The 56,809-nt window shown below is 70.7% G+C and carries 49 protein-coding genes, 1 other RNA gene and 3 pseudogenes (2 of these 53 only partly in view); 24 read left to right on the top strand and 29 right to left on the bottom strand.

The window, feature by feature from the left end; genetic code table 11:
• Positions 1–370 carry the 5' end (the start) of a bifunctional DNA primase/polymerase gene (locus tag OG395_RS36270; RefSeq protein ID WP_327246703.1) on the bottom strand. Its footprint begins 377 nt before the window's first position, so the window shows 370 of its 747 coding nt (coding positions 1–370); its start codon is at positions 368–370; its stop codon lies beyond the left edge, outside the window.
• A gap of 193 nt (positions 371–563) precedes the next feature.
• Positions 564–1,178, bottom strand: coding sequence for a TetR/AcrR family transcriptional regulator (locus OG395_RS36265; protein ID WP_327246702.1), 615 nt, complete (start codon positions 1,176–1,178; stop codon positions 564–566).
• A 197-nt stretch (positions 1,179–1,375) separates the two neighbouring features.
• Here OG395_RS36265 and ddaH point away from each other — a divergent pair, with 197 nt between their 5' ends.
• Positions 1,376–2,269 (top strand): dimethylargininase, encoded by an 894-nt coding sequence (gene ddaH, locus OG395_RS36260; RefSeq protein ID WP_442818633.1) that lies wholly within the window; start codon positions 1,376–1,378, stop codon positions 2,267–2,269.
• Positions 2,270–2,470: 201 nt separating this feature from the next.
• Here ddaH and OG395_RS36255 read toward each other — a convergent pair whose 3' ends face one another.
• Positions 2,471–3,472: a small ribosomal subunit Rsm22 family protein gene (locus tag OG395_RS36255; RefSeq protein WP_327246701.1), complete on the bottom strand. Its 1,002-nt coding sequence runs from the start codon at positions 3,470–3,472 to the stop codon at positions 2,471–2,473.
• 176 nt (positions 3,473–3,648) lie between these two features.
• Between OG395_RS36255 and OG395_RS36250 the strand changes: the two genes are divergently transcribed.
• Positions 3,649–4,977 (top strand): hypothetical protein, encoded by a 1,329-nt coding sequence (locus OG395_RS36250; protein WP_327246700.1) that lies wholly within the window; start codon positions 3,649–3,651, stop codon positions 4,975–4,977.
• A gap of 103 nt (positions 4,978–5,080) precedes the next feature.
• Here OG395_RS36250 and OG395_RS36245 read toward each other — a convergent pair whose 3' ends face one another.
• Positions 5,081–6,376 (bottom strand): multidrug effflux MFS transporter, encoded by a 1,296-nt coding sequence (locus OG395_RS36245; RefSeq protein WP_327249562.1) that lies wholly within the window; start codon positions 6,374–6,376, stop codon positions 5,081–5,083.
• 80 nt (positions 6,377–6,456) lie between these two features.
• Here OG395_RS36245 and OG395_RS36240 point away from each other — a divergent pair, with 80 nt between their 5' ends.
• The gene (locus tag OG395_RS36240; protein WP_327246699.1) at positions 6,457–7,458 is read left to right on the top strand and encodes a Gfo/Idh/MocA family protein; all 1,002 of its coding nucleotides are present in this window, start codon (positions 6,457–6,459) and stop codon (positions 7,456–7,458) included.
• 99 nt (positions 7,459–7,557) lie between these two features.
• Here OG395_RS36240 and OG395_RS36235 read toward each other — a convergent pair.
• Positions 7,558–7,739: pseudogene (locus OG395_RS36235) on the bottom strand (RNA-guided endonuclease TnpB family protein); the annotation flags it as partial.
• A gap of 174 nt (positions 7,740–7,913) precedes the next feature.
• On the opposite strand from OG395_RS36235, the gene OG395_RS36230 reads away from it, so the two are divergent.
• From OG395_RS36230 to OG395_RS36215, 4 genes are all read left to right on the top strand, one after another.
• Positions 7,914–8,687: an SDR family oxidoreductase gene (locus tag OG395_RS36230; protein ID WP_327246698.1), complete on the top strand. Its 774-nt coding sequence runs from the start codon at positions 7,914–7,916 to the stop codon at positions 8,685–8,687.
• 175 nt (positions 8,688–8,862) lie between these two features.
• A complete protein-coding gene (locus OG395_RS36225) occupies positions 8,863–9,741 on the top strand; it encodes a PhzF family phenazine biosynthesis protein (RefSeq protein ID WP_327246697.1) in 879 nt (292 codons plus the stop codon).
• A gap of 270 nt (positions 9,742–10,011) precedes the next feature.
• A complete protein-coding gene (locus OG395_RS36220) occupies positions 10,012–10,674 on the top strand; it encodes a ScbR family autoregulator-binding transcription factor (protein ID WP_327246696.1) in 663 nt (220 codons plus the stop codon).
• Between the two features lie 176 nt (positions 10,675–10,850).
• Positions 10,851–11,987, top strand: a complete 1,137-nt coding sequence (locus OG395_RS36215; RefSeq protein WP_327246695.1) for a serine hydrolase domain-containing protein — start codon at positions 10,851–10,853, stop codon at positions 11,985–11,987.
• A 197-nt stretch (positions 11,988–12,184) separates the two neighbouring features.
• On the opposite strand, the gene OG395_RS36210 is transcribed toward OG395_RS36215, so the two are convergent.
• Positions 12,185–13,165 (bottom strand): aldo/keto reductase, encoded by a 981-nt coding sequence (locus OG395_RS36210; protein ID WP_327246694.1) that lies wholly within the window; start codon positions 13,163–13,165, stop codon positions 12,185–12,187.
• An 83-nt stretch (positions 13,166–13,248) separates the two neighbouring features.
• On the opposite strand from OG395_RS36210, the gene OG395_RS36205 reads away from it, so the two are divergent.
• Together OG395_RS36205 and OG395_RS36200 are read left to right on the top strand one after the other, a co-directional pair.
• Positions 13,249–13,650 (top strand): MazG-like family protein, encoded by a 402-nt coding sequence (locus OG395_RS36205; RefSeq protein ID WP_327246693.1) that lies wholly within the window; start codon positions 13,249–13,251, stop codon positions 13,648–13,650.
• A 113-nt stretch (positions 13,651–13,763) separates the two neighbouring features.
• Positions 13,764–14,666: a glycosyltransferase family 2 protein gene (locus tag OG395_RS36200; RefSeq protein ID WP_327246692.1), complete on the top strand. Its 903-nt coding sequence runs from the start codon at positions 13,764–13,766 to the stop codon at positions 14,664–14,666.
• Between the two features lie 54 nt (positions 14,667–14,720).
• Here OG395_RS36200 and OG395_RS36195 read toward each other — a convergent pair whose 3' ends face one another.
• The gene (locus OG395_RS36195) at positions 14,721–15,161 is read right to left on the bottom strand and encodes a GNAT family N-acetyltransferase (RefSeq protein ID WP_327246691.1); all 441 of its coding nucleotides are present in this window, start codon (positions 15,159–15,161) and stop codon (positions 14,721–14,723) included.
• Positions 15,162–15,279: 118 nt separating this feature from the next.
• Here OG395_RS36195 and OG395_RS36190 point away from each other — a divergent pair, with 118 nt between their 5' ends.
• Positions 15,280–16,185 carry a polysaccharide deacetylase family protein gene (locus OG395_RS36190; protein WP_327246690.1) on the top strand — a complete coding sequence of 302 codons (906 nt, stop codon included), beginning with the start codon at positions 15,280–15,282 and terminating at the stop codon, positions 16,183–16,185.
• Between the two features lie 57 nt (positions 16,186–16,242).
• Here OG395_RS36190 and OG395_RS36185 read toward each other — a convergent pair whose 3' ends face one another.
• The 3 genes and pseudogenes from OG395_RS36185 to OG395_RS36170 form a co-directional block, all read right to left on the bottom strand.
• Positions 16,243–17,070, bottom strand: coding sequence for a hypothetical protein (locus OG395_RS36185; protein WP_327246689.1), 828 nt, complete (start codon positions 17,068–17,070; stop codon positions 16,243–16,245).
• 680 nt (positions 17,071–17,750) lie between these two features.
• Positions 17,751–18,782, bottom strand: a pseudogene (locus OG395_RS36180) (cellulose binding domain-containing protein); the annotation flags it as partial.
• 4 nt (positions 18,783–18,786) lie between these two features.
• A pseudogene (locus tag OG395_RS36170) lies at positions 18,787–20,011 on the bottom strand (endo-1,4-beta-xylanase); the annotation flags it as partial.
• A 754-nt stretch (positions 20,012–20,765) separates the two neighbouring features.
• Between OG395_RS36170 and OG395_RS36165 the strand changes: the two are divergent.
• A complete protein-coding gene (locus tag OG395_RS36165) occupies positions 20,766–21,962 on the top strand; it encodes a winged helix DNA-binding domain-containing protein (protein WP_327246688.1) in 1,197 nt (398 codons plus the stop codon).
• Between the two features lie 280 nt (positions 21,963–22,242).
• Here the strand turns inward: OG395_RS36165 and OG395_RS36160 are convergent, their stop codons facing one another.
• Positions 22,243–23,172: an LLM class F420-dependent oxidoreductase gene (locus tag OG395_RS36160; RefSeq protein ID WP_327246687.1), complete on the bottom strand. Its 930-nt coding sequence runs from the start codon at positions 23,170–23,172 to the stop codon at positions 22,243–22,245.
• Between the two features lie 279 nt (positions 23,173–23,451).
• Between OG395_RS36160 and OG395_RS36155 the strand changes: the two genes are divergently transcribed.
• The 4 genes from OG395_RS36155 to OG395_RS36140 are packed head-to-tail and all read left to right on the top strand — an operon-like array spanning position 23,452 to position 26,520.
• A complete protein-coding gene (locus OG395_RS36155; RefSeq protein WP_327246686.1) occupies positions 23,452–23,913 on the top strand; it encodes an archease in 462 nt (153 codons plus the stop codon).
• A 26-nt stretch (positions 23,914–23,939) separates the two neighbouring features.
• The gene (locus OG395_RS36150; protein WP_327246685.1) at positions 23,940–24,923 is read left to right on the top strand and encodes a CapA family protein; all 984 of its coding nucleotides are present in this window, start codon (positions 23,940–23,942) and stop codon (positions 24,921–24,923) included.
• A 5-nt stretch (positions 24,924–24,928) separates the two neighbouring features.
• Positions 24,929–26,356: an RtcB family protein gene (locus OG395_RS36145; protein ID WP_327246684.1), complete on the top strand. Its 1,428-nt coding sequence runs from the start codon at positions 24,929–24,931 to the stop codon at positions 26,354–26,356.
• Positions 26,357–26,376: 20 nt separating this feature from the next.
• Complete coding sequence (locus tag OG395_RS36140; RefSeq protein ID WP_327246683.1) at positions 26,377–26,520, top strand: hypothetical protein; 144 nt, start codon at positions 26,377–26,379, stop codon at positions 26,518–26,520.
• 404 nt (positions 26,521–26,924) lie between these two features.
• Here OG395_RS36140 and OG395_RS36135 read toward each other — a convergent pair whose 3' ends face one another.
• Positions 26,925–28,400, bottom strand: coding sequence for an AAA family ATPase (locus OG395_RS36135; protein WP_327246682.1), 1,476 nt, complete (start codon positions 28,398–28,400; stop codon positions 26,925–26,927).
• A gap of 882 nt (positions 28,401–29,282) precedes the next feature.
• On the opposite strand from OG395_RS36135, the gene OG395_RS36130 reads away from it, so the two are divergent.
• From OG395_RS36130 to OG395_RS36115, 4 genes are all read left to right on the top strand, one after another.
• A complete protein-coding gene (locus tag OG395_RS36130; RefSeq protein ID WP_327246681.1) occupies positions 29,283–30,632 on the top strand; it encodes a phosphoribosyltransferase family protein in 1,350 nt (449 codons plus the stop codon).
• 466 nt (positions 30,633–31,098) lie between these two features.
• A complete protein-coding gene (locus tag OG395_RS36125; RefSeq protein WP_327246680.1) occupies positions 31,099–31,521 on the top strand; it encodes a hypothetical protein in 423 nt (140 codons plus the stop codon).
• Between the two features lie 11 nt (positions 31,522–31,532).
• Entirely contained in the window at positions 31,533–32,147 is a 615-nt protein-coding gene (locus OG395_RS36120; RefSeq protein WP_266986247.1) for a cell wall protein, read from the top strand.
• Between the two features lie 31 nt (positions 32,148–32,178).
• On the top strand, positions 32,179–33,084 hold the full coding sequence (locus OG395_RS36115) for a MauE/DoxX family redox-associated membrane protein (RefSeq protein WP_327246679.1): 906 nt from the start codon (positions 32,179–32,181) through the stop codon (positions 33,082–33,084).
• Between the two features lie 130 nt (positions 33,085–33,214).
• Here the strand turns inward: OG395_RS36115 and OG395_RS36110 are convergent, their stop codons facing one another.
• From OG395_RS36110 to ctaD, 5 genes are all read right to left on the bottom strand, one after another.
• Complete coding sequence (locus tag OG395_RS36110; RefSeq protein WP_327246678.1) at positions 33,215–35,206, bottom strand: glycoside hydrolase domain-containing protein; 1,992 nt, start codon at positions 35,204–35,206, stop codon at positions 33,215–33,217.
• A gap of 150 nt (positions 35,207–35,356) precedes the next feature.
• Entirely contained in the window at positions 35,357–35,662 is a 306-nt protein-coding gene (locus OG395_RS36105; protein WP_327246677.1) for a hypothetical protein, read from the bottom strand.
• 378 nt (positions 35,663–36,040) lie between these two features.
• Positions 36,041–36,841, bottom strand: a complete 801-nt coding sequence (locus OG395_RS36100; protein ID WP_327246676.1) for a TIGR04141 family sporadically distributed protein — start codon at positions 36,839–36,841, stop codon at positions 36,041–36,043.
• Between the two features lie 288 nt (positions 36,842–37,129).
• Positions 37,130–37,450 carry a hypothetical protein gene (locus OG395_RS36095; protein WP_327246675.1) on the bottom strand — a complete coding sequence of 107 codons (321 nt, stop codon included), beginning with the start codon at positions 37,448–37,450 and terminating at the stop codon, positions 37,130–37,132.
• Between the two features lie 53 nt (positions 37,451–37,503).
• Positions 37,504–39,315 carry an aa3-type cytochrome oxidase subunit I gene (ctaD, locus tag OG395_RS36090; RefSeq protein ID WP_327246674.1) on the bottom strand — a complete coding sequence of 604 codons (1,812 nt, stop codon included), beginning with the start codon at positions 39,313–39,315 and terminating at the stop codon, positions 37,504–37,506.
• A gap of 550 nt (positions 39,316–39,865) precedes the next feature.
• Here ctaD and OG395_RS58505 point away from each other — a divergent pair.
• Complete coding sequence (locus OG395_RS58505; RefSeq protein WP_442818632.1) at positions 39,866–40,294, top strand: hypothetical protein; 429 nt, start codon at positions 39,866–39,868, stop codon at positions 40,292–40,294.
• 225 nt (positions 40,295–40,519) lie between these two features.
• On the opposite strand, the gene OG395_RS36075 is transcribed toward OG395_RS58505, so the two are convergent.
• The 5 genes from OG395_RS36075 to OG395_RS36055 form a co-directional block, all read right to left on the bottom strand.
• On the bottom strand, positions 40,520–41,224 hold the full coding sequence (locus OG395_RS36075) for a vitamin K epoxide reductase family protein (protein WP_327246672.1): 705 nt from the start codon (positions 41,222–41,224) through the stop codon (positions 40,520–40,522).
• On the bottom strand, positions 41,221–41,700 hold the full coding sequence (locus OG395_RS36070; RefSeq protein WP_376333901.1) for a hypothetical protein: 480 nt from the start codon (positions 41,698–41,700) through the stop codon (positions 41,221–41,223). Before OG395_RS36070 ends, OG395_RS36075 begins: the two co-directional genes overlap by 4 nt.
• Before the next feature lie 606 nt (positions 41,701–42,306).
• An RNA gene (gene rnpB / locus OG395_RS36065) (RNase P RNA component class A) lies at positions 42,307–42,708 on the bottom strand.
• Between the two features lie 18 nt (positions 42,709–42,726).
• Positions 42,727–43,269 (bottom strand): TetR/AcrR family transcriptional regulator, encoded by a 543-nt coding sequence (locus tag OG395_RS36060; RefSeq protein WP_327249560.1) that lies wholly within the window; start codon positions 43,267–43,269, stop codon positions 42,727–42,729.
• A 217-nt stretch (positions 43,270–43,486) separates the two neighbouring features.
• On the bottom strand, positions 43,487–44,908 hold the full coding sequence (locus tag OG395_RS36055; RefSeq protein ID WP_327246671.1) for an RNB domain-containing ribonuclease: 1,422 nt from the start codon (positions 44,906–44,908) through the stop codon (positions 43,487–43,489).
• A gap of 271 nt (positions 44,909–45,179) precedes the next feature.
• Here OG395_RS36055 and yaaA point away from each other — a divergent pair, with 271 nt between their 5' ends.
• A complete protein-coding gene (gene yaaA / locus OG395_RS36050) occupies positions 45,180–45,980 on the top strand; it encodes a peroxide stress protein YaaA (protein WP_327246670.1) in 801 nt (266 codons plus the stop codon).
• 73 nt (positions 45,981–46,053) lie between these two features.
• Positions 46,054–46,677 (top strand): bifunctional 4-hydroxy-2-oxoglutarate aldolase/2-dehydro-3-deoxy-phosphogluconate aldolase, encoded by a 624-nt coding sequence (gene eda, locus OG395_RS36045; RefSeq protein WP_327246669.1) that lies wholly within the window; start codon positions 46,054–46,056, stop codon positions 46,675–46,677.
• A gap of 347 nt (positions 46,678–47,024) precedes the next feature.
• Here eda and OG395_RS36040 read toward each other — a convergent pair whose 3' ends face one another.
• The 4 genes from OG395_RS36040 to OG395_RS36025 form a co-directional block, all read right to left on the bottom strand.
• Positions 47,025–48,251 (bottom strand): bifunctional RNase H/acid phosphatase, encoded by a 1,227-nt coding sequence (locus OG395_RS36040; protein WP_327246668.1) that lies wholly within the window; start codon positions 48,249–48,251, stop codon positions 47,025–47,027.
• The gene (locus OG395_RS36035) at positions 48,251–48,994 is read right to left on the bottom strand and encodes a zinc ribbon domain-containing protein (protein ID WP_327249559.1); all 744 of its coding nucleotides are present in this window, start codon (positions 48,992–48,994) and stop codon (positions 48,251–48,253) included. Before OG395_RS36035 ends, OG395_RS36040 begins: the two co-directional genes overlap by 1 nt.
• Positions 48,991–49,836, bottom strand: coding sequence for a Nif3-like dinuclear metal center hexameric protein (locus OG395_RS36030; protein ID WP_327246667.1), 846 nt, complete (start codon positions 49,834–49,836; stop codon positions 48,991–48,993). The genes OG395_RS36035 and OG395_RS36030 overlap by 4 nt, the downstream gene beginning before the upstream one ends.
• Before the next feature lie 109 nt (positions 49,837–49,945).
• A complete protein-coding gene (locus OG395_RS36025; RefSeq protein WP_327246666.1) occupies positions 49,946–50,989 on the bottom strand; it encodes an ABC transporter substrate-binding protein in 1,044 nt (347 codons plus the stop codon).
• 205 nt (positions 50,990–51,194) lie between these two features.
• On the opposite strand from OG395_RS36025, the gene OG395_RS36020 reads away from it, so the two are divergent.
• A complete protein-coding gene (locus OG395_RS36020) occupies positions 51,195–52,511 on the top strand; it encodes a hypothetical protein (RefSeq protein ID WP_327246665.1) in 1,317 nt (438 codons plus the stop codon).
• A 401-nt stretch (positions 52,512–52,912) separates the two neighbouring features.
• On the opposite strand, the gene OG395_RS36015 is transcribed toward OG395_RS36020, so the two are convergent.
• The 3 genes from OG395_RS36015 to OG395_RS36005 are packed head-to-tail and all read right to left on the bottom strand — an operon-like array spanning position 52,913 to position 55,857.
• Positions 52,913–53,860, bottom strand: coding sequence for a 3-oxoacyl-ACP reductase (locus tag OG395_RS36015; protein ID WP_327246664.1), 948 nt, complete (start codon positions 53,858–53,860; stop codon positions 52,913–52,915).
• A gap of 35 nt (positions 53,861–53,895) precedes the next feature.
• Complete coding sequence (locus tag OG395_RS36010) at positions 53,896–54,972, bottom strand: Zn-dependent alcohol dehydrogenase (RefSeq protein ID WP_327246663.1); 1,077 nt, start codon at positions 54,970–54,972, stop codon at positions 53,896–53,898.
• A gap of 30 nt (positions 54,973–55,002) precedes the next feature.
• Positions 55,003–55,857, bottom strand: coding sequence for a MaoC/PaaZ C-terminal domain-containing protein (locus OG395_RS36005; RefSeq protein ID WP_327246662.1), 855 nt, complete (start codon positions 55,855–55,857; stop codon positions 55,003–55,005).
• Between the two features lie 308 nt (positions 55,858–56,165).
• On the opposite strand from OG395_RS36005, the gene OG395_RS36000 reads away from it, so the two are divergent.
• Positions 56,166–56,809: the 5' portion of an ABC transporter ATP-binding protein gene (locus tag OG395_RS36000; protein WP_327246661.1), read on the top strand. It continues 292 nt past the right edge of the window; only the first 644 of its 936 coding nucleotides appear in the window; its start codon is at positions 56,166–56,168; the stop codon falls past the right edge of the window.

The raw sequence follows: 56,809 nt of genomic DNA, 5'->3' as shown, positions 1-56,809 counted from the left end.
GTGCCTGGCTGCCCGCGGTCAACGGCACGTCGAGGACGTCATGGATCATGCCGGTCGCGGTGATGAAGTTGGCCTGTGGCTGGCTGCGGGCCCAGCGCTCGATCTGGGGGCGGTCGGTGGTGGACTGCGTCTGCCAGGCGAAGGAGACGGGGTGCCTGGCGGGAGTGGGACAGCCGATGCGTTCGCACGAACATCGGTAGCCGATCGGGTGGGCGGCGGGCGCGATCGGCATTCCGGCCTCGGCGACGGCCAGGAGCAGCGCCTCCCGGGCGGTGTCGTCGACCGCGCGCTGCTGCGGTTTGGGTCGCCGGCGCAGCCATTGGGAAAACTTGCTCTCTGTGCCGCGAGAACGGCCGAAATCGACGCCCATCAATCCCCTTACCTCAGCGTTGCCCCTGCCCTATGGTCCCACCATCCTGCGCCCCGGGTGGCCAGAGTCCTGAAGCGGGGGCACCGACCGATGCACCGAGCAGGGCTCTTTGTAATCTTTTGTCCGGAAATGACAGGCGTGGCTGTGACTGGCTGGTCGCAGCACTGGGTGTGACTGTGTGGCACGGCGGGACTCAGCGAGCGGCCAGACCGTGCAGGGCGTAGTCGACGAGCGCGTCCGCGTACGCGTGGGTGAGCGGCCGGGTCCGCAGCAGCCAGCGATGGGTGAGCGGGGCGACGAGGAGCTCGAGGGCGATCCTCGGATCGATGTCGGCGCGCACGTCGCCCGCCTCCTGGGCGGCGCGCAGCCTGGTGACGTAGAGCTGCAGCTGCGGTTCGAGCAGCTTCTCGACGAATTCGGCGCCGAGCGCGGCGTCGACGATCCCCTCGGCGGCCAGCGCCCGGGTGGGCGCCTCGGTCACCGGGTCGTTCAGCTCGTCGACGGTGGCCCGAAGGACGGTCCTCAGGTCGGCCGCCAGGTCGCCGGTGTCCGGGATGGCGTACGCCGCCTCCCCGGCCTGCTCGGCGGCCCGGTTGCCGAGGTCGATGAAGGCCTCCATCAGGACGGCGGCCTTGGAGGGCCACCAGCGGTAGATCGTCTGCTTGCCGACACCGGCGCGGGCGGCGATGGCCTCGATCGTCGTCCTCGGGTAGCCGGCCTCGCCGACGAGGCCGAGTGCCGCGTCGTAGATCGCCCGGCGGGAGCGCTCGCTGCGGCGGCCGGGGTCGGGCGGCCTGTTCTCTGCCATGCCCGCCACGGTAGCAGCGGAGCGAGGCGAGACGTATCGTCTCCGCATCTCTCCGTAGACGTCACGGAGCATCCCGCAGAACCACCCGATCGGTTCACTGCGCGGTAGCTCCGAACGGCGCACCATGAGCTCACGCACAGACCCGTGCGAGCCCCGGCACCCCGCAGGCAACCCCTGCCGTCCGTGAGGAGCCCTCATTGCCTCGTGAAGCCACACCCTCATCGCTTCGTGAAGCCGCCGTTCCCTCGCCCCGCGAAACCACGGCTCCGGCGTCCCGTGAAGCCACCCCGCGCCGCTACCTGATGTGCGCCCCCGCCCACTTCAAGGTCACCTACTCCATCAACCCGTGGATGGACCCGACCAAGCCGGTCGATCTGCCGCTGGCGCAGGCCCAGTGGGAGGACCTGCGCGACCGCTACCGCGCGCTCGGCCACACCGTCGAGCTGCTCACCCCGCGCCCCGAGCTGCCCGACATGGTCTTCGCCGCGAATGGTGCCACCGTCGTCGACGGGCGGGTGCTGGGAGCCCGGTTCGCGTACCAGGAGCGGTACGCGGAGGCGGAGGCGCACCGGGACTGGTTCCGGGAGCACGGCTTCACCGAGATCCATGAGCCGGACCACGTCAACGAGGGCGAGGGCGACTTCGCGGTCACCTCCTCGTACCTCCTGGCCGGGCACGGCTTCCGGTCCAGTCCGCTCTCGCACGACGAGGCGCAGGAGTTCTTCGGCCGGCCGGTGATCGGCCTCGATCTGGTGGACCCGCGCTACTACCACCTGGACACGGCCCTCTGCGTGCTCGACGAGGAGGGCGACGAGATCATGTACTACCCGGGCGCGTTCTCGCCGGGCAGCCGGTCGGTGCTGCGTCGGCTCTTCCCCGACGCGCTGATCGCCGAGGAGGCGGACGCCGCCGCGTTCGGCCTGAACTCGGTCAGCGACGGGCTCCACGTGCTGGTGCCGCAGGGCGCCGCGGGCCTCTTCGACCCGCTCCGGGCGCGCGGCTTCGAACCGGTCCCGATGGACCTGAGCGAGCTGCTCAAGGGCGGCGGCAGCGTGAAGTGCTGCACCCAGGAGCTGCGGAACTCCTCTTAGAGCCTGTCGGGTGACCTTCGATCGGATAGCGGACGCGGTCTGGTGCGTGCGATTCCAAGGCGGCGGGATGTCCTCGGATGGGGTCTCCCCTGCTCGAGCGAAGCTGAGAGCTCGGGGAAGGAGCTACTAGGACATTTCGGCAACGCGGGAAGCGTGCGTGCCAGGGCGTGGCCGCCCGATCAGAGGTCACCCGACAGGCTCTTAGTCACCCTCATCGTGGGGCGGCGGCCAGGCGTCGCCCCACGCGATGTCCCGGGCGGCCCGGTACAGCTCGCCGTGCCGCTTGGTGACCGTGGAGCGCTGCAGGGCCTCGTCGCGCGTGCACAGGTCCAGCAGCACCTGCCCCTTGCGGATCTGCGGCTTGCGGGTGACCCGGGCGCGCACCGGTTCGGTGGCGAAGCGGGTCGCCACGACATAGCTGAACTTCTCGTCCTCGTACGGCAGAGAGCCGCCCTTCACCTGCCGGTGCAACGAGGAGCGGCTGACCCGGGCGGAGAAGTGGCACCAGTCGGTGCCCGGCTCGATGGGGCACGCGTCGCTGTGCGGGCACGGAGCGGCAACCGTCAGTCCGGCGGCGATCAACCGGTCGCGGGCCTCGATGACGCGGGCGTAGCCGTCGGGGGTGCCGGGCTCGACGATCACGACGGCCTGTGCGGCGGCCGCCGCGGTGTCGACCAGCCCGGTGCGCGCCTGCGCCGTCAGTTCCTTGAGTACGTAGCTGATGGTCACCAGGTCCGTGGGATCGAGCTCCAGTCCTGCGCCGATCCGGGCCCGCCGCCACTCGGCGGTGCGCAGGGCCTCGATGCCGGAGGCCTCGGCGAGCTCGCGGCCGAGGGTGAGCGCGGGCTCGGCCCAGTCCAGGACGGTGGTTCGCTGGCCTTCCCAGGCCCCGGCGACGGCCCAGCTCGCCGCACCCGTGCCGCCGCCGATGTCGGTGTGCGTGGCGGGCGTCCACTCCGGAGCGGCCTCACGGAGGGCGGCGAGGGCGGACCGTACCGCTTCGAAGGTCGCGGGCATGCGGTACGCGGCGTACGCGGCGACGTCCGAGCGGTCGCGGAGCACCGGGGCATCGGTGGGGGTGGTCCCCCGGTAGTTGGCGATGAGCCGGTCGACGGCCTGCGCGGCCTGCTTGGGCGGCAGCCCGTCGAGGAGTCCGGCCAGCGCCGTGCGCAGGGCTTCCGCGGTGGAGAGGGTGACGTTCACCGACGAATTGTAGGCGGATACGACCGGTTGTTCCCCGGTCGGTGCCTGTCCCGTCCCGCGCCCCGTCGTCCGGTACGGGACCTTCGCGGAACAGCGCCTGATCTGAACTGCTGGTAAACCCCGGCCAGTTGCTACGCTGACCGGCGCGACGCCAGGATTGCTCATCGGAGGGGACCATGAGACAGAAGATCGTGCGCCTGACTCTGGTCGCCGGGGTGCTCGTACTCGCTCTGCTGCTTCTGCTGGCCACGTGCGGTGCCGGGGACAGCCAGGACAGGAAGGGCGCCGACAAGCCGGCGAAACCGGTGCCGACGCCCACGGGTCCGGGTCCGGCGACGCAGCTCACGGTTCCTCCCGCGTACACCACACAAGGCGGCTGGGAGCTCGTCAACACCTCTCCCGACTACGCGATCTCCCGGACGACGGGACGCCTCGGCTATCTGCTGCGGGTCGCCGACAACCAGTACCGGCTGGAGACCATCGACTCGGAGACCGGGAAGGCGGGCTGGAAGGGCGAGAACTGGCGGCCGCCGGCCTCGAAGCACTCCCCGAAGCTGCTTCTGGTCACCAAGAACGACGTGGAGTACTTCGTCACCTGGACGTACGGAAAGGTCGGCGTGAACGCTCTGACCCCGGCCGACACGATCATCTCCCTCGATGTGTACGACGTTAAGGACGGCGCCCGGCGGCGCATCGAGGTGCCGTGGTCCTCCGCCCCGAGCGTCATCGCCTCCGGCCCCGACATCCTGATCAGCGACGGCCGGACGACCAGTGTCGTGGTCGACCCGGCGACCGGACAGATCTCGAAGATCGCTCCCTCGGCGCTGAAGTACCCGAAGGACTGCCCGTCCTGCAAGCAGCTCACCGAGGTGTTCGGACTGACGAAGAAGGGCCTGCTGGTGAGCGGGGCTCGGGAGTTCTGGGTGCAGGGCGGCTGGTTCAGCCGGAACGTCGCCCCGAAGAACACCGACCGCACCAGCGGGATCCCGACGACCGTGGCCCCCGGCTGGGTGCTGGCCAAGTGGCAGCTCGCCAAGGGGCAGGAGCCGGCGAAGACCCATGACCTGTGGGCGGTGCACGACGCGGAGACGGGGAAACCGGTGGCCACGGTGGAGTGCAACAAGGTGGCCATCAAGCCGGGCCAGTACCCGCAGGCCGTCATGTCGCCCTCGGGGGGCTATCTGGTGGCCGGGAACCTCGCCTTCGACCTGACGGCCAAGAAGGGTTTCTGCCTGGAGGCGCCGGACGGTTCGAAGCGGCTGACGCTGGCCTCCGTCACGGACGAGGGCATCGCGTACGGCGCGACGAACGTGCGCAACGCGACGGACGCCCTGAACGGTGGCGGCCGCCCGGTCGCCGTCGAAGTCGTCACCGGGACCCCGGAGGGGCTGCCGTCCAATGTGCGGCTGCCGGGCGAGGAGGCGGAGGCAGGCGTCGGTGTGTTCCGGTGGACGGACGAGCTGGACCGGCTGCATCTGCTCGGCTACCCGCGCGCACCCCACTGAGCTCCTCCAGGGGCTGTCCTGGTGGGGACGAGAACGTGGGGAGTGCCTGGCGTCGCGGTCCCGGCCGTGATCCGCCGGACACTCCCGGGTCGTTCCCGAGCTTCTACGACTGCCGTTGCCAGGGTCGGCACAGGACCAGGAAGCAGACCATCGCGCCGACCGCGCACACGACCTGGACGACCGCCATCGGGACGGCCGTCTCCTCCCCCGCGATCCCGACGAGCGGTGAGGCGACAGCCCCGATCAGGAACGACGACGTACCCAGCAGCGCCGAGGCGGAACCCGCTGCGTGCTTGGTACGCATGAGCGCCTGGGCATTGGTGTTCGGCATCGCGAGCCCCATCGCGGACATCAGGACGAAGAGCCCGGCGGCGACCGGCACCAGACCGACCTCGCCGAAGACGCCGGACGTCATCAGCAGCAGCGCGACCGCGGCGAGGACGATGACGCCGAGCCCGAAGCCGAGCGCCTTGTCCAGGCTGATCCGGCCCACCAGCAGCCTGCCGTTGATCTGGCCGACGGCGATCAGGCCGATGGAGTTGATGCCGAAAAGCAGGCTGAAGGTCTGCGGCGAGGCACCGTAAATGGCCTGGACCACGAACGGTGAGGCGCTCACGTAGGCGAAGAGCGCGGCGAAGGCGAGGCTGCCCGCGATCATGTAACCGGTGAAGACCCGGTCGCCGAGGAGCCCGCGCATGGTGCGCAGTGCCTCGCCGATCCCGCCGGTGTGCCGTTCCTCCGGCGGCAGCGTCTCGTGCAGCCACTTCCAGACGACGAGGGTGAGCACGACGCCGACGACGGTGAGAACGGCGAAGATGCCCCGCCAGTCGGTGAACCGCAGCACCTGTCCGCCGATCAGCGGCGCGACGATCGGTGCGACGCCGGAGATCAGCATCAGGGTGGAGAAGAACTTGGCCATCTCCACGCCGTCGTACATGTCACGGACGACGGCCCGGGCGATGACGATGCCGGCCGCGCCCGCAAGGCCCTGCAGGAGGCGGAAGCCGATGAGGAGTTCCGCGGTGGGCGCGAAGACGCAGATCGCGGTGGCGAATACGTAGACCGCCATGCCGAGGAGCAGCGGCCGGCGCCTGCCCCAGCGGTCGCTCATCGGTCCGACGACGACCTGGCCGAGCGCCATTCCGGCGAGGCAGGCGGTGAGGGTGAGCTGGACGGTGGCCGCGGGGGCGTGCAGGGCGTCGGTGACTGCCGGCAGCGCCGGCAGGTACATGTCCATGGAGAGCGGCGGAAGAGCGGTGAGACCGCCGAGGACGAGGGTGACGAGGAGTGCCGTGCGGCGGGCCGCGGCGGTGGCGGCGGGCCCGGCACCGGTGCCGGGTCCGGCGGTGGCGTTCGATATGTCTGCGTGCTGGGCTCGGCTCACGCCGGTCTCCGGCATTCTCATCTCCAAATAGTTGAATCCGCCTCTATGCTCTCAGCTCAGCCGGAGTGGTCGAGACCTTTTTCTTGGGAGCAGGCATGAGCAGGACCGTGCGTTGGGGCGTGCTGGCTACGGGTGGCATCGCCGCGACCTTCACCGCTGACCTGCAGGCGATGCCCGACACGGAAGTGGTCGCCGTGGCTTCCCGTACGGACACGTCGGCGAAGGCGTTCGCCGAACGGTTCGGCATACCGAAGGCGTACGGCAGCTGGGCCGAGCTCGCCGCCGACGACGAGGTCGACGTGGTGTACGTGGCCACGCCGCACTCCGCGCACCGGGAGGCCACCGCGCTCTGCCTGGAGGCCGGAAAGCACGTGCTGTGCGAGAAGGCGTTCACACTCAATTCCCGGGAGGCGGAGGAGCTCGTGGCGCTCGCCCGGGACCGTGGCCTCTTCCTCATGGAGGCGATGTGGACGTACTGCAACCCGGTCGTCCGGCGGCTGATCGCACTGATCGCCGACGGCGCCATCGGCGACATCCGTACCGTGCAGGCCGACTTCGGGATCTCGGGTCCGTTCGGCCCGCACCACCGGCTGCGGGACCCGGCGCTCGGCGGGGGCGCGCTGCTGGATCTCGGGGTGTACCCGGTGTCGTTCGCTCATCTGCTGCTGGGTGAGCCGGACCGTGTCCAGGCCGATGCGCTGCTCTCCCCCGAGGGCGTCGATCTGAACACCGGCATGCTGCTGGGCTGGGAGTCGGGCGCCACGGCGCTGCTCAGTTGCTCGGTCACCGCCGACACCCCGCAGACCGCGTCGGTCACGGGCACCGGGGGACGGATCGACTTCCCGCGCGGTTTCTTCTACCCGGAGCGGTTCGTGCTGCACCGGGAGGGTCACGACCCGGAGGAGTTCACCGCGGGGCGCGCGGGCGACGGGCTCCGCGGGATGCAGTTCGAGCAGGCGGAGGTCCTGCGCGCGCTGAGGGCCGGTGAGACGGAGTCGCCGCTGGTCCCGCTGGACGGATCGCTGGCGGTGATGCGGACGCTCGATGCGGTACGTGACCGCATCGGCGTCCGCTACCCGGCGGACGACATCGGCTGACCGGGACGGAGGCAGGGCTTCACACAGGCATGAGTCCCTGGTTCCCCGCCTCCGAGGACTTTTGAAGCGCTCTCCCTCGTGAGCGAGGGAGATTGCTGCCTACCGTGCGGTGGCGGGCGTGACGCGGGGGCGCGCCTGACGACGGCCCTTCCAGCAGCCGGGATGAGCGCGTAGCCCATCCTGTGGAGGTGCAGGACGTTCATCGACGCGTTGTGGTCGGCGTTGCCGGACCAGCCGCAGTCGGGGTTCTTGCACACGAGGACGGCTTGGTTCTCCCGGCTGAGGAGTAGACCGCCTTCTGCTTGCCGAGCCGCGGCAGTTCAACGGTGAGGGAGACCACGTGCGTCTGCCGGTGGCGCCGGAATCGCCGGGGAACGATCGGGGAATCACCCCTGGGAACCCGAACCGGCCGCCCGGCGGCCACTCTTGAGGCGAGAGGCGTACGCTGCGTCGTCATGAGCAACAAAGTGTTGAACCCCGACGTGAGGACGGCCGTCGTCACGGGCGCGGGCTCCGGGATCGGCCGTGCGGTGGCTCTCGCCCTGACGGGCGCCGGTTGGTCGGTGGCGCTCGCGGGCCGCCGCCCCGAACCGCTCGCCGAGACCGTGGAACTGGCCGGGCCGGACGCCCGGGCGATCACCGTCCCCGCCGACGTCTCCCGCCCCGCGGACGTGGACGCGCTCTTCTCCTCCGTACGGGAATGGACCGGCCGGGTCGACCTGCTGTTCAACAACGCGGGCACGTTCGGCCCGCGCTCCGTCCCGGTCGAGGAGCTCTCCTACGAGGACTGGCGCACCGTCGTCGATGTGAACCTGACAGGGGCCTTCCTGTGCGCGCAGGCCGCGTACCGGCAGATGAAGGAGCAGGACCCGCAGGGCGGCCGGATCATCAACAACGGCTCGATCTCCGCACATGCGCCGCGCCCCCACTCGGTGGCGTACACGGCGACCAAGCACGCGATGACCGGGCTGACGAAGTCGCTGTCGCTGGACGGCCGTCCGTACCGGATCGCCTGCGGGCAGATCGACATCGGGAACGCGGCCACGGAGATGACGGAGCGGATGCAGACCGGCATCCTCCAGGCCAACGGCGAACTGGCGGTGGAGCCGGTGATGGCGGCGGCGGACGTGGCCCGGACGGTGGTGCACATGGCGGAGCTGCCGCTGGAAGCGAACGTGCAGTTCGCGACGGTCCTGGCGACGACGATGCCGTACGTGGGCCGGGGCTGACGCGATTCCTTGCGCGCGCCGCCGTTCGAGCCGAGCGGCACGCTCCCGGACCCCTGCTCCTGGGCGAAGCGGGCACCGACGTCAAGAACCGCCACCGCGCCCGTGAGCCGCGGTCCGGGGCACCGGCCCGCGCCGGGCGGGAATGCCCTGGACCGCGGCAGGGTTGAGCAGCGTCATGAGTGAGATTTCAGGAACCGAGGTCCTGCGCTACACCGCCTTCTCCGCCGACCCACAGGGCGGCAATCCGGCGGGCGTCGTCCTCGACGCGTCCGGTCTCGACGACGCGGCGATGCTCGCGATCGCGGCGGAACTCGGCTACAGCGAGTCGGCATTCCTGACCGGACCGGGCACTTCGGGTGAATCGGGCGGTCGCGGCTACACGATCCGCTACTTCAGCCCGAAGGCCGAAGTCCCGTTCTGCGGCCATGCCACCGTCGCGACAGCCATCGCCCTCGCCGAACGCAACGGCCCGGGCGACCTCGTGTTCACCACTCAGGCGGGTACCGTCCCGGTCACCGTCGTCCAGGACGGCACCGAACTCCGCGCCACCCTCACCAGCGTCGAACCGCATGTCACGGATGTCGCCCCGGACGACCTGGCCGAGACGCTGGCCGCCCTGGACTGGCCTGCCGGCGACCTGGACCCGGCCCTGCCGCCACGGATCGCCTATGCGGGCGCCCGTCATCTGGTGCTGGCCGCCGGAAGCCGGGAGCGCCTCGCCGACCTCGACTACGACTTCGCCCGCCTCGAAGCGCTGATGCACCGGCTCGACCTGACCACGGTCCAGCTGGTGTGGCGCGAGTCGGCGACCGTTTTCCACGTCCGCGACCCGTTCCCGGTCGGCGGCGTGGTCGAGGACCCGGCGACAGGTGCGGCAGCGGCCGCCTTCGGCGCGTACCTGCGCGAGCTGGCGCTCGTCCCGGACGCCGCGGTCCTCACCCTCCACCAGGGTCAGGACATGGGCCGCCCCGGCACGCTCGCGGTCGAACTGCGCGCGGGCGACGCGCGGGTGCGGGTGAGCGGCACGGGAACGCGTATCCCCGCGGCGCAGTGAGCAACCGGCCGAGGCCGGACCGCTGACGTCACCGAGAGGTGTGCCGGCCGTGGGCGGCGCCGAAGCCCGTGCCCGGCTCGCGGCCGACGCTTGAGGGGCCGGGCGCCGCGTGAGCGGAGACGGACCAAGACGTCGTCCCGGCGGATCCACCCCGGGACAGCCCTTAGGAGGCCGACCACCCCAGCAGTAAGATGCTGACAGTCCGGTTTCCCCCTTTCAGTCAGACCCCTGTGGCGCCGACCACGCCACGATTAGAGAGACTCGTAGCTGATGGCCCAGCAGGCGCGCGCGATCCAGACTCGACGGTCGATCCTGGTGGCGGCCGCCGCCGTGTTCGACGAGCGTGGCTACAGCAGCGCCACCATCAGCGAGATCCTCGCCCGGGCGGGGGTGACCAAGGGCGCGCTGTACTTCCACTTCAACTCGAAGGAAGAACTGGCGCTCGGCGTGATGGACGTCCAGCTGGACAGTTTTCCGCTGCCGCCGCAGCCGACGAAGCTTCAGGAGCTGGTGGACCAGGGAATGATTCTCGCCCACCGGATCCGCCACGAACCCCTGGTGAGGGCAAGTGTCGGACTGGCGATGGACCAGGCGGTCGAGGGTCCCGACCGGGGCACCCCGTTCCGGGCCTGGATCGACCGGCTCGAACATCTGCTGAGCGCCGCCAGGAGTCAGGGCGAGCTGCTGCCGCACGTGCATCCGCGCGAGACCGCCGAGCTGCTGGCGGGCGCCTTCTCCGGAATCCAGGTGATGTCCCAGGTCCTGTGCCGGCGTGAGGACTTGGGGCACCGGATCTCCGTACTGCTGCATTACGTCCTGCCGAGCATCTCGACGCCCGCCGTGCTGGCCACGCTCGACATGTCCGAGGATCGCGGCGGGCGGCTGCTCTCGCGGCTGGAATCCGTGCCGAGCCAGGCCGGCGCCACCGACTGAGTGCCCGGAGCCGCACCGTCCGGCCCGGAATCGTACCGGGCGGTCTGCGAGGCTCCCCGGCTCTCCACCCTCGGACCGCCAGTCGGGCGCAATCCATGCCACCGGCCCGATGATTCCGGGCGGCGACGGAAGTCTTACCTCTGACCGCGCGACATGGAGATGGAGAGGGTGGACCGATGACGGCCGAGCTGCGAGACATTCTGGAAGCGCACGTGAGCAAGGGGCAGGTTCCGGGCGCGGTGGGCCTGGTGGCCCGTGCTGACTGGATCGAGGTGCGGACGGCCGGCTCGGTGGACGCCGAGGGCACCGCCCCGATGGCCCGGGACTCGATCTTCCGTATCGCCTCGCTGACCAAACCGATCACCGCCGCGGCGGTCATGCTGCTGGTCGAGGACGGCCGGATCACGCTGGACGACCCGGTGGACCGATGGCTGCCGGAGCTGGCCTCGCCGAAGGTCCTCCGTACGCCTTCCGCTCCGCTGGACGACGTGGTCCCGGCGACCGGGCCGATCACCGTGCTCGACCTGCAGACCTTCCGCGCCGGGTACGGATTTCCGTCCGACTTCTCGGTGCCGGGGGTCGCCCCGCTGTTCAGTGAGCTGAAGCAGGGACCGGAACCGAAGGGCGTCCCGGCGCCGGACGAGTGGATGGCGACGCTGGCCCGGATCCCGTTGCTGCATCAGCCGGGCGAGGCCTGGTTGTACAACACCTGCTCCGACATCCTGGGTGTGCTGGTCGCCCGGGTCACCGGCCGTCCACTGCCCGAGTTCCTCGCCGAGCGGATCTTCGAACCGCTGGGCATGGCGGACACCGGCTTCGCGGTACCGCCGGCGAAGCTCGACCGGTTCACCAGTTACTATCGCATCGATCCGGACGGCGGCACTCAGCTGGTGGACGCCCCCGACGGGCAGTGGAGCAGCGTGCCCCCGTTCCCGTCCGGCGCGGGCGGACTGGTGTCCACGGTCGACGACTGGCTCGCCTTCGCCCGCATGCTGCTCGCCGACGGCGACGGGCTGCTCTCGCCCACATCGGTACGGCAGATGACCACCGACCAGCTGACACCGGCCCAGCGCGCGGCCAGTGCCCTGTTCATCGAGGGCCAGGGCTGGGGCTTCGGCGGTTCGGTCGATGTCGAGACCGTCGATCCGTGGAACGTGCCGGGCCGCTACGGCTGGGTCGGCGGCACGGGAACGACGGCCCACCTCACTCCGTCCACCGGCACGGTCTCCATCATGCTCAGCCAGCTGGAGATGACCGGACCGACCCCGCCCGCCCTGATGCGGGACTTCTGGCGGTACGCGGCGGGCGCCTGAGAGCCTGTCGGGTGACCTTCGACCGGATAGCGGACGCGGTCTCCCCTGCTCGAACGAAGCGAGAGCTTGAGGAAGGAGCTACCAGGACATTTCGGCAACGCGGGAAGCGTGCGCGCCAGGGCGTGGCCGCCCGATCAGAGGTCACCCGACAGGCTCTGAGGCCATGGGTGGCCCGGATCGGTCCGGACGGATCCCCGCTACGCCAGCAGCGCGCCGATCTCCGCCACCTGCTCCTCCCGCAGCGGCCCGTGGGCCATCGCCCCGGCATTCTCCTCGGCCTGGGCGACCGTCCGGAACCCGGGGATCGGCACGGTGTGCGGGCTGCGCGCCCAGAGCCAGCCGAGGGCTCCCTGCGCAAGGGTGCGGCCGTCCGCGGTCAGGATCTCGCGTACGGCGTCGACCCGTGCGGCCCACTCCGGCGCCGCGGCCCCGCCCGTCCCGAACCACCGCAGCCAGGCGGGCGGGGTGGCCCGGATGTCGCCCGTACCGCCGCGCCGGCCGGGGCCGTACGCGCCGGTGAGAAGGCCCATCGCGAGCGGGCTGCGGTTGATGCTCGCGAGCCCCTGCTCCGCACAGAGCGCAAGCATCTCCGGCGCATCCTGAAGGACATTGCAGGCGTGCTGGACGGCGACGCAGTGTGCCCCCTCGGCGAACAGCGCGGCGCGCACCGGGTCGTCGGTGCTCCACGCGTACGCCAGGATCAGCCCCTCGGCCACGAACTCCTCACAGGTCTCACGGAGTTCGGCGGCTTCGTCGAGCGGAGCATCGGACAGGTGCAGCTGATAGAGGTCGATGCGGTCGGTGCCGAGCCTGCGGAGCGAGCCGATGAGCGCCTCGCGGGCGTACGCGGGCGAGCTGTCGCCGGCGATCAGTGTGCGGGCCCGCTCGTCGAAGCGGTTGCCCCACTTGGTGGCGATGACGACGTCGTCGCGGTTCCCCGCGAGGGCCCGGGCGAGAACGCGTTCGCTGTGCCCGGCCCCGTACACATCGGCCGTGTCGAAGAGCGTCACACCGAGGTCGAGCGCCCGCCTGATCGCGGCCACGGACTCCTCGTCGTCGACCGCACCCCAGCCCAGCGGACTGCCGTCCCGGTCTGCCCATTCGCCGCCGATGGCCCAGCAGCCGAAACCGAGCGCACCCACCTCGGTCCCGTCGCGCCCCAGGGGCCTGTTCCTCATCTCTGTCTCCATGCCACGCAGGCTAGGAGTTGGAGTGCACACGAGGACAAGCACAGGTGTCCGGACATGGCAGGCTGCACCGTATGAACGCCGACCTGAACGGCCGCCGGGACGGTACGGACGCCGACGATGCGGACCGGTCTCCCTGGGACACCATCGACCACCTCCGCAGCTGGCTCGACGCGGGAACCGGCATCCGCCCCGAGCAGGATCTCCTGTTGCGGATGCTGAAACTCTCGGAGGAGGTCGGCGAGGTCGCCCAGGCCGTCATCGGGACCATCGGTCAGAACCCGCGCAAGGGCGTCACCCATTCCTGGCAGGACGTGGAGGCGGAACTCTGCGATGTCATCGTGACGGCGATGGTCGCCCTCCGCACCCTCACCCCCGAGGCGCCCCAGGTCTTCGAGGGGCATCTGCGCCGGATCGCGGCACGGGTGCCGTCGCCGGAGCGGACCGGTGAGGCCGACGACGCCCCCGGTTCCTGACGGCCGATCCCCTACCGGGCAGCGACATCCGCCCCGTGGCAGGGCGGCGACCGACAGTTGAACATCGAGCGACTACGATCACGGGCACCGCAGCGAGCTCAGGAGTGCTGACCTTGTCCGAACCGCGCATCGGCGTATCCATCGTGACCATGGGCGACCGCCCGCAGCAGGTCGAGGCACTGTTGGCCTCGGTGGCCATGCAGGACGTGCTGCCGGCCCGTCTCGTCGTCGTGGGCAACGGCTCGCCGCTCCCGGATTTCACTGGCTTCCCCGGCCTGTCGGGCCTCGCCGGCGGCGTGACCACGATCGAGCTGGACGAGAACCTCGGTTGCCCCGGCGGCCGTAACGTCGCCATCGCGGCACTGGCGGAACTCGGGGACGTGGATGTCGTCGTCGAGCTGGACGACGACGGTCTGCTCGTCGACACCGGTGTGCTGCGCAAGGTCCAGGAGCTGTACGCCGCCGACCCGCAGCTCGGCATCGTCGGGTTCCGTATCGCCGACGAACACGGGGAGACGCAGCGTCGCCACGTCCCCCGGCTGCGCGCCACCGACCCGATGCGGCGCGGCCCCGTCACGGCGTTCCTCGGCGGTGGCCACGCCCTCTCCATGAGGATGCTCGCGGAAACCGGCCCCTGGCCGGCGGAGTTCTTCTTCACGCACGAGGAGACGGACCTCTCCTGGCGGGCGCTCGACGCAGGCTGGAAGATCCTTTACGAGCCCGATCTGCTGCTCCAGCACCCCAAGACGTCTCCGGCCCGGCACTCGGTCTACTACCGGATGACGGCCCGCAATCGCGTGTGGCTGGCCCGCCGCAATCTGCCGCTCCCTCTGGTCCCCGCCTATCTGGGCACCTGGACCCTCCTCACCGTGGCCCGCACCCGCTCGGCCACGGGACTGCGCGCCTGGGCCGGTGGCTTCGCCGAGGGGGTCCGCACCCCGTGCGGGCGTCGACAGCCGATGCGGTGGCGCACGGTGTGGCGGATGACGATGCTGGGGCGGCCACCGGTCATCTGACCCGGACGTGCCGACGGGCGCCCGGTTCGCACGGGCGCCCGCCGACAAGCTCGCTCAGGCCAGTCGCAGATCGATGAAGGGCACGCTGTCACCCGGCAGCACATAGCGGTCGACCTCGACGAATCCGTGCGCGTGCGCGAACCGCAGCCCGTCCGGGTTGGTCGCCAGCACAACCGTCTCGATGACGTCCGCGCCGAGCTTTCGCGCCTGTTCCAGCCCTCGTGCGTAGAGTTGCGCACCGATCCCCCGTCGCCGGTGAGCGGGAAGCACCCGGGCGATGACGGTGGCCACCGATGCCTCACTCGTGGGCGGCCGCACCGTCGAACAGCCCACGAGAGCATCGTCGAGATAGGCCACCTCCAACCGGTGACGCCGGACACGCTCACGCACCTCGTCGAGAGACAACACGGCAGTGGGAATGATCGTGTTGTGTACGTGCTGCCAGTCCTGAAGCGTGGCTTCGGCGCCCACGTGTTCGAAGCGAAGATCACTCATCGCAGCAGGAAACCGTGGGCGCGGTGGACCGTCAACTGCCCTTCGGCACTCGGGCACCGGTGCCGCACCGGTCCGGAATTCCCAGCGCGACCTGCCACCGGGAGTTCACACTGCCGGGATGGATGAACGCGGAGAGGAAGACGTCGTCGTACCCGCAGCCGCCCCGTCCCCGGTGCTCTCGTCCGAGCTGCTGGGATTCCCTCCCGACGCCCGGGTACTCATCATCAATGCCGATGACCTCGGGATGTACCACGCCGTCAACTCGGCCGTCATCGAGTCGATCGAGCGGGGGATCGTCAGTTCCTGCAGCCTCATGGCACCGTGCCCCTGGGCGCTGCACGCCATGCATCTGCTCCGCGGGCGTCCGGAGATCCCGTTCGGGATCCACCTCACGCTGGTGTGCGATACGACGCACTACCGGTGGGACCCGCTGACGCCGAAGGCACACGTCCCGTCCCTGCTCGACGACGCGGGCGATCTCTTCACTCCCGCCACCCGCTCCGAGCTCCTCGCCCGGGCCCGTATCGACGAGGTCGAATCCGAGTTCCGCGCGCAGATCGACGCCGTGTTCGACGCCGGTCTGTCCCCGACTCATCTGGACTGGCACTGCCTGGCCGACGGCGGACGCGACGACATCCTCGACCTGACCGTGACGCTGGCCGCCGAGTACGGCCTGGCGGTACGGATCTGGCTCGAGCCGGGGCGCCGGAAGCTGCGGCGGCAGGGGCTGCCGGTCACCGATCGACCGTTCCTGGACAGTTTCGCTCTGGACATCGACGGCAAGCCGGCCCGCTACGCCGGACTGCTGCGTACCCTGCCGACCGGTCTCAGCGAATGGGCGGTCCATCCGGGTCTCGGCAACGAGGAGGCGCAGGCGATCGAGCCCGACGGCTGGCGCGTGCGCCGGACCGACTACGAGTTCCTCGTCTCGCCCGAGGCCCGCGAAATCCTCCAGGAGGAGGGGATCGTGGTGATCGACTATCAGCCCCTTCAGGAGAAGTGGGCCCGGACGGCAGCGGAATGACGGAATCCGCCACGCCGGTATCGGACTCGCCGCCGCCGGGAGCTCCGGTGCGGTTCCCTACCAGGAGGACGTGGGGCTGGTGGTGACCTGCCACTGATCGAGGATGCCGTCCCAGTCATGCATCGGTGCGGAGTTCATGGTGGTGTGAGAAACCTGCTGGTCCCACGTCGGCGCCTGGTCCCACGTCGTCGCCTGGTGCGACGGGCGATGCTGGGTGGGGTAGTACCACTGCCGGGGCTGGGACACGGTGGGTGCCTCGGCGCCTTCGACGCGACGGTGACGGCCGGAACGGTCCAGAGGCTGGGGGGCCTGGGTGAGGCGGCCCTGCGCCTCCAGGTATCGGGTGCGGGCGACGAGGCGAGGGAGATCGAGACCGAGCTCGCCTGCCAGTACGGAGAGGTCGGCCCCGGTGCTCCACGCACCGACCAGGACCGCGTCCACCGCCGTCGACGACACCACTCCCTGGACCGCCTCCTCGGCAGCTTCCGGGGTGCCCGGGGTGTGAGGGGGGCACGGAGGTGGGGCCGGAGCGTCATGGGACACCGGCCTTTCCTCCGGTTCCGGGTACAGCGGGCACCTGTCCGCGTCCTCGGGAGACAGCTCGTGCGCATCGGCAGCGTGGTGGTCCAGGAGCGCCTTGGCGATTGCCCGGGCGTCGTCCTTTCCCACGGTGCGGCGAGCCATGCGTACTTCGCGTTCATGGAGCCCGAGGAGATCCGCGACGGTCCCGTCGCTCCCCAGCGTCACCGCGAACGCAGCCAACGTCCGCATCCGGTTCGCCTGTTGCTCGTCGAGGGTGCTCTGCGCATCGCGCACGTCCTCGTCATTCCTGAAATAGGCCCGCGCCAGTACGGCATGACGCTCCCACAGCTCCCTCGGTTCCATGCCGGGACCAACGTCCCTCCACAGGATTTGAAGCGATTTTCGGCTCAAAGGCACCAAGAAAGGTGAAACTCCATCTAATCTTGCCGTGTCGGAAGGTAGTTACCCAAATGGCGGTTGATCGTTACCACCGTCATGAACGCACCCTCATCCGCTACCGCCATCGGCAGGGGCACGGCGGCATCCATTCCGCACCCCTCGCAGGCCGCACGCCCCTCTCATGCCCGGCCGCGTCCGAGGCCCCAGCTGGATGCGGCACATGGAACACGCGCACCGCGCGAGCAGGTGACCGGCGCGTTCATGCCGGGTCAGACGTACACAGAGACGGCAAGTGACACACCGTTGTACGCCGAACTGGTGGCAAGTTGGTCAGCATGCGCCGCTACGGTGCCCGGCGTCCCCGACTCCGAATGGCAGCGCCTGACCTCCTATCAGTCCTTCCTCTGCGAAGTCGAGTCGGTCCTCAGGGACCTTCGCCCCCACCGCGCCCCCGACACGCTGTGCAGCCCCACCGGTCCATCGGCCTACCCCATGGCCCTGAAGCAGACCCATGACGCGGCCGACGGTCGCCCGCAAACGAACTGAAGGCCGTTCCGCGCGCATTGCGCGGCCGCTCCCGTCGCCGCGACACAGGAGCGGCAACGGGAGCGGTGGAATCGGTGGCGGTAAGGGGGACGGACAGGTCAGGGAGCGGTGCCCCAGGCGAGGGTGCCGTCCACGTACACGCCGACCTTCGCCGCGTCGGCGTAGGCCGTGTTGGTGCTGCGGCTGTAGTCGTCCGCCTCGTTGAAGTTCGACCAGTCGGTCTTGTTCAGGCGCAGCTGGATCTCCCCGGTGGAGGCCCCCGCCGCGAGGCTGCCGCTGCCGAAGCCGACCTCCAGGTAGTGGCTGGCCCCGGCGGCCGAGCTGCCGGATGCCGTCACCCCGAGGGTCACACTGCCGCAACCCAGCACCGCGTAGTCACAGGCGGTACCGAAGGTGCTCGCGCCGGCCTCGGGGGTGAACCAGTAGCGCACCTTCACCGTGGACAGGTTCACCGGGGCACTCCCGGTGTTGACCAGTTGCAGGCCCATCCGGATCTGGTTGTCGGTGGCCGACGAGTCGCTGTTCTTGTACTGGACCTTGAGGGTGCCGGTGCCCGTTCCGCCGCCCTCGGACGTGGTTGCGGAGACGGCGTCGGAGGCCGCCGAGACGTTCCCGGCCGCGTCCCGGGCCTTGACCGTGTAGCTGTACGCCGTCGAGGCGGTGAGCCCCGTGTCGGTGAAGGACGTCGTGGCCGAGGAGCCCACCTGCACTCCCGCGCGGTAGACGTCGTAGGCCGTCACGCCGGTGTTGTCGGTCGAGGCCGACCAGGACAGCGAGACGCTGCCGCTCGTCTTCCCCGTGACCGTCAGGCCGGTCGGCACGGAAGGCGCCTGGGTGTCGCCACCGCCGCCGCTGCCGTCGAGGGGCGGGTACGCGTGGCGCACCAGCTCCTGGACCTGCGCGGAGAACCAGTGGCCCGCCAGCGGCGAGTCGGGCAGCGCGCCGGTCAGGTTGTTGCCGTTGCGCCCGTTACCCGTATACGTCGGGTCGCACATCTGGTCGAAGCCCTTGCCCTCGTCGTTCTCGATGGGCTGGCTATTGCCGTCCGACTCGCCCGGGGGCTTGGCCCAGACGTGCGCGTCGATGCCGGGTTCCAGGGCGGCGGTGGGCCGCTCACCGACGCCGGCGCCCAGCCCCGTTGTCGCCGGTGAACCAGTAGCGCACCTTCACCGTGGACAGATCGACGGCGGCGCCCCCGGTGTTCACCAGTTGGAGACCGGGCTTGATCTGATTGTCGCCGGGGGCCGAGTCGTTGTTCCGGTACTGCGCCTTGAGCGCGCCCGGGTCACCGCCGCCACCGGTGTCGTCGCCGCCCAGCGCGGTGCGCACGGCGGCGTGGGCGGGCTTCGGCTGGAGGTTCGTAGAGGTTGGCCGCACCCTGGCCGGGGAACGCGCTGGGGACCCAGGAGTACTTGTCCGTGTAGTCCCAGACGGTGATGCCGACGCACCGCTCCACCGCGAGGCAGGCCTCGACGACGTTCCGGTAGTAGGTGGCCTGGGTGGCGAGCTTGGCCGCGTCGGCGGGCAGCTGCATGCGTACGTCGAGCTCGGTGACGGCGACATCGAGTCCGAGGTCCGCGAAGCGCCGCAGGTTCTGCTGCATGCCGCCGGAGAAGCCGTACTGGACGGCCAGATGCCCCTGGAACCCGACCCCGTCGATCGGCACGCCCTCGGCCACCAGGTCGCTCACCAGGTCGTACATGGCGTTGCTCTTCGCGCCGAGACCCTCGGTGTTGTAGTCGTTGATGTAGAGCTTGGCGTCCGGGTACGCGGCATGGGCGGCGCGGAGGGCGGTGGCGATGTAGTCGCTGCCCATGGCGTTGTGGAAGGGGTTCGTGCGGAACGTCCCGTCGTCGTTGAACGGCTCGTTCACGACGTCCCAGGCGGCGACCTCACCCCGGTAGTGACCGGCGACTTCGGTGATGTGGTTCGTCATCGCCGCTTCCACCTGCGCCGACGGCAGGGAGGCGACCCAGCCGGGCAGCTAGCTGTGCCGGACGAGCGTGTGACCACGGACGGTCTGGCCGTGATCCCGCGCGAAGTCGGTGATCACATCGCCCTTGGTGAAGCTGAACCGCCCCTGCTGGGGTTCGATGGTGTCCCACTTCATGGAGTTGCCCGGAGTGATCTGACCGAATTCGGAACCCGGCGTGGCGGCGTAGGCGGCGTCGGGCAGTTCGGGGTTGTCGGTGGCGGAGCCGAGGTATTTCCCGTGGGCGGCGGCCAGGTCGCGCAGGGTGCCCTGATCGGCCGCCGTGGCCGGCACGCCCGCCAGCGATGCGGCGACTGCGCATGCGGTGAGCAGCAGGACCGGCAGCCCGCCCGGGCAGCCGCGCGTGGTGCGATTTGTCAGACTCATGACATTCGCTTTCCTCGGCCGGGAACAGCCGGAGGCATGGGTGCGCAACAGCGCCCATGCCTCCGGTTCACGTCGCGAAGATGTGGGGAGCGGAGGGTGGGGAAGCGTGCAAGTCTTGATGGTGGGAGCGCTCCCAAGGTGGCGTGGTGGTGCGCACCTGTCAAGTGTTGAATCACAACTGCCTTACGTATTCGTTAACTTGACCGCACCCTGGAACGCTCTTCGCAGCACACAACCGCAGGTCCGGGGTGGGTCGGCGATCCGGAATCACATGCGGACCCACCGTGCGCGCGGCGACTGCCGCCCGCACCGCATTCCGACCGGGCGTTTCCCCTCTCCGGTGACCACCCGCTCGGACGCATGGGCCCCACCCCGGAGGAGGGTGAACGGAACGCAGCCCTCGGGGGGCCACTGCGCGGCTCGCGCCGCGGCGACGCGCCGGCCGGAAATCGCCTGTCGAGGACCACCGCGGCACGGCCTCCGCACGCCGACGGGAATGCGTCACCGAGCACCCGGACGCGTGCGGGCCCGATCGGCGCCGGGCCGCTGCGACCGACTCCGGAACAGACCGGATCCGCAAGGAAGTTCGCGTGGGGGAAAGTCCGATGCTGGGCAGCTCCCGGATCACGACGGTGAGGACTGCGGTCTCGATCAGGTGCCGGCGTACGGGTTAGGGTGCACAGCCGGGTACGCCGCTGCTCCGCGCGCGTCGTCGGTGCCGGGTTCACGACATGGGGAATGAGACGGTCACGGCATGAGAATCACGGCGCGAGAGCTCAACCGCTGCGCGCTCGCTCGGCAGTTGCTGTTGCAGCGGGAGACGCTCGGCGTCGCGGATGCGGTACGGCGCGTGGTCGCGCTGCAGGCGCAGCAGGCGGCCTCGCCCTACCTCGCGCTGTGGAACCGGCTCACCGACTTCGACCCGGCCGATCTCGATTCGGCGTTCGCCGGCCTCACGGTCGTCAAGTCGACCCTCATGCGAATCACGTTGCATGCCGTCCACATCGACGATTTCCGGGCCTTTCGTGAGGCCGTGCAGCCGTTGTTGCGCGCTTCCAGGCTGGGTGACCGCTTCACGGCGTCCGGGCTGACTACCGAGGACGCCAACGCACTGGTTCCGGAGCTGCTGGCGTTCGCCGACCGGCCGCGAACAGCCGCGGAGTACGAGGCCTGGCTCGCTCAGCGACTGGGCGCGCCGCCGAAGCCCGGAGCGTGGTGGGGGCTGCGGCAGTACGCGCCGCTGCTGCACGCACCCACCACGCCGCCGTGGTCCTTCGGCTCCCGTCCGTCGTATGTCGCGCCCCCGACCCGACCGGTGCTGGCAAACCCCGAGGTGTCCGCCGCGTCCCTGCAAACGCTGGTCCAGCGCTATCTCGAGGGGTTCGGGCCCGCATCGGTGGCGGACGTGGCACAGTTCGCACTGGTCCAGCGTGCCAGGGCCCGGACGGCGCTGCGGGCTCTCGCCGGTGACGGTGACATCGAGCGGCTGGAAGGGCCGAACGGCGAGGATCTGTTCGACGCCCCGGGCGCATCGCGTCCGCACGAGGACACTCCGGCGCCGCCCCGGCTGATGGCCATGTGGGACAGCATCCTGCTGGCCTACTCCGACCGCAGCCGTGTCATCCCACCGGACTACCGCACGCTCGTCACCCGCAGGAACGGCGACGTGCTGCCGACCCTGCTGATCGACGGGTACGTCGCCGGTGTGTGGCGTCCGGCCGAGGGAGGAATCGAGGCGACCGCCTTCCACCCCCTACCGGACGACATCTGGGAGCAACTCGCCGCCGAGGCCCGGTCGCTGACGGCCTTCCTCGCCGACCGCGATCCGGAGGTCTATCGCCGCTTCGACCACTGGTGGAGCAAGCTGCCGAGCGCCGAGGCCCGGCTGCTCCCCGGGAACGGAGACGGCGCCCCGAACATCAGGCGGGATCACCCGGCGCTCGACGGGTGAGAGTGGAGACCCACCAGTTCGGTGAGTGGGCCGGTGGAGCAGTCCGCGGTATCGACGACATCGGGATCATCGGTCCGCCGGTGCCCCCACGGTCCGCGCGGCGGACACGGGCGGACCGGGCGTAGGTGACCAGCACCCGATCGTGAACACCGGCTCATGCTTCGGGCAGGAACCCTGACAGGCACCCGCCGCAGTCCGAGGGGCGGATGCGGGGGTGTGCTGTCGGCCGGACAGGCCCGGTCCCGCCGGACGGCGAACCGGTGCTTCCTCGGCGCGACCGTCAGACGCCCGCCGCTCGGGCCGCCCGATACACCTCGGCCGCCACATCGGCCAGTTCGGCGGCGTCTCGCGTCGTCGCCTGGAGGTCCAGCAGGATCTCAGGCACGCCCACTGCAGCATGGGCCACCAGGTCCTCCACGATCTGGGCCACGCTGCCCTGGAAGGGCTGCCGGTCCGCGCCCTCGAACGGCTTGGCGCTGTATCTCGCATTGGCACGGGCACACACCTCGATCGGCCTCTGCCTGCCACGCTCGGCCGCCAGGTCCTGTACCCGCCGCCACTGTTCGGCCAGTGTCGAGGGGCCCATGGCCACAGGCATCCAGCCGTCCGCCCGGTCCACCAGCCGACGGCCGGCACGTGGGCTGTTCGCCGGCAGATAGACCGGGATGGGGCGAACGGGCTTGGGGCCGACCTCGGCCGGTGCGATGGTGGTCAGCTCGCCCTGGTAGGAGACCGGGTCCGGGCCCCAGACGGCCGCGCAGACGTCCAGCAGTTCGTCCAGGACCGCGCCGCGCTTCTCGAAGGGGGCGACCGAGGCGGCCGCGTACTCGTCGAGTGACCAGCCGGTTCCGAGGCCCGCGATCACCCGGCCGCCGCTCGCGACGTCGAGCGAGGCCAGCGATCGGGCCAGCTGGAACGGTACGTGGAGCGGGGCGACCAGGACGCTGGTGCCGAGCCGGGCCCGGTCGGTGGCCGCGGCGGCCAGTGTGAGGGTGACCAGCGGGTCGGCGACGCTGCGGTACTGATCGGGCCACGGCAGCCCCGGTACGCCGTACAGCCCCTGGGTGGCCGGCTCCGGAAAGAGCACGCGCTCGAAGACCCACAGGCTCTCGTACCCGGCGTCCTCCGCCGCGCGTGCCACCGTGGCCACGTCGCGACCGATGTCGTACTGCTTCATCTGCGGAAGACCGAGACCGAGCGAGACCGGCATGCGTGCACTCCTTCACAAGGACAGCGGGACAACTACCGTATGTCATATGTCGATTGCCTGCGGTCAACAGGGCGGGTAGGGGCGAGTGAATGTGCACGGCGCCGACGGGCGGCTTCCAGCCCTTGACGGCCGACCGCCCCGTGACCGGTGACCGCGTGCGTCGCCTCGTGCAGGTTGCCCCGAAGCGGTGAACGGGACGACTCTGGAGGAGGCATCGCCTGCGGCTCGGAGAACTCGGCATCAGGCTGTGCATCCGGAGACGACGGAGAGGTGCCGACCGTGGACGGTCGGGAGCCTGTGGGGAAGCAGCCCGGCGCGCATGGCCACCGGGATGTGCCACACACCGCGGACATGCGGGTGGAGGCGTGGTCGCCGACGGCCGAGGGCTGCATCGGTGAGGCGGTGCGCGCGGTCGTGGAGGGTTTCGCCGACACGTCCGGGGCAGCAGTCGCCGGGGAACGCGAATACGCGGTCACGGCGGAGTCCGACGAGGATCTGCTGGTGTCCGTCCTGGAGGAGGTCGTCTACCGGATGGATACCGACGGTGAGATCCCGCTCGATGTGGAGGTGGGGCCGATCCGCTCGGCGGGGAACGGCCGGGAGCTGTCGGTCCGCTTCCGGATGGCAGACGTCGGCACCGCCGTGCCGGTCGGTGCGGTACCCAAGGCCGTTTCGCTGCACGACCTCCAGCTGCGCAGCGGCCCCGGCGGCTGGACCTGCCGGGTGACCCTCGACGTCTGAGCCGGGGCGGGAAAGGGGACGGAATCATGGCGCTCACGGTGGCACTGGCCGGCGACACCATGCTCGGGCGCAGCGTCGCCGAGGAGCTGCGCCGCTCGCCGGTGCCGGAGACGCTCGTCTCCGCGGGGGTCAGGGAGGCGATCGCGGAGGCGGACCTGTTCGTGCTCAACCTGGAGTGCTGTGTCTCCGACCGCGGGCACCGCTGGCCCGACCCGTGGAAGGCCTTCTTCTTCCGTGCTCCCCCGGCCGCCGCGAAGGTGCTGGCCGAACTGGGGGTGAACTGTGTGACGCTCGCCAACAACCATGCTCTGGACTACGGGTTCGACGCCATGGCCGACACCCGCACCCTGCTGGCCGGGGCAGGCGTCCACGCGGTCGGCGCCGGGGCGAACTCAGGCGCGGCCCGGGAGTTCGCGGTGCTGGAGGCGGGCGGAGTGCGGCTGGCGGTGGTCGGCGTCACGGACCACCCGGAGGACTACGCGGCCGGGGAGGACAGTCCCGGTGTCGCCTGGGCCGATCTCCATGCGGGGGTGCCCGGCTGGCTGACGGAGTCGGTGGCCCGGGCCGCTGCGGCGGCGGACGTCGTGCTGGTGACTCCGCACTGGGGTCCCAACATGACCTCCCGGCCGCCGCGCCGCGTGTCGGCCGCGGCGCCGGAGCTGCTGGCGGCGGGAGCGACGCTGGTCGCCGGGCACTCCGCCCATGTCTTCCACGGGATCGCCGACCGGATCCTCTACGACCTGGGTGACTTCGTCGACGACTACGCCGTCGACCCGGTCCTGCGCAACGATCTGGGGCTCCTCTTCCTGGTGACCCTGGACGGCCCGGATGCCGCACACCTGGTTCCCGCGCAGGTGGAGGCGGTGCCGCTGGCCCTGGACTACTGCCACACCCGCCTGGCGATCGGCGAGGACCGGGAGTGGATCCGCGAGCGGCTGACCACCGCCTGCGCCGAGTTCGGCACCGCCGTCGCCGATCGGACCGGACGGCTGACGGTCGACTGGAGGTGAGGGACGTGGAGATCGCACTGGTGGAGAGGAACCAGTACCGCTTCCGGATCGAGCAGCGGGAGCCGATGCGCGTACCCGGGGTGGTGTTCGCCTCGCGGGCGCTGCTGCCGCAGGCGGCGGGGGACAAGGCGCTGGAGCAGGTGGCGAACGTGGCGACGCTGCCCGGCATCGTCCGCGCCTCCTTCGCCATGCCCGACGTCCACTGGGGCTACGGCTTCCCGATCGGCGGAGTGGCCGCCACCGACATCTCCCACGGCGGGGTCATCTCGCCCGGCGGCGTCGGGTTCGACATCTCCTGCGGCGTACGGCTGCTGGCCGCCGGCATGGACCGCGAGGCGCTCGACCACGACCGGATGCGGCGGCTGATGGACATCCTCGACCGCACCATCCCGCGCGGCATGGGGCGCGGCGGCCTGTGGAAGCTGTCGGGGGCCGGGGAGATGGACGACCTGCTGGTCGGCGGCGCTCGCTACGCGGTCGAGCGCGGCCACGGTGTGCCGCGCGACCTCGCGCGCTGCGAGGACTACGGCGTCCTGGACGGCGCGGCCCCGGGGCAGGTGAGCACGCGCGCCGTCGAGCGGGGCCTCCACCAGGTGGGAAGCCTCGGCTCGGGCAACCACTTCCTGGAGGTCCAGGCGGTCGACCAGGTCTACGACCAGGCCACCGCAGCGGCCTTCGGGCTGCGGGTGGGCCAGGTGTGCGTCATGATCCACTGCGGCTCGCGCGGCCTGGGCCACCAGGTGTGCACCGACCACGTTCGCGTGATGGACCAGGAACTGCACCGGTACCACATCCAGGTCCCGGATCGGCAGCTGGCCTGCACGCCGGTCGACTCGCCGCGGGGCCGCGCCTATCTGGGGGCGATGGCGGCGGCCGCCAACTACGGCCGGGCCAACCGCCAGCTGCTGTCCGAAGCCACCCGCCATGCCTTCGCGACCGCTGCGGACGTCGGTCTTGAGCTGGTCTATGACATCTCGCACAACACCGCGAAACTCGAGACCCACGAAGTGGACGGTGTGGCACGTTCACTGTGCGTCCACCGCAAGGGCGCCACGCGGGCGCTGCCGCCGGGCGACCCGGGCCTGCCCGAGGACCTCGTCCGGGCGGGCCAGCCGGTACTGGTCCCCGGGACGATGGGCACCGCCTCGTACGTGATGGTCGGCCTGCCCGGCAACGACGCCTTCCACTCCGCCTGTCACGGCGCCGGCCGGGTCTGGAGCCGCCACCACGCGCTGCGCATGGTCCGCGGGGAGCGGCTTCGCGGCGAGCTGGAGGCCCGGGGCATCGCCGTGCGCCCCTCCTCGTGGCGTGGTCTCGCCGAGGAGACGCCGGAGGCGTACAAGGACGTCGACACGGTCGCCGCCGTCACCGAGGGCGCCGGACTCGCCCGGCTGATCGCCCGCCTGGTGCCACTGGGCGTCGTCAAGGGATGAGTCGGCACGGAGCGGGAGCGATGGGCTCGGCTTCCCCGGAGGCCTGGTCCGTGGGGGTCCGCGACAAACGGCTGCTCGGCGCGGACCGCGCGATCCCGCACGCCTGGTTCGGCGCCGAGCAGGCGGGCTCCGCGTCACGCAGCCGTCGCTGTCGGCGACGGTGATCAAGGACCTCTCCCCCGATCAGAGCCTCTCCCCCACGGCGACGAGCACGTCCTCGAAGTAGGCACCGGGCCGTGCCGTTCGACGGCCTGCGGCACTCGTCGATCCCCGGCCCGTCCGGCACCGTGGCTTCGACGACTCGGCCCCTGCAACCGGCTCCGGCGCCGCACCGGGAACCCAGCCGCACCACTGCGAGCTGTGCCGCGGGGTCCGGCCTGCCCGTCACCGAGCGGTGCGCCGGGGCAACGTCGCCATGCGGCAGACCGTCGTGTGCTCCGTCCGCGGAAGAGGCACAGTCATCGACTGCCGCGGGGCGGCGAGCCCGTGAACGGCGCCTTCGCTCGTGCCGACCGACCGCCGGCGGCGACATGCCATCGGAGCACGGCGGGAAGCCGGACGCTGCCTCTCACTCTCCGTGGTAGAGCCGCTCGGGATCCACCAGGACCACCTCGCCTCGCGCCTCGGCCTCGCGCAGGTGCGGGCTGAACCCGACCGCGCTGTAGCAGGCCGGCCGAGCCCGGCTCACGTCCTCGCCGCGGTCGGCGAGTTCGGCCAGGATCTGGAGCTGCTCGTGCAGGTGACGCACGTCCATCACCTCGTCCCAACACGCTCTGCCGACCGAGAGCAGGACCCCGGCACGGCCGTGGACCTCGCCGCGGACCACCACATCGACGTCGACCGGTCGGTGCCCCCGGATCCCTGAAAGCGACCCGGCGGAGGCAGTGACAGGTCGGGGGCCGAAGGTGTCCCGGGACGCGAACCTGGTCACCCAGTCCCGGCACACCTGGGCGAAATGCGGCCGGACCACGGCGGATTCGAAGACTGACCGCGCAGACTTCCAGACCTCTGCGGGGCCCTGCTGCCCCAGCGCGATGCGGTTGGGGCGTATGACGGCGTGGTCGAAGGCGAGCAGCGGCTCGGTGATGCGATAGCGGTTCACGCCCGGCCGGAAGGCATCGGGTGCGCCCTGGACGAGGCCGCAGTCACGCAGCACGGAGAGGATGTGGGGTACCTCGGTGGCCGGGCGGTCCATCCAGTCGGCGATCGCGCCCGGCGTCGAGCAACCGTCGGCGATGGCGGCCAGGGTGGAGTGGCACAGGCCGCGGTCCCAGCCGTCGGGCTCCTGCTCGATGATGTGTCCGGCCTTCCACAACAGCGGAAGGCGGGGGTTGAGGACGGTCCGGCACACCCAGGCGTCGAAATCGTCGGGGCCGGCCGGGATGTCCTCACCGGCCGGGTCGTACCTGAAGGCGGTGCTTGCGCCGACGACGGCGTGGACCCGGAGGGCGAGGCGCGGATCGTCGATGCTCCAGAGCCGCGCGCCCTGCCGGAAGTCCAGGGGAAGGATCTTCAGATGAAGGTCTGCCGCGGTCGAGGCAGTGCCGAGCAGTCGGCGCATCATCGGCATGGCACTGCCGCACAGCAGCAGCCTCACTCGGTTGGACCGGCCCGCCTCGCGCAGTCGACGGCAGACGCCGCTGACGTCGGAGGGCAGGGCGGGGCTCTGCCGGACGAGCTCGGGGAAGCCGTCGATGACGACGGGCAGCGGGTGTTCGCTCGCGAGAGTCGCGAAGGCGTCGAGCGCGTCCGCCCAGCAGCTCCAGCGGGTCGGGCGGTCGGCACCGGTGTGGCGGGCGAGCTGGTCGCCGAGCCGCCGGAGGGACTCCGCCTCCGCCACGTCCTGGGCCCCGAAGTAGAAGCCACCGGTCGCCGAGGTCAGTTGCTGGAGCAGGAAGCTCTTGCCCTGCCGACGGGGCCCGGTGACGATGGCGACCGCGGGCCCGGGCCGGGGATCGCGGGCGAAGGCGACGAGCGCGTCCCATTCGGCCTCACGGTCGAAGAGCTCCTTCGGCCGGGCAGCAGTGGCGGTGGCGGATCGCACGGGTGGGTTGTCCCCTCGTTCGGCGGCGGCCTTCAGACCCAGTAGACCTCCGGGGTGGCCGCCGCGCCTCTCAACGAGCGGGACCGGGCAGCGTATGTCAGTAGCGGGATGCGGTGCGGGTGTGCGGTGCGGGTGTGCGGTGTGCGGTGTGCGGTGTGCGGTGTGCGGTGTGCGGTGTGCGGTGTGCGGGCCGATGATGCCGCGCACCGCGGTGGTCCGGTGTCGACGTGGGTGTCCGAAGGCGCAGTGCAGGGGTCGGGTGGGCGGCGACGACGCCGTCCACCGGGCGGCACGGGCCTTCGACGCGTGGACGGTCCGGGACCGACGCGAACGGGATGTCGACGACTTGCCCGGTCCGTCGACCGGCACCCCACCGAGGTATCGGCCACATCATCCGTTCATCCGCATTCATGAGGTGCGGAGAAATGGGTTCCTGGCGCGCCGGGGCGGCGGTCATGGTGGGCTCCGGCGGTGAAGCGCTCGGCGCTCGCGCCTGTGCTGAACGCGAGTAGCGTGGGGCGTGAGGCAGGGCCGGCAGGAAGTCCGGCCGACATCCACGAGCGTGGGAGCCGCGGGCGGAGCCGTGAGGGCGGCCGTCCGGCACTGCCGGAGCAGTCGATGTGGTCGGCTGACATCAGACCGTTTCCGCACCGCTCGTAGTCGGTGGTGAACCGAAGAGGCGGGCTCGACGGAAAATGCGTCCCGGGCGGGCCGCATCCCGCACCGACGAACGTGACTCCGACGGCCCGCGGGAGCCGCGAGCGTGCCGGATCGCCCACGAGGACCGACCGCGGTCGGCACGTTTCCCGCCCCGGAAATCCCGGGGGCAGCTTCCGCGCGGGGTTTCACGGCCGGGTTCTGCCGCATCGAGGAGGCTGGACCATGCACTTCACCGACCGCCCTGACGCGGGGCGGCGACTGGCCGGGCGACTGACACACCTCGCGGGCGAGGACATCGTCGTCCTCGGCCTTCCCCGTGGTGGCGTGCTGGTGGCGGCGGAGGTCGCCGAGGCCCTCGGAGCGCCGTTGGACATCATCGTGGTGCGCAAGCTCGGCGTGCCCTTCCAGCCGGAGCTGGGCATGGGAGCCATCGGTGAGGACGGCGTGCGCGTCGTCAACGAGGAGGTGATGCGTGCGACGGGAACGGCCGAGGAGGAACTGGTCGCTGTGGAGGAGCGGGAGCGTGCGGAGCTGGACAGGCGTGCCCGGCGCTACCGGGGCAGCGGGCGGCGTACCGGGGTCAGGGGCCGGACGGCGGTCGTCGTCGACGACGGCGTCGCCACCGGGTCGACCGCCCGGGCCGCCTGCCTGATCGCGCGCGGTCACGGAGCGGCCCGGGTGGTGCTCGCCGTCCCCGTGGCACCGGAAGGCTGGACCGCCAGGATGCAGGGCGCCGCCGATGAGCTGGTGTGCCTGTCCACCCCGGTGGGCTTCCTCGGGATCGGGCAGTTCTACGAGGACTTCGCGCAGACCACCGACTCCGAGGTCATCGCCTGCCTCGAACAGGCGGCAGACCGTCTGTCAGGGAGCGACCCGGGCTCGGCCCCGCAGGATGCGGCACGATCCAGCACTCCGCCCGTTGCGGATCCGGAAGTCGTCGTGCACGCCGGACCGGTCCGGCTCGCCGGGCAGCTGGCCGTCCCCGAAGGGGCCACGGGCCTCGTGGTGTTCGCCCACGGCAGCGGCAGCAGCCGGCACAGCCCGCGCAACCGCTCCGTCGCGACCTCGCTGAACAAGGTCGGCCTGGCCACGCTGCTGTTCGACCTCCTCACGGCGCAGGAAGAGCTGGACCGGGCCAACGTCTTCGACACCGGCCTGCTGGCCCGCCGTCTGACCGACACGACTCGTTGGCTGCTCGACCAGCCCGAGGCCCAGGGCCTCGCGGTGGGCTACTTCGGCGCCAGCACCGGCGCGGCCGCCGCGTTGTGGGCGGCGGCGGAGCCGGGGTCCCAGGTCGTGGCGGTCGTCTCCCGCGGCGGCAGGCCCGATCTGGCCGGGCCCCGCCTGCCGGCGGTGACCGCACCCACGCTGCTCATCGTCGGAGGCGAGGACGAGGTGGTGCTGGATCTGAACCGCCAGGCCCGGGCACAGCTGCGCTGCGAGAGCCGGCTTGCCGTGGTCCCCGGCGCCACTCACCTGTTCGAGGAGCCTGGTGCTCTCGCAAAGGTGGCGGACCTGGCCACAGAGTGGTTCACCGGCCACCTGGGGCCTCGCGCAGAACCGGGAGGTTGAGCGTCGGCGTGGCGCGCGGCCGCCGCCGCGCTCCGGCACAGCTGGGCACGCCCCCCGGGTCCGTACCGTGAGGGGCGCGATGAAGGACGGCGGCTCGCGAATGGATCGGGTGTCCCGGCACCCCGTCGAGAGCCGCGCCTCCTGCGACGGCCGTACTCCGAGCAGCCCCCGACGCAGCGTGGACAAGGAGACGGCCCCGGCCGGGGAGACGGCCTTCCGTCGGGGACCGGCATGGCTGCCGGTCTCGTGCGGTCGACCCGTGAAATCGGGCGGGGCCCTCGATCGAGGATACGGCGGTGTGGAACGAGGCCATCTATGCAACCCGCTTGTCTACGCGCATCATTGGGTTGCTTCGCTCGCACAACCATCCCCGGCCGCGGCGTGGGCATCCCCGCTTCACCTGTGCCTGTCCCCGGTCGACACGCATATTGTCATGCACTTGTCATCTCCTAGGGGAGGCAACACGATGGCTTGCGGATCCACCAGCCTGTGGGCCGGTGAAACCAGCTGGTTCTGCTGCGGCAACGCCTGGGGCCCATGCTCCAGCGCCGGCGGCGGCGCCTGCGGCAACTGCCAGTCCAGCGCACACCACGGCGCGTGGCCCAACGCCTCACAGGCGTGCTGGAACATCACCCGGCCCGACCTCTGTGGCGAGAACATCCCCAGACGTGGCTGCGGTGCGGTGATGAAAGTGAAACACCAGTGCTCGGGCGCGACGGTGTGCATCACGATCACCGACTGCGGCCCACGCACCAAGGACTGGTGCGGAGAGGCGACGTGCTGCAACAACACCTGTCGCACCAACCGCGTCCTCGACCTGACCCCGGCCGCCTTCTCGGCGATCGGCAACCTCAGCTCCGGCAAGCTGCCGGTCTACATCTACGAGTGAGGGGGACGGACATGACCGTACGACACGACCGGGCCGACGGGATGCGCCGTCGGCGCTTCCTCACCACTGCCGCCCTCGGCGGCGCGACCATCGTCGGCGCGACAGCGCTCGGCGGCCTCGATGCCGAGGCCGCCTTCGCCGCGGAGCCCTCGCTCGACCCCGCGATAGCCAAGTCCACCTTCGTGGAGGGCCGCATCACAGGCATCACCGGGAGCGTCCTGGAAGTGGCGGGCTCCCAGGGCGGCCACTCCCGGGTGCAGATGACCAACGTCACCAGCGTGTGGAAGGTGCGCGCCACCACGGCCGAGGTGATCGAGGTCGGCGACGGGCTCTACGCACGCGGCGTGAAGATGCCCGACGGCACCGTGGCCGCCGACGCGGTGTGGGTGAACATCGTGAACCTGGACACGCAGATCCGCGGCATCGCGAAGAACCGTTTGCACCTCGCCCACGGGCAGCACGAACTGGTCGGTCACGTCGCCCCGGACGCCAGCGCCTCCTACGCCGGCCGCGCACTGACGTCCGACCTGTCCCGGCTGCGTATCGGGCAGAGCGCCCAGGTGCTCGGTGCCTGGCGGCCGTCCGACAACTCCGTGGACGTCGTCCGCATCTCCGTCGGGCACTGATACGGGACCGAGGACACAGAGAGAGGAAGAGATGCTGTCACTGACAACGGGCCTCGCCCCGCTGGTCCTCGCGGGCCTGCTCGGGTGGACCGGAGCGGTCAAGGTGTTCAGCCGGGGCACCGCGCAGCAGGCGCCGAAGACGGCACTGGCCCGGATGCTGCGCAGCAGTGAGCGGGCCACGACGGTGCTGCGCGCGACCGGCGCAGGTGAACTCCTGATCGCCGCAGGTCTGCTGGTGATTCCGGCGAACCCGGTGCCGGGGGCCGCCGCCGCGGTCCTCGGGGCGGGCTTCCTCGCCTATCTCGGCTACGGCCGGGCCATGGCACCGGAGTCCTCATGCGGCTGCTCGGCACGTGAGGACACCCCCATCACCTGGCGGGCGTTCGCACGGGCGGCGGTCGTGCTCATCGGCGGGGCCGCGGTGGCGGTGGCGCAGGACACCTGGTGGCCGGCGGTCTCCGAGCGGCCTGCCGGTGCCCTTGTCTTCCTGGCCGGGGCGGCGGCGGTGCTGGTCGCTCTCTCGGCCGACCTCGACCGGTGGTGGCTGCTGCCACTGCGCCGGACGAGGCTGCGTGTCTTCGGGCACCCGCTCCTCGGTACCGCTGCCGGGAACCACCAGGTGCCGGTCGCGGCGAGCGTCGAACTCCTGGAGAACTCCCTTGCCTGGCAGGCCGCCGCGCCAGTGGTCCGGTCCGCCCTGCTGGACCACTGGGAGGACGACGGCTGGCGCATTCTCCAGTACTCGGGTGTGTACGGGGACGGGGAGAACGCGCGTCCGGTCGCGGTGGTGTTCGCACTCGATGCCTCGGCCGGCCGCGACACCGGCGACGACCCGGTCGTCCGTGTCAGCTACGTCGACGCGGACAGCGGGGAGGCGGTGGCCGTGGACGAACTGGGCGCGGTGCCGTCGCGCAAGAGCCTGCCGATGGCGGGCTGACGCGACGGACGAATCACCAGCCCGCGCAGACCTCCGGAACACAGCGCACAGCAGCGCCGGACCGACAGCCGGGTCCGGCGCTGCCTGGTCCGGGTCCGCCACTGGTTGCCTTCGTCGAGAGGCTGGTCCCTCACCAGCCGGAGCTGATTTCGACGCGGGCGTTGAGGCCGCCCTTGCCGGTGCCCTTGTAGAAGTAGAGCTTTCCGGTGGCGCCCGGCTGGGATTTGGCGGCTACCAGGTCCCCCGTACCGTCACCGGTGAAGTCACCGCCGGCGTAGTCCGAGATGCCGTTCCAGCCACTGGAGCCGATCTCCGTGCGGGAGGGACCGGCGTCGATGGTGCCGTTGCCGTGGCCCTTGTAGAGGTAGAGCTTCCCGGTGGACTTCTCGGTGGCGACGATGTCGTCCCTACGGTCCCTGTTCATGTCACCAGGACTGACGATCTTGTCCATGCCGTTCCAGCCACTGGAGCCGATCTCCGTCCGGGAGGAACCGGCGTCGATCGTGCCGTCGCCGTGGCCCCGGTAGAGATAGAGCTTCCCGGTCGACGTCCCGACACCGCCGAGGTCATCCCTGCCGTCACCCGTGAAGTCACCGACGAAGGTGTTGTTGATCCCGTTCCAGCCGCCGGAACCGATCTCCTTGCGACGGCCCGGACCGCTACCGGTACCGGGGTAGAGGTACAGCTTTCCGCTCGCGACCTCGGTGCCGACGAGATCGTCCTTGCCGTCCGAGTTGAGGTCACCGACGGCCAGATTCGCCATGCCGTTCCAGCCACCCGTACCGATCAGCACCCGCGAGGTCAGGGTTCCCGTGCCCGTACCGGGGTACAGCCACAGATTGCCCGTCGACACCTCAACGGCCACCAGGTCCTTCCTGCCGTCCCCATTGAAGTCACCGGCCGTCAGTTTTGTCATACCCGGGTTGCCCGTGGTCACAGCCGCGCCGACGTCGACGTAGTCCCGGTCGATGTTGATCGTCGTCCCACCGTACGACTCGGTGACATTGCCCGCGTGCTGGTGAACGCGCTGGTGCTCGGACCAGTACCCGGCGGGGATGTTCACGTCGGCGGTGTTGGCTTCACCGTTCCAGTTGGCGGACCAGACCACGTCCGGACGCTCCAGCGCCGTGGACGAGTAGACGGAGGAGAGGTCCTTGATGCCACTGGCGGAGGAGCTGTACACGCCTGACCGGTAGCGCAGTTCGTGCAGACGGGCGGACCAACCGGAGAGAAAGTTGAGGACGTTGGTGCGGTACCCCGAGGAGTACGCCTCCATGTCGGTGTAGAGCACCGTGCCGGTGACGAATCCGAGCCCCTGTGCCAGATCGACCGCCGCGTCGGCGGCCGACCGGCCCTGGCCGGTCGCATTTAAGGAGGAGATGCTCGCCGCCTGAAGGCCCGCGTAGATGGGGAGCAGATGCCAGCCACGGCCGCTCTGCTCGGCCACCCATGAATCGGTGAGGTTCGGCTGGGAGCAGGCCCGGCTCGGTCCGCCCGTGTAGATGCCCACCCCTCTGTAGGGCGAGGACGCCCAGTCCGCCATGGCGCCCGAAGAGGGTGCCGAGCAGGCGTCGAAGGCTTTGCCGGTGTAGCCGGTGCCCGGGATCGCGGAAGGGGCGGACGGGAAAGCTCGCTTCCGGGGCGCCGGAACTGTCTGCGGCTCGGCCTCGCTGCTGGTGGTGGCGGAGCCCAGGACCTTCTCGATCGCTGCCGTCGACGAGCCGTAACTGACGGTTGCATAGACGCCGGCGCCCTCGAAGGCCAGCCGTACTTCGCGGGAGTCGCCGGCCGGGAGGACACGGGGAGCGGGAGAGCCCGCAGGGACGTTCACGGTGGGCACATCCTCTCGGGGTGCAGCTCCGGTGAACGGCTCCAGCACGATCGCATCGGTCTTCGCCGCGATCAGGTGGCCGGGGCAGAACTGCTCGGCTCCTGGATGCCCCAGATACACGGCGTGCTGATCGAGTCTTACGCAGGCGTTCGGGTCCGTCTCCAGGTCCACCAGCCTCCACCCGGCCGGAACGTCGATGGAGAATCCCCGGTAATCGACGTGGGTGAGCGGTTCCGCCGCCGAGGCGTTAGCGGAGTGCTGGAACATGGCGGTCAGTCCGATGACGGCCATGAAGGCAGAGGCTGAACGGCGCAGATGACGGTTCTTCATTCTCTCTTCCAGAAGTCGGGGTCCGATGCGGCACGGCCGGCGCGGTCGGGGCGTGGGAGCGCACAGAGGCGGGGCGGGGCCGCAGTGAACTCGGACCCGCCTGATGGGGTGTCACCAGCCGCCGGTGCCGATGTCGATGCGGGCGTTGAGGCCGCCCGTACTGTTGACCTTGCAGAGGTAGGGCTTTCCGGTGGCGCCCGGCTGGGATTCGAGGGCTGCCAGGTCACCCGTACCGCCACCGGTGAAGTCACCGCCGACATGGTCCGAGATCCCTTTCCAGCCAGCGGAACCGATCTCCGTACGGGAGGAACCGCCATCGATGGCGCCGCCGCCATGACCCTTGTACAGGTAAAGCGTCCCGATCGACGTCCCGACACCGCCGAGATCATCCCCACCGTCACCCGTGAAGTCGCCCACGAAGATGTTGCTGATGCTGTTTCAGCTGCTGGAACCGATCTCGGTACGACTGCCCAGCCCGCTACCGGTACCGGGGTAGGGATAAAGAGCTTGCCGCTCTCCACCCCGGTGCCGCGGAGCGTCCGCGGTCCGGACGGGGTCTTCGTCCCTATTGGGGTCGGACGGTCTGCTCGATTCGCTCGAAGACGCCCGAGTCCGACTCCATTCGGCCGCCTTCGCATACTGCAGCGAACCCGACGGTGGTCACGTAGACCGCGAGCCCATCAGGGGACAAGTGACTCGTGCGGGTGGGGGGTATGCCCTCGCGTAGAGGAAGCCCGTCGGTCCGCGATTGGTACGGGCGATCCTAGTTACCCATGGACGTGTCAGACGGGCCCGCTACGCGGCCAGGTGGCGGATTCCCACCCGGTTCGGAGCCACAGGTGCAGCCTGGATCCCGGTGACCTCGACTGCGACGCCCCACGCCGAATTCTCCGTGCGGTCGTCCTGACCGATCGTGAGCTGCATCCCGTCCAACTGGCCGCCCAGCCGACGCACGATCTGCGCGTGCTCCTGGACACCCAGGCTCCAAACCGGAGTGCCGCCGGGCACGAGGGTGATGTCGGTCCGTCCGCCGCCCGGCGTGTGGGAGACCAGGTCGCGGATCAGGGCGGGGTCCACTCTGCGGATCACGAAACTCAGTCCGAACCGCCGGTCCTTGACGCGATCGGGAACCAGACGGAATCCCTGGTCGTAGCCGATGGCGTACACCTCGCCGTCGACCGCGAGCATCAGCAGCCCGGCCGACCGGGTGTACGTCCGGAGCGTGAACGCCGGGTCGGAGTGCCCCAGCCACTTCGCGAGCGAGACGATCGACTCACCGGCTTCGAGCGTCACCGAGGCGCACGTACGGCGCAAGACGTGGAAGCCGTGCTCACGACTCGGCTCCCAAACACGCGACGGTTTCTCACCCGGCTGCCGCTCGGGCAGCGGTGGGATGACTCCCACGTCGGCGAGCGCGGGCTTCCACGCCTTGGTGTTCCAGGTGGTGCGGTTGATCGCGCCGCGCCGCCCGGTGTGCACGAGCAACGGGACGGTCACCTTGCGCCGGTCCTCGCGTACGAGGTCGGGCGCCTCGGGGTTCAGCCACGGCAGGGTGACGTCGATCGGTTCGAAGCGTTCCTGGTGGGCAGGGCCCATTGAGCCCTTGGGGAGCGCTCGCAACCCTCGGCTCTCGGCTGGCTGCGCGCGAGTCCGGGGCAGAGCGGGGTGCACGGGCAGCCGGCCGAGGCGGGGACATGGTGCGAACGACACGCTCAGCCATGAGCGGAGCCGCCCTCGCAAGTGGGACCTCGCCGGACAGTGGCGTCCGCGCAAACCCTGCTCGCGTCCAGGGACTTGCCCCCGCCTTGCCGTCTTCCACGCCACGCACTCCGGAAGTTCTCACACACCCGGCACCAGGCATCGGGAAGGACGCGAACGCGTTGGTCAACGGAAGAGCGCGGCCCAGCGGGCCTCCTCTTCACGCTGCTCCTGGCCGCGACTCAGCCGCGCGCGGAAGGCCAGGGACACCGTGGTGATGGTGCCCGCGACCGCCACCAGCGCGACCGCGGACAGGGCGACCGGCATGAGCAGCAAAAGCATCGTGAGGGCCGCCGATCCCCACCCGGCCAGTACAGCGGCCGCGACCAGCCGGCGGGAGCGCGGCCGGTCCTGCCCGGCACGCAGGTCGATGCAGGCGGGCAGGTACCAGACGTTGCCCGATACGCAGAGCACGGCGACGCCAAGCGCCAGAACACCATGGGACATCGGGCAGCACTCTCCTCAGGAGCGGGGCTTGCGGTGGTGGACGGGCTCAGAGGTCAGTGCGGTACGGCAGGGTCGAGCGCGGCAATCTCCGGATGGTGCAGATCGAAGGCCGGGGACTCGCTGCGGATTCGGGGCAGGGCGGTGAAGTTGTGCCGGGGAGGAGGACACGACGTGGCCCATTCCAGGGAGCGGCCATAACCCCAGGGGTCGTCGACGGTTACCTTCTTGCCGTACTGAGCGGTCTTCCAGATGTTGTAGAAGAAGGGGAGGAACGACAGCCCGAGCAGGAATGAGCCGATAGTGGACAGGGTGTTGAGGGCAGTGAAACCGTCGGCGGCGAGATAGTCCGCGTATCGGCGGGGCATTCCCTCCACACCGAGCCAGTGCTGCACCAGGAACGTGAGATGGAAGCCGACCGTCAGCACCCAGAAGGTGATCTTCCCCAGGCGCTCGTCGAGCATCTTGCCGGTGAACTTCGGCCACCAGAAGTGGAATCCGGCGAACATCGCGTAGACGACCGTACCGAACAGTGTGTAGTGGAAGTGGGCGACCACGAAGTACGAGTCGGAGACGTGGAAGTCCAGTGGGGGTGAGGCCAGGATGACTCCCGTCAGTCCACCGAAGACGAAGGTGATCAGAAATCCGGTGGCCCACAGCATCGGCGTCTCGAAAGACAGCGACCCCTTCCACATCGTGCCGATCCAGTTGAAGAACTTCACTCCGGTCGGTACGGCGATCAGGAAGGTCATGAAGGAGAAGAAGGGCAGCAGTACACCACCGGTGACATACATGTGGTGGGCCCAGACGGTGACGGACAACCCGGCAATGGCTATCGTCGCGGCAATGAGACCGATATAGCCGAACATCGGCTTTCGGGAGAAGACCGGAATGATCTCGGAGACGATGCCGAAGAACGGCAGAGCCAACACATAGACCTCCGGGTGCCCGAAGAACCAGAACAGGTGCTGCCACAGAAGTGCACCCCCGTTGGCGGCATCGAAGATGTGCGAGCCGAACTTCCGGTCCATCTCCAGCGCGAGGAGTGCTGCGGCGAGGACCGGGAAGACCAGGAGGATGAGTACGGCGGTCAGCAGTACGTTCCAGGTGAAGATCGACATCCGGAACATGGTCATTCCCGGGGCACGCATGCAGATGATGGTGGTGATGAAGTTCACCGCTCCGAGAATGGAACCGAAGCCGGACAGTGCCACGCCCATGATCCACATATCGGCGCCGACGCCCGGCGAGTGAACGGCGTCGGACAGCGGGGCATAGGCGAACCAGCCGAAGTCGGCAGCTCCTTGAGGAGTGAGAAACCCTCCCGCGGCGATCAGTGAACCGAAGAGGAACAACCAGTAGGCCAGCATGTTCAGCCGCGGAAAGGCCACATCGGGCGCGCCTATCTGGAGCGGCATGAGCCAGTTGGCGAATCCCGTGAACAGCGGCATCGCGAACAGCAGCAGCATCACCGAGCCATGCATCGTGAATGCCTGGTTGAACTGCTCGTTGGACATTATCTGCGTCCCGGGACGCGCGAGTTCGGCGCGCATCACCAGCGCCATCGCCCCACCGATCAGGAAGAAGGCGAACGCGGTGACGAGATAGAGCGTGCCGATCTGCTTGTGGTCGGTCGTCGTGAGCCACGAGACGACGATCCGGCCGCGCGAGGAACGGCCCGTCAGATCGGTGCCGGGCTGCGTCCTGCCGGGCTGAGTCGTGCCCGCCCGAGTGGGCCTGCGACCGGCCGGGGTGCCCTCCGCGTCGACGGTGATGGCCCGCGCGCCGGCGGGGTCGGCCCCGGGGCCGGGGGGCTTGGGGCCATATGCAGGGGCGGCCTGATTGCCCTGCGATTCCATTGCGTCCACCGGACCGTGTCCTCCAGCTCTGGCAGTTCTCCGAACGCGCCCCGGCCGCACGCGGACGGCTCCAGGGAGCGGTCGGGAAGGTCCGGCGGATCACGAGGGGACGGACCGGACCTTCCCGACCGCACCATGCTGGTCGCGAGCGGCGACGCTCCCCAGGGACCGACGGGCACCTTCCACGGGGCCGACCGGCCCTACTTCCCGACGCATTCGGCAGCCGACCGGCCCCGCCCGCGCCGGCCTTCGAGACCACACACCGCCGGGCCCTCGGTACCTGGGCTGTCGGAGGCCGACCGCCTGTGGACCTGCCCCAGCCCTGCGGTGGGGACGGACGCCGACGAGGTGTTGCATCTGATCGCCGAGCGGTCGATGGAAGTGGCGGGGCCGACCGGGCAGCGATTCCGCTGCCCACGGCGCGGCCCGGTTCCGTGCCCCTCTCAGAGGCTCCGGCGGCATCAGCGGCCGAGGAACGCCTCACCGTTGCCGTCGCCCACGGCCGGGACTCCGACCGTGTGACGGGGGTTGTCCGTCCGGTACGGCGACCTTTGGCCTGTTGGCCGGTACGCGGGCCGGCGCCTCCCGGGCGTGTGACGCCTCAGCGACGAACCCGATGCCGTCCTGGGCCTCCAGCAGATCGCACCTGGCCCGCGCGCCGCATCCGGACGGCGAGTTGGAATTCCATGTACGGGCCCGGGGCGCCGACGGGGTGAGTGATGCGCTGGTGCACGGCACGCGGGAAGGCGGCACCGTCCGCCTCAGCGCGCCGCGCGGCGCGCTTGTCCTGCCCGATCACACCCCGTCCGCCGACGTTCTGTTGATCGCCTCCGGTACCGGATGGGCCGCGATGAAGGCGCTGCTCCAGCAGATCGACGCCGAACGGTCCCGTGCGCACCGGGTGCGGCTGCTGCTGGACGCAAGGGTGGGTGAGGGCATGTACGACGGGCGTATCTGGAGGCGTTCCGGCGCGGACGCCCCTGGCTGACCGTCCTTACAGCCGGTCAGGCCGGTCTCGCCGCAGATCCCGGTCCGGGGGCCCTGGACGGAATGCTGGCGCGGTGTCCCGGGGCCGCCGCCCGGCAGCACGTCTATCCGGCCCTGGAACCCGAGGCATCCACGACAGGCTCCGCGCGGGCCGTCGCCGCCCGGCCGGCCGCCGCCGGAGTCCCGGCCATGCACACCCATCACGACAGCACCGGCATCGTACGGGTCATAGAAACGTCTGCCAGTACGACCAGAACCGCGTTGCTATCAGCATGGCGATGACCAGGCACCAGGTAACCGGGACCACAAGCGGGAACTCCAGCACCACCGCGACGAGAGCGCGTGGGGCGGGCAGGACGCCATGGCGCAGGTTGTGCACGGTCGTGTGCCAGAACATGAAGATGGTGGCCACCCACACGAGTACGCACCACAGGCAGAGCGCGCCGATGTCGTACAGCGCCTGCGTCATCAGCCACATGCAGAAGCCGACACCGAACAAGGTGCCCAGGTTCAGCCCCAGCCAGTACCACCGCTGGTAGCGCGCACCTGCGAGCAGGCCCGCGCCGGTCCCCATCACCATCCCAAAGGCGATCAGTCCGATGAGCGGATTGGGGAAGCCGAACACCGACGCCTGTTCGCTGCGCATCACATCCGTGCAGGACACCACGGGGCTCAGCGAGCAGGCGGGTACGAAGCCGGGGTCGGCGAGCAGTTCGAACTTGTCGGTGGTGATCACGAAGGAGCCCAGCAGCCCGAGGGCGGCGGTGATCACCAACAGCCATGCGAATCCCTGGCGCGCCGCGGTCCGCTCCTGTTCACCGCTCGTCCCCGAAGCACCGTCGTCCGCCCTGTCCTGCGAGGAGCTGACCTCCCGGTCATCGGCCTCGGGGGCTCCCGCTACCAGCTCCGACTCACGCGCCGACGCGCTCATTCCCGCCCCCGCACGGAGCCGTCCGGCCAGACGACCTCCACCCGGATTCCACGCGCCCGGGCGAAGGCAACCAGATGCGCGGTGGCGTCCCGGCCGTCCGACGGCGAACCGTCCCACACGGCGAGCACGGTCCGGCACGTCTCCACCAGACGTTCATCGGCGCTGACACAAGCGTTGCGGTCGGCCGGATCAAAAGCCAGCAACCGTACGTTCTCGGCCAGGACCAGCAGTTCCCCTGCGGCCCGCCGGTCCCCCTCGGGCAGCACTGCGGGCACCGCGCCCTGGGCCGGCAGCAGTACCGTCAGCTTCCGTCCGGCCTCCCGGGCGGCGCGCCCGAACACCAGCGGCAGCCCCGCCCCGACCCGTACGAGCGCGGCCACGCCCTCTGCCAGGCAGTCCAGCCGCGCTCTCAGTTCAGCCTCCACCAGCGCCAGAGTTCTGTTGTTGAGGTCTCTGTGTCCGACGACCGCGATCAACGCGTTCTCCTCCTGTACACATCCGCACCGCCCGCTCCGACCGAACGCTCCACAAGCCACGGCCCGGCCCCGGAGCCGCCGCCCGGCCGGCCCGCAGCGTGCGGTCCACCGCAGTGAACCCATCGGGGGTCCGACGCCGCTAGGGCCGTTCGGCCCTGGCGCGCGGATGGCAGCAGGCGATGTACTCGTGCGGCAGGCGAGCAGATCAGGAGACAGGGCCGCCCTATGAGCCACGCAGGTCATCAGTCGCCCCAGCCGCCCGTTCCCGCGACCAGTCCCACGCCGTCGACTTCGGCCCCGGCGCACGGCCCGGCGGCCACCGGACCACGCCGCACGGTCGAGTTGACGGGCGCTCAGGCGCTGAGCCCGCTCGGCGGGACGTCGCGGTTCCGGACCCCGGCGTGAGCCGGCGCGGCAGGGCGAGCACGCGCCGCACCGCGAGCACACCGGCGGGGTCGATCGCATCGCCACAGCCCTGCGCGACACTCCTCGCCTCTTCACCCCCCAGGGACTTCTTGCGGCCCGAAGCGGCAAGCTACTGAAAGCCCAGAAAGGGCCTCCGACGCAGGTCGGAGGCCCTTTCGAAGGAAAAACCGCAGGTGGCGGCAGACGAGTCGGGCTGTACGCCGGGTTCTGTCACCCGGTCGCCTCGCGGCGGCCGGGGAGACGGCCATCCATCTAGGACCGGCATTGCTGCCGGTCTCGTGCGGTCTACCCGCGAACTCGGGCGGGCAGCCCTCGGACGTTCGCGCAGGGCCATCTTGCGACGGCCCCTCTTGACCTTGCTCCGGGTGGGGTTTACCTAGCCGCCTGAGTCACCTCAGGCGCTGGTGGTCTCTTACACCACCGTTTCACCCTTACCGAGGACCGAAGTCCCCGGCGGTTTGTTTTCTGTGGCACTGTCCCGCGGGTCACCCCGGGTGGCCGTTAGCCACCACCCTGCCCTGTGGAGCCCGGACGTTCCTCGGGAGGATCCGAAAATCCCCACGCGGCCGTCCGCCCGGCTCGTCTGCCGTGTCGACCATGCTACCCGGACGCGCGGGACGCCTCGGACGGAGCTGATCGGACGAACGCCGCGATGCCTGCGGACCAGGCGGCCGACAGATCAGCGCCCGGGGGAAACCGCCCGTTGAGTTCCAGGACCACCATTCCGTGGGCGAACGCCCAGGCCGCCCGAGCCCGCTCCTGGTCGCCGTCGACCGCGCGGAGGAGAGGAGCCGCGGCGCGTTCCTGCAGGCCGGGAGGGAGCGCCGTCGGGTCCATGGGGCGCGCGGTGGTGAGGAGGTAGAGGTGCGGGTGGGCCAGGGCGTAGGCGCGGTACGCGGTGGCGATGGCCGGGAACGAGCCAGGGGCGGCTGACTCGGCGGCTTCCAGCGTCTCGGCCGTCTCCCACAGCACCTCGCCGGCCAGGGCCGTCAGGACGGAGGCCTTGTCCGGAAAGTGTTTGTAGAGGGACGGTGCCGTGATCCCGATGCTGTCGGCGAGCCGCCGCATGGTGAGGGCTTCCGGGCCTTCCGTCTCCAGGAGGGTGCGGGCGGCGGCGATGATCTCCCGGGCCCGGTCCGTCACATGGCCCGTCGCATGGCCGGTCGCATGGCCCGTGACGGCGTCCGTCGTGGGGGCAGTGACACGTCCAGTCACGCTGGAAAGCCTTCCTTCGTACGGAGTCCGCCGGAGTTCGTGGTGCCCTCGGAGCCCCGTGGTCGAAGGCGTGATCGTACGAGATGGCGGGCGGGTCGGCCGCACCGGGACACGAGGCCGACCGGCCGCGCCGCCGTCGCCGCTCTCATGCGGGCGCGAACAGTACCTTCGCCGCCCCCGGGTCCGCCTGGGTGAGGCGGACCCGGAGCCGTTCGCCCAGCGGTAGCTTCGTCGTGCCGCCGTCGATGCGGGCCACGATGGCAGGGTGCTCGATGTGGACCGTGCCGATGGTGGGTTCCTGGTCCTGCACGTCGACCACGTACGCGTCGAAGACCTCGCCCACCTGGTCGCTGAGGAGTGCCGCCTCGACCAGGTCGACGCACTCGCGTTCCACCGTGTTGGCTCGGCGGCTCCCTTCGGCCATTTCCTTCGGGAGGCCGGGGAGCGCGGCCGTCACCCACTCGGGCGGCTCCCGGTCCGCGACTGCCGCGACGCACAGTTCGGCCGCGTACCGGTCGACGAGGCGGCGCAGGGGCGCGGTGCAGTGCGTATAGAGGTCGGCGACAGCGGCGTGGACGGCGGGGGTGGGGAGTTCGCCGTGGTCGAAGACCGTGTAGCCGGCGCCGCGCAGCAGGGTGGTGCACTCCTGCAGGAACGCGGCGTGGCTCGCCCTCCTCGGGTCGAGCGACCGGACGACCTGGGCGTACGGGACGTGGTGCGGCCAGTCGACGTGCAGGGCCTCGGCCGAGCGGCGCAGCCGGGCGACGGCGCCGTCCGGGGCGACCGGGAGCGTACGCAGGATGCCGGTGCCCGCCTCGGTCATCAGATGGGCGGCGGCCATGCCGGTGAGGAGGGAGATCTGGGCGTTCCAGCCCTCGGCGGGCAGCGGGGCGCGGTATTCCAGGCCGTATGCGCCGTCGCGCTGGACGATCTCCTGCTCGGGCACGTCGAGCGAAATCCCGCCGCGGGCGATCTCCTGCTCCTCGCGGAGCCGGCCGATGTCCTTGAGGAGGGCGAGGGGTTCCTCGGCGGTGCCCGCGTCGATCTGCCGCTGGACGCCCGCGTAGTCCAGCTTGGCGCGGCTGCGGACCAGGGCCCTGCGTACGTCGGTGGCGACCGTGCGGGCCTCCGCGTCGAGGTCGATCCGCCAGAGCAGGGCGGGGCGGGTCTGCCCGGGGAGAAGGCTGGCTGCGCCCTCGGAGAGCGCGGTGGGGTGCAGCGGCACCTTGCCGTCGGGGAAATAGAGGGTCCTCACCCGGCGGTGGGCCTCGGTGTCGAGTGCGCCGCCAGGACGGACGAAGGCGGCGACGTCGGCGATGGCGTAGTGCACCCGGAAGCCGTGCGGGCGGCGTTCGAGGTGCATCGCCTGGTCGAGGTCGGTGGAGGTGGGCGGGTCGATGGTGAAGAGGGGGAGGTCCGTCGCGTCCTGGTGTCCTGTCAGGACGAGGGACTTCGCCACCTGCGCCGCCTCCGCGAGGACCTCGCGAGGAAAATCGACGGGCAGTCCGAGCGTGGTGCGCAGTGCGCGCAGGGCCGCCCGCAGCGGGGTGTCGGCTGCGCCGGTCATGTGAAGATGGCGGCGGGGCATGGACCGAGCGTATGGCGGGGCGGGGCGACCGGCATCCCGGGCGCGGGCGGCTCTGCGTTCCGTGGGCGGGTGGTCCGGGGGCCAGTGGCCCTGCTGACCGGGGGCGAGTGGTCGTGCGGACCGGGTGTTGGGGCGAGTGGTCCTGCGGACCGGATGCCGGGCCGGGCGGTCCCGGCGTCCCTTTACGCTGGCAGGCAGGCCTTGGGCAGTCGTGGGGGCCGCTTCCCTGTTCGTACGAAGGAGAACCGCCGTGCTCGTGCTGTTGCCGCCCTCCGAAGGAAAGGCCGCCTCGGGGCGCGGAGCCCCCCTGAAGCCGGAGTCGCTGTCGCTGCCGGGGCTTGCCGAGGCTCGGGCCGCGGTCCTCGACGAGTTGGTCGAGCTGTGTGTGGCGGACGAGGAGAAGGCCCGCGAGGTACTCGGCCTCAGCGAGGGGCTGCGCGGCGAGATCGCGAAGAACGTCGAGCTGCGGACGGCGGGAACGCGGCCCGCCGGGGAGATCTATACCGGGGTGCTGTACGACGCGCTGGACCTGGCGTCCCTGGACCCGGCGGCCCGGCGGCGGGCCGGGAAGTCGCTGCTGGTCTTCTCCGGGCTGTGGGGCGCGGTGCGGGTGGGCGACCGGATTCCGTCGTACCGCTGCTCGATGGGGGTGAAGCTGCCGGGGCTCGGCGCCTTGGGCGCGTACTGGCGGGCGCCGATGGCCGAGGTGATGCCGGAGGCGGCCGGGGACGGGCTCGTACTGGACCTCCGGTCGTCCGCGTACACGGCGGCGTGGAAGCCGAAGGGTGCGGTGGCGGAGCGCACGGCGAGCGTGCGGGTGCTGCACTCCCAGATGGTGGACGGGGTGGAGAAGCGGTCGGTGGTCAGCCACTTCAACAAGGCGACGAAGGGGCGGATGGTCCGCGACCTGCTGCAGTCCGGGGACCGGCCGAAGGGGCCCGCGGAGCTGGTGGACGCGTTGCGGGAGCTGGGGTACGTGGTGGAGGCGGAGGCTCCGGGGCGGGCGGGGCGGCCGTGGGCGCTCGATGTCGTCGTGACGGAGATCCACTGACACCGAACAGATAGCGTTGCAGCATGTGCAACGCTCGTTGCGTATTGTGCGGTGAGCGCGGCAAGATGAGGCCATGACCTCCTCCTCCGTGCTGGACCTGGCCCCCGTAGTCCCCGTAGTCGTCCTGGAGGACGCCGCCGACGCGGTGCCGCTCGCCCGGGCCCTGGTCGCAGGCGGGCTCCCGGCCATCGAGGTGACGCTGCGGACGGCGGCCGCACTGGACGCGATCAAGGCGATCGCCGCAGAGGTACCGGACGCGGTGGTGGGCGCGGGCACGGTGATCTCCGCGCAGAACGTCGCCGACACCGTGGCGGCCGGGGCCCGGTTCCTGGTCAGCCCGGGCTGGACGGATGTGCTGCTGGACGCGATGAAGGGGTCGGGGGTGCCGTTCCTGCCGGGCGTCTCGACGACGTCCGAGGTGGTGGCGCTGCTGGAGCGCGGGGTCACCGAGATGAAGTTCTTCCCGGCGGAGGCGGCGGGTGGTACGGCCTACCTCAAGGCCCTGTCCGCACCGCTCCCCCAGGCCCGGTTCTGCCCGACGGGCGGCATCTCGCTCGCCTCGGCTCCCTCGTATCTGGCACTGCCGAACGTCGGCTGCGTGGGCGGCAGTTGGATGGTGCCGAGGGATGCGGTGGCGGCGAAGGACTGGGCGCGGGTGGAGCGGCTGGCGGGCGAGGCGGCGGCGCTGCGCGGCTGATTCCCCTCCCCGCCCCTTCCCGAAACCGGGGCTCCGCCCCGGATCCCGGTGGGTGTTGCCGGAGCGTACGAAGTCCCCCGGTTCCTCGGAAGAGCGGCAGCTTCGCGCCGCGGACGGCTGGCCCGCGCCCCTCGGCGGACGGCAGCTCCGCACCCCTCAGAGCCTGTCGGGTGACACCGGCCCCACACCGTTTCGCGCGATACTCGCGTGCCCCCGGCGGGAAGCAGCAGCAGCTTTGCGCCGCCTGGGAACCGGCGGGGCGCCCGCTTCTCTTCGGCTCGGGAATACCCCCGAGGGGGGCGGAAGCCCGGGAGCGCCTTGCGCCCCCGCCCAGGGAGCTCCGCTCCCTACCGCAGGTGCGACGTGTCGTTCAGCAGTCGCAGTGACGCGTTGCCGTCCGCGTAGTACGCCACCGCCGACAGCGACGCCGCCGAGAGTTCCATGCGGAACAAGGACTCCGGTGGGGCGCCCAGGGCCAGGCGGACCAGGGTCTTGATCGGGGTCACGTGCGTGACCAGGAGCACCGTACGGCCCGCGTAGCGCGTGGTCAGGCGGTCGCGGGTGGACGAGACCCGGCGGGCCACCTCGGCGAAGCTCTCGCCGCCGCCCGTGGGGGGCGTCCTCGTGGAGGCGAGCCAGGCGTCCAGGTCGGGGCCGTACCGTTCACGGACCTCGGCGAACGTCAGACCTTCCCAGGCACCGAAGTCCGTCTCGCGCAGGCCTTCCTCGATCTCGACGGTCAGGCCCAGGCGCGCGGCCACCGTCGCCGCCGTTTCGCGGCAGCGGCGCAGGGGCGAGCTGACGATCTCCTGGATGGTGCCGCGGGCCGCGAGGGACTCGGCCACGCGCTCCGCCTGGTGGCGGCCGGCCGCCGAGAGTTCGGGGTCGGTGCCGCCACTCCCGGAGAATCGTTTCTCGGGGGTGAGGGCCGTCTCGCCGTGGCGGAGCAGGACGAACGTCGCGGGCGCACCCATGTCGGGGGCGCCGCCCCAGCCGACCTGTGGGGTGGCCGCGGGTTCACGGCGGGTGGACATCGCCGCCCGCGCCTTCGCGGCGCCTGCCGCCGCGTCCCCGGGCGGACCGGAGACCGGGGGCAGGTCAAGTGCGGCCGTCGAGGCCGACGGCTCCCACTGCTTGCCTCGCTTGCCCGCGTCCATCGCCTCGTTGGCGAGCCGGTCCGCGTGCTTGTTCTTCTCGCGCGGGATCCACTCGTACGTGACGGCGGACGTCGGAAGGATCCGGGCCGCCTCCGCCGCGAGCGGCTTCATGTCGGGGTGCTTGATCTTCCAGCGGCCCGACATCTGTTCCACGACCAGCTTGGAGTCCATCCGGACGCGCACCCGCAGTGCACCGTCCGCCGATGCGTCCGGCACCAGCGCCTTCGCGGCCTTCAGGCCCGCGATGAGGCCCTTGTACTCGGCCACGTTGTTCGTCGCGATGCCGATGTACTCGGCGGCCTCGGCGAGCGTCTCCCCCGTGACCGGGTCGATCACGACCGCGCCGTACCCGGCGGGCCCCGGGTTGCCCCGGGAGCCGCCGTCGGCCTCGATGACGAACTGGCGCGGCTCCGTCATTACAGGCCCGATTCCGCCGTACGGACCAGGATGCGGTGGCAGTTCTCGCAGCGCAGCACCGTGTCCGGGGACGCCGCCTTCACGTCGTTGACCTCGGTGATGTTCAGTTCCAGCCGGCAGCCCTCGCAACGGCGCTGGTAGAGCCGGGCGGCGCCGACCCCGCCCGACTGGGCGCGGAGCTTGTCGTACAGCTTGAGGAGGTCGGCCGGCACGGAGCCGGCGACGAGCTCGCGCTCCTTCGTGACGGTCGCGGCCTCCTCGTCGAGCTCATTCGTCGCGGCGTCCCGGCGGGCGGTCGCGTCGTCGACCTTGGCCTGGACGGCGGAGACCCGTGCGGTCAGTTCGGTGACGCGCTCCTGCGCCGACTCGCGGCGCTCCATGACCTCGAGGACGACGTCCTCCAGGTCACCCTGGCGCTTGGCCAGCGAGGTGATCTCGCGCTGCAGGCTCTCCAGGTCCTTCGGCGAGGTGACGGCGCCGGAGTCGAGGCGCTGCTGGTCGCGGACGGCGCGCTGGCGCACCAGGTCGACGTCCTGCTCCGCCTTCGTCTGCTCGCGGGCGGTGTCGCTCTCCTCGGTCTGCGAGGCGACCAGCAGGTCACGCAGTTGTGCGAGGTCGGCGGTGAGCGAGTCGATCTCGGTGTGCTCGGGCAGCGACTTGCGCTTGTGGGCAAGCTGCGACAGCCGTACGTCGAAGGCCTGGACGTCGAGAAGTCGGATCTGGTCGGCGGGCGCGGCGTTCAGTTGGGGGCTCCAGAAGAGTGGTGGGTGGTCCAGGGGTCGGTGACCTGCTTCGAGACATGGACCCGCAGGTCCCATCCGTGGCGGTCGGAAATCGCGTCGAGCTGCGCCGCGGCCTGCTCGCACCAGGGCCATTCGGTGGCCCAGTGCGCGGCGTCGATCAGGCCGATCGGAGACTGCTGAACGGCCTCGGAGGCCGGGTGGTGGCGCAGATCGGCGGTGAGGAAGGCGTCGACGCCCGCGGCGCGCACGGCGTCGAAGAGGCCGTCGCCGGAGCCGCCGCTGACAGCGACGGTGCGCACGAGCGCGTCCGGGTCGCCGGCCATGCGGATGCCCTGCGCGGTGGCGGGCAGCCGGGCGGCGGCGCGGGCCGCGAAGTCGCGGAGGGTCTCGGGGTGGCCGAGTTCGCAGATCCGGCCGAGGCCGCGATGGCCCCTGGAGTCGGTCGGGTCGGGCACGAGGGGGCCGGTGACCCGCAGGTCGAGGGCGCCGGCGAGGGCGTCGGAGACGCCCGGGTCGGCGGTGTCGGCGTTGGTGTGCGCGACGTGCAGGGCGATGTCGTGCTTGATGAGGGTGTGCACGACCCGGCCCTTGAAGGTGTCGGCCGCGACCGTCGTCGTACCCCGCAGATAGAGGGGGTGGTGGGTGACGATCAGCTGGGCTCCGAGCCTGACCGCCTCGTCGGCGACCTCCTGGACCGGGTCGACGGCGAAGAGCACGCGGTCGACTTCGGCGGCCGGGTTGTCCACGTCTCCGCAGACCGTTCCGACCGCGTCCCATCCTTCGGCCCGTTCGGGGGGCCAGAGGGCGTCGAGCGCGGTGAGAACTTCAGACAGACGGGGCACGGAGGAAAGGCTACCTTCCGTCCGTGCCCCGTTGCCCATGGCTGAGGCGACCCGTGAGGGCCGGGCGACAGCCGGTCACGGATCGTTACGCGCAGTTCTGCCCGGTCGGCTACTTGACCAGGTCGGCGCGGAGGTCGTCGAGGACCAGGTTCGCCGCGGTGACGCCGAGACCGAGGTACCAGGTCTCGTCCGGGACGTCCTTCGCCCGGCCTTCCTTGACCGCCTTCAGGTTCTTCCACAGCGGGTTGGACTGCGCGGTGTCGCGCTTGGTCGCCTTCGGGTCGCCGTAGACGCCGGTGAAGATCCAGTCGGCGTCCGCCTCGTCGATCTTCTCGGGGCTGATCTCGGCGGCGAGGTCGTCGATCTGCTGGTTCTTGGGCCGCGGCAGACCTGCGTCCTCAAGGATCGTGCCGATGAACGACGCCTTCGCGTAGAGGCGGATGCGGTCCGGCAGGTAGCGGACCATGGAGATGGTCGGCTTGTCGGGGCCGATGTCCTCGCCCAGCTTCGCGGCCTTCTTCTCGTACGCGTCGAGCTGGCTCTTCGCCCTGGCGGTCCTGTCCAGCGCCGCGGCGTTGAGGAGGTAGTTCTCCTTCCAGGTGAAGCCCGGACGGATGGAGAACACGGTCGGCGCGATCTTGGAGAGCTGGTCGTACTTGTCGGCGGCGCGCAGCTGGCTGCCGAGGATCAGGTCCGGCTTCAGGCCCGCGATCGCCTCGAGGTTGAGGTTGTTGATCGTGCCGACGTTTTTCGGGTTGCCCGCGTCCTTCTTCAGGTACGAGGGAATGGCCTCGTCGCCCTCGGAGGGGGCGTAGCCGACGGGCTTCACACCCAGCGAGACGACGTTGTCGAACTCGCCGACGTCCAGCACGACGACCCGCTTCGGGGCGGACTTGAGCTCGGTCTTGCCCATGGCGTGGGTGAGGGTCCGGGGGAACTGGCCCGCCGGGGCGTCCGTCCCGTACCCGGCCGTCTTCTTCGCCGCGTCGCCGAAGTCCTTGCCGCCCGTCGCCACGGCCGCCTTCTTGTCGCCGCCGGCGGACTTGGCCGAGTCGCCCGCCTTTCCGCCGTCGTCGCTGCTGCAGGCGGAGAGGGTGAGGGCGGCGGCCACTGCCAGGCCGACCGCTGCGGTGCTGCGGCGTCGTATGGACATCACGTGGTCACTTGCTCCAGTTGAGGGACTCACAGGGAATGCTTAGGGATGCCTAACCTTAGCTACGCCCTTCAGCGGCAGCACAACCACCCCCTCGCCTTCAGGCGAATAGGGGCATCACCACCCTTATGTGTGAAGTGGTGGTTCTCGTGTTGTTCGGCAGGAAGTGCGAAAACTAGCTTCGGTTGCCGGAGGTGATGAATCCATGACTGCCTGTGCCACCGAGGGTGAGTCGGCCGGGGCTGCCGTGACGGTGAATCCCGCGTCCGGAGAAGCGGAAGGACCCGAGGGCTCGGACGAGCCGGAGGAGCCGGACGGGCTCATCGAGCCCGGCGGGCAGGGCGAGTTCGGTGAGCCGAGTGTCCCCGACGGTACGGGCGGGGCTGCCGCCGCTGTCGGGGCCGGCGCGTTCACCATCGCCGCCGACGGCTCGTACGCGGCGCGGCTCACGCTCGCCGGGCAGGCCCCGGACGCCGCCTGGTTCCCCGAGCGCTGGACGCTCGACGGGCACGAGCCGTACGCCGTGCCGCTCCCCCTCGACCAGCCCGAGGAGCCGGACTCCGACGTGCTGCCGCTCGCCGACGGCCGGGTGTTGATCCGGCGGCGGGTGGCGGACCGGCACGCCTTCTCCTTGCTCTACCCGACCGGCCCCGGCACCGGAGAACTGCCCCTCGGCGCCCTCGAGTGCGCCGACGACACCCCCCTGACCCTGTTGCCGCCGTCGCCGGACGGTGCGAGTGCGTACGCACTGTCGGTCGGTGAACGCTCCACCGCCGTCTGGCTGGTGGCGGGCGGGGCGTACGGGCCGGAGCAGGTCGCAGAGGTGCCGGGACGGTGCTCCGGCGGGGTCTGGCTGGACCGGGCGGGGCGGATGCTGGCCCTGGACCGGGAGCCTGTGGGCGGCGGTCCGGTGAAGGCCGTCGCCGTGGATCTGGACCGGAGCGGCGAGGTGACGCCGCTGCTGCAGATCACGCCGGACAGCAACGACCTTCTGCTGCTCGCCGATGCGGACAGCGGACTGCTGCTGATCCGTTCCGATGCGCCGGGCCACGACCGGCTCGGCTGGGGGGTGCTCGGCAGCTGTCTGCCGGTGCGCTTCCCGGAGTGTCTGCATCCGGCGGATCTCGCGGTGACGCCGTTCGCCGTGCAGCCGGGGCAGACACTGATGCCGGAGAGCTGTGCGGTGGCGCTGCGGATCGACGGTGCGGCCGGCAGCTGGGTCGGGGTGTGGCGTCCGGCCGGGCGCAGACTGCACCAACTCGCTGTCCCGGAAGGATGGCTGGCCGGGTCCGGGTTGTGGACCCGGGACGGCTTCCTCAAGCTCCCGTACGTCGGCCGGGACGTGCCGTGCGGGGTGGCCCTGCTGCAGGCGCCGGAGGACGGGGAGCGCGGCGCCGGGCCTGCGTGGACGGCGGTCGCGGAAAGCGGTATGCAACCGTCCGCGGCTGCCGCGCCTCTTCCCGTATGCAAGCCGGTTCCATTGGGCCAGGCGCCTCTCGTGGGGCGCACGGCACCTGGTTAAATTCTGGGCCGGGGCCAGGGGGCACCCCTACGAGCCGATGGGTGCGGTTGCCGACGGTGGCCGTGTCGGGTGGTGGTGGCGCGATGGTCCCGGTGACACACACGTAAGCGATCACAACGGGGTGACTTCCCACATGTCTGAAGCCCGAACCGACACGACCCAGACGCGCCCGCCGGGGGCGGACGCCGCACGGGCCGACGCCGGCGGCTCCGGAAAGCACCGAGGGGGTGTGTCGATGGAGAGCACGGGCGGGCAGCCGCACGGTCGCCACCGGCGCCCCGCCGAGGGGAGCAGCAGAGCGGCCTGACCGCAACAGAAATCAACGAGGGAACGAGTGAGGGAAGGGCCTCCGCAGCGCTGTTCGGCTGCGGAGGCCCTTCCTTGTGCGCTGCCCCCGGTGGTCAGCCCCGCTTCAGTCCCAGTACCTCCGCCGCCGCGAACGTCTCGTTCGGCGGACGCTCCGCGTAGTACGGGGAGATCAGTTCGTCCAGCTCGTCGAAGGAGAACGTCTCCTTGGACGAGTCGAACTTCGCGGCCACCCGGGGGCGTTCGACGATCGCGACCATCCCGCCGTGCACCACGAGCAGCTGGCCGTTGACCTCGGCGGCCGCCGGCGAAGCCAGATAACCGACCAGCGGGGAGACGTGTTCGGGGGCCAGCGCGTCGAGCCGGCCGTCCGTCGGCTCCTCGAATCCCGCGAAGACGTCCTCCGTCATCCGGGTGCGGGCCCGCGGGCAGATGGCGTTGGCGGTGACGCCGTACTTGGCCAGGGCCAGGGCCGTCGAGGTGGTGAGGCCGACGATGCCGCCCTTGGCCGCCGCATAGTTCGGCTGGCCCGCCGAGCCCGCCAGGAACGCTTCCGACGAGGTGTTGATGATCCGGCCGTAGACCGGGCCGCGGGACTCCTTGGAGCGGGCGCGCCAGTGGGCCGCGGCGAAGTGCGTGGTGTTGAAGTGGCCCTTGAGATGCACCCGGATGACGGAGTCCCACTCGTCCTCGGTCATCGAGAAGACCATCCGGTCGCGCAGGATGCCCGCGTTGTTGACCAGGATGTCGAGCGTGCCGTACGTGCTGACGGCCAGCTCCACCAGGGTGCGGGCCTGCTCGTGGTCGGAGACGTCGCCGAGGTGGGCGACGGCCCTGCCGCCCGCCGCGCGGATCTCCTCGGCGACCTCCTCGGCGGGGGTCGCTGATGCCTCGCCGGAGCCGTCGCGGCCCGGCTGCCCGTAGTCGTTGACGACGACGGCCGCGCCGAGCCTCGCCAGTTCCAGTGCTTCGGCGCGTCCGAGGCCGCGGCCCGCGCCCGTGACGATCGCGGACAGCCCGTCCAGGGGAAGGGGTTGTGACATCGGAATCTCGGAGTCCTCTCGGAAGCGACGGGGGGTCAGAGTTCGATGCAGGTACGGAGCGCCTCGCCGGTCCTCATCTGGCCGAGGGCGTCGTTGATCTCGGCCAGCTGCACCCGGTGGGTGATCATCGACTCGAGGTCGATCCGGCCCGCCCGCCAGAGCGCGATGGCCCGTTCGTAGGAGCGGAGCACGTCCCCTCCCCCGTACATCGAGGGCAGGATCCGCTTCTCGTCGAAGAACAGCTCGAACATGTTGACCTGGAAGTTGTCGTCCATCGCGCCCGCGCCGACGATGCAGAGCGTGCCGCCGCGCCGGGTGCTCTCGTACGCCGTGCGGGCCGTCGCCGACTTGCCGACGACCTCGAAGACGTAGTCGAAGCCCTCGCCGCCGGTGATCCGCTGCTTGGCGTCGGCGAGCTCGTCGGGCGAGACCGCCTCCGTCGCGCCGAACCGGAGTGCCGCCTCGCGCCGGGACGCGACCGGGTCGACGGCGACGATCTGCGCGGCGCCCTGGACCCTGGCCCCCTGGATGGTGGAGATACCGACGCCGCCGCAGCCGATCACAGCGACCGATGAACCTGCCCGCACCTGCGCGGTGTTGATCGCGGCGCCGAGGCCGGTGGTCACCCCGCAGCCGATCAGCGCGGCGATGTCGAACGGCACGTCGTCGGGGATCGGCACCGCGCAGCCCGCGTCGACGACGACCTCCTCGGTGAAGGTGCCGGTCCCGGCGAAGCCGAACACATCGCCGCCGGGGCGCTTGAAGTTGGGTGTGCCCGCGTTCATGAACCCGGCCAGGCAGAGCTGCGTCTGGCCGCGCCGGCAGGAGGGACACGCCCCGCAGGCGGGCAGCCAGCAGACCAGCACCCGGTCCCCCGCGCTCAGTCCGGTCACGCCGTCGCCGATGTCGAGGACCTCGCCGGCGCCCTCGTGTCCCGGGATGAAGGGGGCGGGCTGCGGCAGCACGCCGCTCATCGCCGAGACGTCGGAGTGGCACAGCCCGGTGGCCCGGATGCGGAGCCTGACCTTGCCCGGGCCGAAGCCCACCGCCTCGACGTCGTCGAGGACTTCCAGTTTGTCCTGACCTATCTCGTGCAGTACGGCTGCGCGCATGGTGCGGCTCCCCTCGGATCGTTGCGTGATTCAGAAGTGTTCGACGAGCGTGTCGGCCAGGACCGGTGCGTCGTCCCGCTCGGTGGCGGTCACGGCCACCTGGACGCGGCCGTCCCCGGCCCACATCCGGATGCGGAGGGTCTCGCCCGGGAAGACCACCCCGGCGAAACGGGTGCTGTATGCGCCGATCCGTGCCACAGCACCGTCGAGCAGCGTGTCGGCCACGGCCTTGAGCGTCATGCCGTAGGTGCACAGCCCGTGCAGGATCGGCCGGTCGAATCCCGCCAGCTCGGCGAACTCGGGGTCGGCGTGCAGCGGGTTCCAGTCCCCGGAGAGCCGGTAGAGCAGCGCCTGGTCCTTGCGGATGGTCCGCTCGACCACCCGGTCGGGTGTCCGGTCGGGGAGCGCGAGCCGCTCGGACGGGCCGCGCTCGCCGCCGAAGCCGCCCTCGCCGCGGACGAAGATCTGGGCGTCGTTGGTCCACAGCGGTCCGTCGTCGTCGGCGGCCTCGGTGCGCAGGACGAGGACGGCCGCCTTGCCCTTGTCGTACACGGCGGCGACCTTCGATGTCTGCACGGCCCTGCCCTTCACCGGGATCGGCCGGTGCACCCGTACGGTCTGTCCGCCGTGGAGCACGGCGGCGAGGTCGACGTCGATCCCGGGCGAGGACAGTCCGCCGACGACGCCCATGCCGGCGCCTGCGACGGTGGCGAAGCTGGGCAGGACATGGAGCCGGGACTCCAGGGTGTAGCGCAGCTCGTCGGGGTCGGTGGCGGGGATGCCCGCGCCGATTCCGAGGTGGTAGAGCTGGACGTCCTTGTGGTCCCAGCCGATCTCTGTGGTCCGGGGGTCGGCGGCGATCGCCTTTGCGGCATCAATGGGCATGGGGGAGCTGCTCCTTGATGGTGGGAAGACCTCGGCGCGGCCGTCCGCACCGTCGGCCGCACCGAGGTCGCGCGGGACCGGCCGCCACGCTCGTTCTAGAACGCGTTCTAGCCGGTTGGCCCTATGTATAACGCAGCTCCCAGCAGTTGGGAAGACTGCTGACGTCTCGTCAGATGCGGTGCGGGGCAGGCAACCGGACGCCCACCGAGGGCCGTTCAGGCGCACACCCGGGCCATGACATTTGTCATCGCGGAGTCCGTACAAGCGCCTCTGCCGTGGTGCGGGCCCGACTCCGTACCGTCAGTGTCATGGAAAAGACAACGGGGAACGGGTCCGCGGTGGTCTTCACCGGGGCAGTCAAGACCTTCGGCCGGGCGGAGCGGACCGTACGGGCCGTCGACGGGATCGATCTGACCGTGGAGCGCGGCGAGACCGTCGCACTGCTCGGCCGCAACGGCGCGGGCAAGTCCACGGCGATCAGTCTGCTCCTCGGCCTGAACGAGCTGGACTCCGGAGGTGTGCAACTGCTCGGCTCCACCCCCGAGCAGGCGGTACGGGCCGGCCGGGTCGGCGCCATGCTGCAGGACGGGCGGCCGATCCCCCGGGTCACCGTCCGCGAACTGATCGCGTTCGTCGCCTCCACCTACCCCAGCCCGATGCCGGTCCCCGAATCGCTGGCCCTGGCGGGCGTCTCCGCGTACGCCGACCGGCGCATCGACAGGCTCTCCGGCGGGCAGATCCAGCGCGTCCGGTTCGCCGTCGCACTGGCCGGCAATCCGGAGCTGGTCGTCCTGGACGAGCCGACCGCCGCCCTGGACGTCGAGGCCCGGCGGGCGTTCTGGAGCTCCATGCGCGCCTACGCCCGGCGCGGCAACACGGTCCTCTTCTCCACGCACTATCTGGAGGAGGCCGACGAGAACGCCGACCGGATCGTCGTCCTCGACCACGGCCG

Source organism: Streptomyces sp. NBC_01320 (genome assembly GCF_035974375.1).
Taxonomy (GTDB): domain Bacteria; phylum Actinomycetota; class Actinomycetes; order Streptomycetales; family Streptomycetaceae; genus Streptomyces; species Streptomyces yanii.
Note: the sequence above shows the minus strand (reverse complement) of the source record. Positions and strands in the feature narration are given on the sequence as shown.

Coding starts and splice junctions, on each gene's coding strand:
- OG395_RS36120 (WP_266986247.1), top strand. CDS start 31,533: ATGACCGTACGACACGACCGGGCCGACGGGATGCGCCGTCGGCGCTTC.
- OG395_RS36075 (WP_327246672.1), bottom strand. CDS start 41,224: ATGAGCGCGTCGGCGCGTGAGTCGGAGCTGGTAGCGGGAGCCCCCGAG.
- OG395_RS36265 (WP_327246702.1), bottom strand. CDS start 1,178: ATGGCAGAGAACAGGCCGCCCGACCCCGGCCGCCGCAGCGAGCGCTCC.
- OG395_RS36250 (WP_327246700.1), top strand. CDS start 3,649: ATGAGACAGAAGATCGTGCGCCTGACTCTGGTCGCCGGGGTGCTCGTA.
- OG395_RS36220 (WP_327246696.1), top strand. CDS start 10,012: ATGGCCCAGCAGGCGCGCGCGATCCAGACTCGACGGTCGATCCTGGTG.
- OG395_RS36210 (WP_327246694.1), bottom strand. CDS start 13,165: ATGAGGAACAGGCCCCTGGGGCGCGACGGGACCGAGGTGGGTGCGCTC.
- eda (WP_327246669.1), top strand. CDS start 46,054: ATGACCTCCTCCTCCGTGCTGGACCTGGCCCCCGTAGTCCCCGTAGTC.
- OG395_RS36240 (WP_327246699.1), top strand. CDS start 6,457: ATGAGCAGGACCGTGCGTTGGGGCGTGCTGGCTACGGGTGGCATCGCC.
- OG395_RS36160 (WP_327246687.1), bottom strand. CDS start 23,172: ATGCCGGTCTCGCTCGGTCTCGGTCTTCCGCAGATGAAGCAGTACGAC.
- OG395_RS36195 (WP_327246691.1), bottom strand. CDS start 15,161: ATGAGTGATCTTCGCTTCGAACACGTGGGCGCCGAAGCCACGCTTCAG.
- OG395_RS36230 (WP_327246698.1), top strand. CDS start 7,914: ATGAGCAACAAAGTGTTGAACCCCGACGTGAGGACGGCCGTCGTCACG.
- OG395_RS36055 (WP_327246671.1), bottom strand. CDS start 44,908: ATGACCGGCGCAGCCGACACCCCGCTGCGGGCGGCCCTGCGCGCACTG.
- OG395_RS36125 (WP_327246680.1), top strand. CDS start 31,099: ATGGCTTGCGGATCCACCAGCCTGTGGGCCGGTGAAACCAGCTGGTTC.
- OG395_RS36190 (WP_327246690.1), top strand. CDS start 15,280: ATGGATGAACGCGGAGAGGAAGACGTCGTCGTACCCGCAGCCGCCCCG.
- OG395_RS36140 (WP_327246683.1), top strand. CDS start 26,377: ATGGGCTCGGCTTCCCCGGAGGCCTGGTCCGTGGGGGTCCGCGACAAA.
- OG395_RS36095 (WP_327246675.1), bottom strand. CDS start 37,450: ATGTCCCATGGTGTTCTGGCGCTTGGCGTCGCCGTGCTCTGCGTATCG.
- OG395_RS36010 (WP_327246663.1), bottom strand. CDS start 54,972: ATGCGCGCAGCCGTACTGCACGAGATAGGTCAGGACAAACTGGAAGTC.
- OG395_RS36115 (WP_327246679.1), top strand. CDS start 32,179: ATGCTGTCACTGACAACGGGCCTCGCCCCGCTGGTCCTCGCGGGCCTG.
- OG395_RS36130 (WP_327246681.1), top strand. CDS start 29,283: ATGCACTTCACCGACCGCCCTGACGCGGGGCGGCGACTGGCCGGGCGA.
- OG395_RS36005 (WP_327246662.1), bottom strand. CDS start 55,857: ATGCCCATTGATGCCGCAAAGGCGATCGCCGCCGACCCCCGGACCACA.
- OG395_RS36245 (WP_327249562.1), bottom strand. CDS start 6,376: ATGCCGGAGACCGGCGTGAGCCGAGCCCAGCACGCAGACATATCGAAC.
- OG395_RS36165 (WP_327246688.1), top strand. CDS start 20,766: ATGAGAATCACGGCGCGAGAGCTCAACCGCTGCGCGCTCGCTCGGCAG.
- OG395_RS36040 (WP_327246668.1), bottom strand. CDS start 48,251: ATGACGGAGCCGCGCCAGTTCGTCATCGAGGCCGACGGCGGCTCCCGG.
- OG395_RS36150 (WP_327246685.1), top strand. CDS start 23,940: ATGGCGCTCACGGTGGCACTGGCCGGCGACACCATGCTCGGGCGCAGC.
- OG395_RS36015 (WP_327246664.1), bottom strand. CDS start 53,860: ATGTCACAACCCCTTCCCCTGGACGGGCTGTCCGCGATCGTCACGGGC.
- OG395_RS36020 (WP_327246665.1), top strand. CDS start 51,195: ATGACTGCCTGTGCCACCGAGGGTGAGTCGGCCGGGGCTGCCGTGACG.
- OG395_RS36025 (WP_327246666.1), bottom strand. CDS start 50,989: ATGTCCATACGACGCCGCAGCACCGCAGCGGTCGGCCTGGCAGTGGCC.
- OG395_RS36205 (WP_327246693.1), top strand. CDS start 13,249: ATGAACGCCGACCTGAACGGCCGCCGGGACGGTACGGACGCCGACGAT.
- OG395_RS36110 (WP_327246678.1), bottom strand. CDS start 35,206: ATGGCCGTCATCGGACTGACCGCCATGTTCCAGCACTCCGCTAACGCC.
- OG395_RS36225 (WP_327246697.1), top strand. CDS start 8,863: ATGAGTGAGATTTCAGGAACCGAGGTCCTGCGCTACACCGCCTTCTCC.
- OG395_RS36185 (WP_327246689.1), bottom strand. CDS start 17,070: ATGGAACCGAGGGAGCTGTGGGAGCGTCATGCCGTACTGGCGCGGGCC.
- OG395_RS36100 (WP_327246676.1), bottom strand. CDS start 36,841: ATGGGCCCTGCCCACCAGGAACGCTTCGAACCGATCGACGTCACCCTG.
- OG395_RS36215 (WP_327246695.1), top strand. CDS start 10,851: ATGACGGCCGAGCTGCGAGACATTCTGGAAGCGCACGTGAGCAAGGGG.